Here is a 57,671-nt window from a genome sequence, read left to right on the forward strand (position 1 = left end):
ACAAGGGGCTGGTGGACGTGAAGCCGCTGATTTCCGCGACGCTGTCATACCGCGATTCGGCCCGCGCCTTTGCGCTGGCGGCCGATCGGACGCAGGCGATGAAGGTGCTGCTGAACTTCGAGTGAACGCGGCACCCTGCGCCACCCGGCGCCGGTTTCGTGGGTCGCGCCTGGGATGCCGCCCGGCTGAAGATGAAGTGGTGATCGCGGCGCTGGTTCAATTTGCAACACCTGCTCCACTCCCGCACGGGGACCCGCGCATCGGGTCACGTCACTGTGGAGCACTTCGGTCGCAAAGCCATTGCGCCACAACGACTTGCATCGCCTGGCACGCGCTGGCCCGGCGATTGCGAAGCAGTCCATGCGTTCCTTCCTCAACTTCAATGGAGATGAATTCATGGACATGGCTGAAATGCGCAATCTCGGCATTGGTGGATGTCGCGCCGAATGCGGATGAATTCCTCCGCATGAGGGTGCAGCGCTTGCTCGAGGCCTGCCCCGGCTTCGTGCAGCAATACGCGCGCTACGCCGGCTATCCCGCGCGCTCGGGGCCGCTGACAGAGCGCATGGTGGAGTTGATCTATGTGGCGCTCGATTCATCTTCTTCGCATCTTTTCGAATCTGGCCTGCACACCCATATGAAGCGGGCGCTCGAGGTCGGGGTGACACAGGCCGACATCTTCGATGTGCTGCATCTGGTTGCCGTGCAAGGCGTCGCCAGCGTATGCCGGGCCACCGACATCCTGGGCGAGTTCACCGACCTGACCCGTTTGGCGGCCATCGATGAAAGGCTTCAGGCCCGCATCGACAGGCTCGGTGCGGCGCACGCCCTCTCCCTGACCTCCGTGGCGCGTCTCGACCCCGGCTATGCCGAAGTGCTTCTCGACTTTGTCGAGCAAGGCGGCCCCGGCGCGGGGTTGACCCCGGCGGAGCGCAGCCTGGTACAGCTGGCATTGCATGCGTGCTTCACGGCTTTCAATCCGGACGCGATACGGCAGATCGTGCCCACGGCACTGTCGCAAGGCCTGGCACCGGGCGAATTGCTGCAAGCCATCCAGATGGGCGCCCATCTGGCGGTGCATGGCACGGCACTGGGCACCAACGCATACCGGCAAATTTCCACCTCCAAGACAAGCTGAGCGCTCACCTGCCGAGTTGATAATGCGACACCCACGTCGATCCCCCACGTGGGCGGCCGTCAGAGGAGTTCTTCAAGCAACATGCAGACCGATGAAAAACCAGTCTTGAAGTACCCCTTCAAGTCGGCACCCGAACGCGGCAACATCCTGGAAGTGGCACCGGGGGTGCATTGGATCCGCATGCCGCTTCCCTTCAAGCTGGACCACATCAATCTCTGGGCGCTCGACGACGGTGACGATTGGGCATTGGTGGACACAGGCATCCGCGACGAGGAGACTGCCAGTGTCTGGCGCGAGTTGTTTGCCAACTATCCGAAGCGAGGCGCGCTGAAGCGCATCTTTGTCACGCACATGCATCCGGACCATATCGGCATGGCCGGTTGGCTCACGCGCAAGCTGGGTGCGCGCCTGTGGATGACACGCCTGGAGTACCTCACGTGCCGGGTGATGGCTTCGGACAGCGGACGGGAGGCGCCGCCCGAAGCGCTTGCCTTCTATCGCCAGGCGGGCTGGAGCGAGAACGCGATCGAGTCCTATCGTGCACGGTTCGGCAGGTTCGGCCACCAAATCCACACCCTGCCCGATGCATTCGAGCGCCTGAGCGACGGCATGGAGCTGCGCATCAACGGCAACATCTGGCGCGTCGTCACGGGCAATGGACACTCACCCGAGCACGCCTGTCTATATTGCCCGGCGCTCAAGGTGCTCATCTCGGGCGACCAGGTGCTGCCGCGCATTTCGTCCAACGTGTCCGTCATTCCGACGGAGCCCAACGCCAATCCGATGGCCGACTGGCTGGCTTCGCTCGCGAAGATCCGCCGCGAAGTGCCGGACGACGTGCTGGTGCTGCCCGCGCACAACGAGTGCTTCCATGGCTTGCATGCGCGCCTCGACTACCTGGAAGCTTCGCAGCATCGGGCGCTCGACAAGCTCGAAGCGAGCCTTGAATCGCCCCAACGCGCGGTGGATGTGTTCACCCCTCTCTTCGGCCGCCCCATCGACGAATCGCAAATGGCTGTGTTCGGCATGGCGACGGGCGAAGGCATCGCTTGCCTTAACTACCTCGTTCAGGCCGGGCGTGCCGTCAAGTCGATCGACGCCCAAGGCATTGCCTGGTACCGCAGAAGCGCTTAAAAGCCGCCGCAGAGACGCGCAATTCCCTTCCGGCCATGCGAGGCCATGGCAGCAAAGAGCAATTGCATTTTCGCGAATAGCGGAAGGGCCGGGCGGCATCTGGGAGCGCCTGCAGTACGACTGGTCAGAGGCCATCGAAGGCCCGTCAGCCTTGATCCGCCCTGCGGCGGGCTTCATGAGCCCAATGACTGTGGGAATGGGTCCGGCCGTCGTGCGCCAGACTCGCGTCACTCGATCGAGCGGGAAGCGCGCTCGGCGTCCGCAGTGCGCTCGCCATCGTTCGGCGGCAGCAGCGAGGTATGAACCTTCGCGGGAAGCTCGGAGAGCGCCTTCGCGTCGATCTTGCCGACGAACTTCCATCCCTGCGGAAGCTTGACGAAAGTGAAGGCCGTTGGAGGGTCCACGAAGACGTCGAAGTCGTGAACCTCGACAGGTGCAGCCTGGGCCGAAAGAGCCGCCAAGGCGATGCCGGCAGCGACGAAGAGTTTGCGGGTGATCATGAGGGTTCCTTGGGTTGATGTCAGGTTGGATGATTGCGGGTCGAAGTCGTCAAGAAGTCAGAACTGGGTAGTCCGTATACCCTTGCGCTCCTGAGGCCGAGAGCGGGTCGTAGATCGTCTCCGGCACCAGCGGATTCAAGGGCGCACCGATCCTCAACCGTCGCACCAGGTCGGGATTGGAGATGTAGTCCTTGCCGAAGCCGACAGCGTCGGCCACGCCTTGTGTCACGGCCTCGTTGGCCGCGGCGAAGTCGAAGCCGTCATTCGCGATCACGGCACCTCCGAATGCCCTCTTGAGTCTCCCCAGGAGCGCACCGGGGCCGCGAGTCTCACGGATGAAGAGAAAGGCAAGCTTGCGCTTGCCGAGTTCGCTGGCCACGTAGGGGAACGTGACCTCGGGATGACTGTCGGACACCCCGTGGCTCGGAGAACGCGTCGCGAGGTGCATTCCGACCCTGTCCGCACCCCACACGCTTACGACAGCATCGGTCACCTCGAGCATCAGCCTTGCGCGGCCTTCGAGGCTCCCGCCGTAGCCATCGGTCCGGTGGTTGGTGCCGTCCTGGAGGAACTGGTCGAGCAGGTAGCCGTTGGCTCCGTGAAGTGTCACTCCGTCGAACCCCGCCGCCTTCGCGTTCTGCGCACCTGTCCGAAACGCCTCGATGACTCCCCGGATCTCCTCGAGCCCCAAGCTGCGTGGGACGACGTACGGGCGTTGCGGCCGCAGCAGCGAGACGTGCCCCGGCGCCGCCAACGGGCTCGGCGCCACTGGCAAGTCCCCTCGCAAGTGCGAAGGGTCGGAGATGCGCCCGACGTGCCAGAGCTGCGCCAATATGCGTCCCCCCGCTGCATGTACCGCGTCGGTGACGAGTCGCCAACCGGCCACCTGCTCCGAAGTCCAGATGCCTGGAACGTTCAGATACCCGACGGCCTCGGGCGACACCGGTACGCCCTCGGTGATGATCAGTCCCGCATCCGCACGCTGGGCGTAGTACTCGGCCATGAGGCGATTGGGCACATGCACTGGTGCCCCGGCCCGCAACCGGGTGAGCGGCGCCATGACGACGCGGTTCGGCAGATGGACGCTGCCGAGCAGGAGGGGATCGAAAAGGGTGGGCATCTGAACGCTCTGATGTGGCAAATGAGGTTCAGGCAAGAGTAAGGGCGCCGTGCGCGAAGACAAACGCCCCTGACTGAAAAGCCGAATTTCAGAAACGACAACGATCCCTTGCTCACGCCGCCATGCGCTGGGGCCGTGGCCCGATCACGGACGCCAATGGTCCTTGTTCCGCGGCAAGGCCGATTGGTACGGAAACGGAAACGCCGTGTCATCGGATGGTCCGTGCTGGCATCCACCGACAGGAATATCTTTGAGGCCATGCGAGCAATGGGCTCGCCCACATTCAGGAGCTGCCATGTCCACATCGCTTCATTCCGAATTCAACCTTGTACGGCCGTCGAAGCTGTCGGCTGAACGGGCCCGCGCGCTCGCTGCTCAGAAGCTTCCGGTAGCGCTGACTTTGGCCGCAATCATTCTGTCGGTGCTCGGTATCAGGCCGTAGTGGGAGAGCGCGAAGCACGGCGTCGCCTGGGAGCAGGCCCAGGCACGCAAAAGGCGGAGCAACCGATCTGGTCAGTCGGGATGTCTGGCGTCCAGGTGGCCGGACTGCCGTCGTGGCGTCCAGAGCGCCACGGAGTCCGCGACCATCGCGCGCCGCTCCGCCGCAGCAAGCTCCCCGGCGACCCAATCGGCGTGTCGGTCGCGAACGGAGTCCAGCGCTTCTTGTCGAGCTTGCGCATTCATGCAAAGCCAGCGCGGGGCTGCGGATCCTCCTGAGGCTTGGGCCAGGAGTGCAGCCGCAAAAGCCTCGAGCGTCAGATCCGGGCGCGGCGCTGTGTTGATGCGTTCCTGATTTCCACTTTCAGCCGGCATGTGCACTCCTGGGTCAGTCGGGCCGCGAAGTATAGGAATGAACCTCGATGATGCGGTCGTCGTGTTCGTAACCAAAGGAATCCGAGCGTGGCCAACCGCAGGTTCACGCCGCGTCAGATCACGCCGCGCTCAGCACCCCACGGCGCAGCTGATCGCGCTCGATCGACTGGAACAGTGCCTTGAAGTTGCCTTCGCCGAAGCCGTCATCGCCCTTGCGCTGGATGAATTCGAAGAAGACGGGACCGCCGAAAGCCGTCTCTGAAAAGATCTGCAACAGCAGGCGCGGCTGTCCGCCTTCCGTGGTGCCATCCAGCAGGATGCCGCGCGCCTGCAGTTCGGCCACCGGCTGGCCGTGGCCCGGCAGGCGCGTTTCCAGCATCTCGTAGTAGATGTCGTTCGGCGCGGTCATCAAGGGCACGCCAGCCAGGCCAAGCTGGTCGATGGTGTCGATCAGGTTGTCGCTGAGCAGTGCGATGTGCTGGATGCCTTCGCCGTTGAACTTCATCAAATACTCTTCGATCTGGCCGGAGCCCTTTGAAGACTCCTCGTTCAACGGAATTCGGATCTTGCCGTCCGGCGCCGTCAACGCCTTCGACGTCAGGCCGGTGTACTCGCCCTGGATGTCGAAGTAGCGGATCTCGCGGAAGTTGAAGAGCTTCTCGTAGAAGTTGGCCCAGAAGGCCATGCGGCCGCGGTAGACGTTGTGGGTCAGATGGTCGATCAGCTTCAGCCCGTGGCCGATCGGATGGCGGTTGACGCCTTCGACGAATTCGAAGTCGATGTCGTAGATCGACTTGCCATCCTCGAAGCGGTCGATCAGATACAGCGGCGCACCGCCAATGCCTTTGATGGCCGGCAGTCGCAACTCCATCGGACCGGTGGCGATCTCGATCGGCTGTGCGCCGAGCGCCAGTGCCCGCGCATAGGCCTTGTGCGAGTCCCTGACGCGAAACGCCATGCCGCAGGCTGAAGGACCGTGCTCGGCCGCGAAGTACGCCGCTGGACTGTTCGGCTCGCGATTGACGATGAAGTTGATGTCGCCCTGGCGGTAGAGCACCACGTCCTTCGAGCGATGCTTCGCCACCAGCGTGAAGCCCAGCTTCTCGAAGAAGGGCTCGAGCGTGTTGGCCGTGGGCGAGGCGAATTCGACGAACTCGAAGCCCATCAGGCCCATGGGATTCTCAAACAGATCTGTCATGGGTGTGCCCATCAGACGAGCTCGGTCAGTGCGTTCTCGAACGCGGTCCGGGCAATGCCGGTGTGGTCGCTGGAGCGCGCATGGCAGCGTTGAAGCGCTGCGGCCACAGTGGCCGAGACGTCGTCGAAGATCGCCTCGTCGGAAATCTCCACGTTGTCCTGCATCAGGAACGCGAACGCGCGCGCCATGCCGCAATTGGCGATGAAGTCGGGAATCACCGCCACCTTCGAATCGGCCTGCTCGTAGATCGGGCCGTAGAAGATCTCGCGATCGGCAAAGGGCACGTTGGCGCCGCTTGACACGACTTCGAGACCGCCCTGGACCAGCTGCTCGATCTGCTGCTGCGTCACCAGGCGCGATCCGGCGCAAGGCAGGAAGATTTCCGCGCCCGCGCACCAGACAGCGCGATGGATCACGTCGAACGGGAGCATGCCCTTCGCGGCCAACTGGTTGCCCTTCTTCTGCAGGAACAGCGTGCGGATCTGTTCGAAGCTGAAGCCATCGGGATTAAGCAACCCGCCCTCGCGATCGATGATGCCGACCACGCGTGCGCCGGCCTGCGCAAGGTAGTAAGCCGCGGCGGAGCCGACATTGCCCCAGCCCTGCACGATGACGCGCTTGCCCGCAACCTCGCCGCCGTAGAGCCTGTAGTAGTGAAGCACCGATTCGGCCACACCCCAGCCGGTGATCAGGTCCGCCACCAGGTACTTGCGGGCGGGATCGGGCGTGTAGCGCGGATCCTCGACGACCTTGGCCACGCCCATGCGCAACTGGCCGACCTTCTGGATTCGCTCGCTGTCGCTGGGCTCGAAGTGCCCGTTGACCACGCCCTCCTGCGGATGCCACAGCCCGTAGCTCTCGGTGATCGGGATCACCTCGTGCACCTCGTCGACATTCAGGTCGCCACCGGTGCCGTAATAGGTCTTGAGCAGCGGCGTCACCGCCTTGTACCAGCGCCGCAGCACCTCGTTCTTGCGCGGATCGGCGGGATCGAAATCGATGCCCGACTTCGCGCCACCGATGGCCGGGCCGGAGACGCTGAACTTGACTTCCATGGTCTTCGCCAACGACTCCACCTCACGCCGGTCGAGCCCCGGGCGCATGCGCGTGCCGCCGCCGGCGGCACCACCGCGCAGTGAATTGATGACAACCCAGCCCTTGGCGGGCGTCTCGGCGTCGTGCCATTCAAAGACGATCTCGGGCGCCTTGTTCTCGAAACGGTTCAGCAGTTCTTTCATCTCGGTCTTTCAGGATTCTCTGGAGTCGGTACGGTCAGGCGAGGAGAAGCTTGTCGTCGTCGAGCTTCTCGCCGCGCGTCTTCTCGAACATGTGCAGCAGGTCGGGCACGTCCATGCCGGCGCGCTCGGGTCCCTTGACGTCGAGGATCACGCGGCCTTCGTGCAGCATCACCGTGCGCGTGCCGTAGTCGAGCGCCTGGCGCATGCTGTGCGTGACCATCATGGCCGTCAGCTTGCCGGCCTCGACAATCTTCGCGGTGAGTTCAAGCACGAAAGCAGCGGTCTTCGGATCGAGCGCGGCCGTGTGCTCGTCGAGCAGGAGAATGCGCGACGGCTGCAGCGAGGCCATCAACAGGCTCACGGCTTGACGCTGCCCGCCGGAGAGCAGGCCCATGCGGTCGGACAGGCGGTTCTCGAGCCCGAGGTTGAGAATGCTCAGCTTCTCGCGGAACAACTCGCGCAGCTTGCGCGTCAGCGAGAAGCCGAAGCCGCGGCGCGCACCACGCTTCCACGCCAGCGCCATGTTCTCCTCGATCGTGAGCGCCTCGCAGGTGCCCGCCATCGGGTCCTGGAAGACGCGTGCGACCAGGTCCGAGCGCTGCCATGCAGAGCGGCGCGTGACGTCGCTGTCGTCGATCTGGATGCTGCCGCGATCGACCGAGAGGTCGCCGCTCACGGCATTCAGGAAGGTCGACTTGCCGGCCCCGTTGGAGCCGATCACGGTGACGAACTGCCCTGTGGGGATGCTCAGGTCCAGCCCGCGCAGCACCCGGTTCTCGATCGGCGTCCCGGGGTTGAAAGTGATTTCCAGGCCTTTGGCGCGCAACATTACTTGGCCTCCTTGACGACGCGTGTCGGATTGGCGCGCACACCGGGCCACAGGCCGGCCAGCTTGCGCTTGTAGGTGGGAACGAGCAGCGCGAACGCGACCAGTACGGCAGTCACCAGGTTCAGGTCCTGGGCCTTGAGGCCGATGAAGTCGCTGTTGAGCGCCAGCGCGATGAAGAAGCGATAGAGCACCGCACCGAGCACGCAAGCCAGCGTCGTGATGACCAGGCTGCGCGCCGGCAGGATGGTCTCGCCGATGATCACCGCGGCCAGGCCGACCACGATCGTGCCGATGCCCATCGAGATGTCGGCGCCGCCCTGGCTCTGCACGAACAAGGCCCCGGCCAGCGCGACCAGCCCGTTGGACAGCGCCAGACCCCACACCGTCAGCCGGTCTGTCGAGATGCCCTGCGCCCGCGCCATGCGCGGATTGCCGCCGGTGGCGCGCATGGCCAGGCCGACTTCCGACGCAAAGAACAGGTCGATCAGAACCTTGGCGGCGACCACGATCGCCAGCAGCACCAGCGGCTTGAGCACGTAGTCAGGCAGACCGCCGAATTCGAGCATGGTGAAGACCGTCGGCTCGTCGATCAGCGCAATGTTGGGCTTGCCCATGACGCGCAGGTTGATCGAATAGAGCGCGATCATCACCAGGATGCTGGCGAGCAACTGCATGATGCGCAGCCGCACGTTGAGCCACGCCGTGAGGTAGCCCGACAGCGCGCCGGCGACGATCGCCGCCGCGGTGGCGGCAAACGGATTCCAGCCCGCGACGATCAGCGCCGCGGCCACGGCACCGCCCAGCGGGAAGCTGCCGTCGACCGTGAGGTCGGGGAAGTTGATGATGCGGAACGAGAGGAAGACGCCCAGGGCGACCAGCCCGAAGATCAGGCCGATCTCTATCGCACCTAGTGAAGCAATCAGCGACATGTTGCCAGTGCCTTCTTACTTGACGACCACTTGCGCGGACTTGACGAGCTCATCCGACAGCGTCACGCCCTGCTTCAGCGCAGCAGCCGGATTGACGTGCAACTCGAAGGTGTTGCTGGTCTGCGAAGCGATCGTGCCCGGCGCCTGTCCCTGAAGAATGCGCACCACGATCTTTCCGGTCTGGTGGCCGATGTCGTAGTAGTTCAGGCCCAGCGCCGCGACGGCACCGCGCTTGACCGCGTCGGTATCCGCCGCGACCACCGGGATCTTCGCTTGCTGGGCCACCTTGACGATGCCCTCGAAGGCCGACATCACGTTGTTGTCGGTGGGCGCGTAGATGACATCGACCTTGCCGACCAGGCTCTGCGCCGCACTCGCCACGTCGACCGTGCGCGCCGCGGCGCCTTCCACCAGCGTCATGCCCGCGGCCGGCACCGCCTTCTTCAGCGCCTCGATGATCGCCACCGAATTGGCCTCGCCCGGGCTGTAGATCACGCCGACGCGCTTCGCGTTGGGAACGACGCGCTTGATCAACTCCAGGTGCTTGTCCAGCGGCGAAAGATCGGACACGCCCGTGACGTTGGTGCCCGAAGCTTCCCAGCCCTTGACCAGCTTGGCCGCGACCGGATCGGTCACTGCGCTGTAGACGACCGGGATGTCCTTGCTCGCCGCGACCACGGCCTGCGCCGACGGCGTCGCGATCGCGACGATCACGTCCGGACGCTCGCCGACGTACTTGCGGGCGATCTGCGCGGCCGTGCCGTTGTTGCCCTGCGCGCTCTGGTATTCGTACTTGAGGTTCTTGCCGGCTTCGAAACCGGCCGCCTTCAGCTCATCCCTGACGCCGTCGCGCACGGCGTCGAGCGCCTTGTGCTCGACGATCGCCGTGACCGCGACCGACTTCTCGGCAGCAAAACTGGGCGCGGCGGCGGCAGTGGCGACGGCGGCGGCGATCAGGGCAAGGGAGGAACGCAGGAAAGAATGTTGCACGTTGAGGTCCTTGTGAGAAATAGTCGGCGTGGTTCAATTTAGAAAACTGCCTCGACCGAGAACCTGTTTGATCCTCGTCCCGGAGCCGCCTTCAAGGAAGAGAAGTGTGAACTTCCGCACGGAAAATCTGTTTTCATCGAGGGTTGGGGCGAACCCTCAGGCAAGCAACATAATTTCTCTTTCAGAACAAAAAAGGAGACGATCTTGTACGAGCCCGAATTCGATCGCATCGACCGCAAAATCCTCGCCTTCCTGCAGGAGCATGGGCGCGCGTCCAACCTGGAACTCGCCGAGGCTGCGGGGCTGTCGCCTGCCCAATGCCATCGCCGCCACCGTCGGCTGGAAGAAGCGGGATTCATCTCGCGCTATGAAACGCGCCTGGCCCCCGCGCGGCTCGACCTGCACGTGGTGGCATTCATCCTCGTGGCGATGGAGAAGGGGCATATCCGCGACCTGTCGAAGTTCACCGACGTGGTCATCGACATGCCGGAAGTGCTCGAGTGCTACTCGATCACCGGCGATTACGACTTCGTCATCAAGGTCATTGCGCGCGACCTCAAGGGGCTGTCGCAGTTCCTGATCGACAAGCTGATGCGACTGCCGGGCGTGGACGGCGTGCGTTCCAGCGTCTGCCTGGATGAGTTCAAGTGCACCAGTTCGCTGCCGCTGCCTGAATGACGGCGGCGTCCCCGCGATCGGCGCGCTCGGAGCACAATGGTCGACGCCATGACAGGCGACCTTTTCGCAAGCAATGCAAGCAACGCAAGCGAAGCGCCGGTGCTCCCGGATCGCTCTGGCCAACTATTGCAACTGGTGCGCGACCTGGCCGACGAATTGCATCGCGGCAGCGGGTCCGCGACAAGCTTGGGCCTTGACCATTCGCTCACGCGCGACTACGGGCTCGACAGCCTGGCACGCGCCGAGTTGCAGGTGCGGATCGAACGCGAGTTCGGCACGACGTTCGCCGAAGCATCGTTCGCCGAAGCCGAGACACCGCGCGATCTGCTGGGCGCGCTATCCCTCGCGCCCGCTGGCGGCGGCTCATCTGTCGCCACCGCTGAGCCCGCTGCCGAAACGACCGAGATCAGCTACCCGCCGGACTCGATCGCGACCCTCGTCGACGTGCTCGACTGGCACGTCGAGCACCATGGCGATCGGCTGCTCGTGACGCTCGATTCCGATCAGGGCCCGGCCACCCAGCTCAGCTACGCGCGCCTGCAGATCGATGCGCTCGCGGTTGCCGGCTGGCTGGCCGAGCAAGGCTTCGGCGCCGGCGACAAGGTGGCCGTGATGTTGCCGACCGGCAGCGATTTCTTCGCCGCGTTCTACGGGGCGCTGTACGCCGGCTGCGTGCCGGTGCCGCTGTACCCGCCAGCGCGGCTGTCGCAACTCGAGGATCACCTGCAGCGCCTGTTCGGCATCCTGCGCAACGCCGAGGCGACGCTGCTCATCACGGTCGCGCAGGCGAAGCCGCTCTCGCGCCTGCTGACGGCACATTGCGAGACGCTCAGACAGGTGGTGACGATCGCCGACCTGTTCACGGCGGACGTGTCCGCAGAGTCTTTCGTGCGGCCCGCGATCCGCCCTGATGCCACCGCGTTCCTGCAATACACCTCGGGCAGCACCGGCAGCCCGAAGGGCGTCGTGGTCAGCCACGCCAACCTGCTCGCCAACGTTCGGGCGATGCGGCGCGCAGCGCGAATCACGAGCAGCGATACCTTCTTGTCGTGGCTGCCGCTGTACCACGACCTCGGGCTGATCGGCGCCTGCATCGGCAGCCTGTGTGTCGGCTACCGGCTGGTGCTGATGTCACCGCTGGAGTTCCTGGCAAGGCCGGCGCGCTGGCTGTCGGCCATCGACCGCCATCGCGCCAGCGTTTCGGCAGCGCCCAATTTCGCCTACGAGCTGTGCCTGAACAAGCTCGCGGATGCCGACCTCGAAGGCCTCGACCTGAGCAGTTGGCGGCTCGCTTTCAATGGCGCCGAGCCGGTGAGCGCAACGACGATCGAGCGCTTCGCGTCGCGCTTCGCACCCTACGGATTCCGGCGCGAGGCGATGTTCACCGTCTACGGACTGGCCGAAGGTGTGCTCGGCGTCACGTTCCCGCCGCTCGGCCGCGGTGCGCTCATCGATCGGGTCGACCGCACCGCGCTGCGCGAACGCGGCGTCGCCCGGCCCGCTGCAACCGACGATGCGCAGGCGTTGCAAGTCGTTTCCTGTGGATTGCCGCTGCCCGGGGTCGAGGTGCGTATCGTCGACACGGCCTCGCAGGAACTGCCCGAACGAGAGCAAGGCCGGGTCCAGTTTCGCGGGCCATCGGCGACCAGCGGCTACTACCGCAATCCGGCCGCGACCGCAACGCTGATCGACGGCGGATGGCACAACACCGGCGACCTCGGCTACTTCGCCAGTGGCGAGTTGTATCTGACCGGCCGTGCAAAAGACGTGATCGTCCGCCGCGGCGCCAACATCCACCCGGCCGACCTCGAATCCGCGCTCGCAAGCCTGCCGGGCGTCCGCAAGGGGGGCGTCGCGGTGTTCCCGGCGACCGATGCACAGGGCGGCAGCGAGCGGCTCGTCGTGCTGGCCGAGGTGCGCGCCACCGACGCGCAGGTGCACCGCGAGATCAAGGCCGCGATCATGGCAACCACCGTGGACCAGATCGGGATGCCGCCCGACGACATCGTCCTCGCGCCGCCGGGAACGGTGCTGAAGACCTCGAGCGGCAAGATCCGCCGCGCCACTGCGCGCGAGCTCTACGAGCAAGGCGCGCTCGGGCGTTCGCAGCATGCGCCCTGGCGCCAGCTCATCCGGCTCGTCACCGGCGCCGCGGCCGCGCAGGCGCAGCGAAGCACACGCAGCGCCGCGAGACTCGCCTGGGGATGCTGGGCCGGGGTGATTTTCTTGCTCGGCGGCATCGGCGCCTGGCTGACAACGATGGTTCTGCCGGACATCGCGCTGCGCCGCCGCGCGGCGCGTGCGTGGGCACGAGCGGCGACCCGGCTTGCCGGCGTCCATGTGCGCATCGAAGGGATCGAGCGGCTGCCGGCTTCGAGCGCTGCCCTGGTGGTCGCGAACCACTCGAGCTATGCCGATTCGATCATCCTCACGGCCGCGCTTCCGCCGCGTTTCGCCTATGTCGCCAAACGCGAGCTGGAGGCAACCGCCATGCTCGGCGTGATGCTCAAGCGGCTCGGGGCGGTGTTCGTGGAGCGTGCCGATCTCGCCGGCGCCGTCGAAGACACGGCGGCGCTCGAATCGCATGCGCGCGCCGGCGAGCCGCTGGTCGTCTTCCCCGAGGGAACATTCAGACGCGCGCCCGGCGTACTGCCGTTCAAACTCGGCGCCTTCGTGGTCGCTGCACATACCGAGACGCCGGTGATCCCGGTCGCGTTGATCGGTACGCGGTCGCTGCTGCGCCCCGGGCAGTGGCTGCCGCGCCGCACGGAGGTCGTGATCGAGGTCGGCTTGCCGATCGTCGCGCCGCAGCACGACTGGAGCGCTGCGGTCGCACTGCGCGATGCTGCGCGGCATGCGATCCTCGAGCGGGTTCCAGAGCCCGACACCGGCATCGAACTCGAACCCGTGGGTGCTCTCGCCGCTTGATGGAACCGGAGCGAGTTCACCGCCCCATCGCATCGCACGCTACGCGCAATGGCGCCGCACGCGCGCTGGCAACGCTCGCATCCACACGGGCGGCCGCATTTCTGCGTTCCGCGTCCTTGATCAGCTCATTCAGGCACGCCGCTTCTCGCAGTTGCTCGTAGCAAACGCGATAGGCCGCGCTGCTGGGATGCACACCGTCGAGCGAGAAGTACATCGAAGGCTCGTTCGAGAACGGCTCCTCGCCGCGCTGCCGGAAGACGCTGAGGAAAAGCACTCCGTACCGCGCGGCCATCCGTTCGAACAGCATGCAGGCGCGGTAGGTCTGCAAACTCGCCCACCATGACCAGGGCGCCATGAACACCGGCGCGAGGCCGAGATTGGCGCTGCACAGCCAAAGCACTTTCGTGCCGAGCCGGGTCAGTTCCGGCAGCAGGACATCGGCTTCGAGTGCAAGCCGCCCCATGGGCGTCAGGCGCAACACATCGTTGCCTCCGACCAGCAACAGAATCAGGTCGTAGGGCGGTGCAGCTTCGTCTGCCACCAAAACGCTCACTTGCTTGCGCACGTCTTCGAGCCGCGCGCCGCTCACCGCCAGGTTGGTGATCTCGACCTGCGGATGCTCGGCGCTCAACATCCCCGGAATGGTTTCGCCGGGCAGGTTTGCGCCCAAGCCCACGCCGGTGCTGTCGCCCAGCACCAGCACCCGCGCCAACGGCTGCTCGGGCTTGCATTCGTAGGGACGGTGCACGGACCAGGTGGTGCGGGCCGTCCGGAGGGCGTGGCGCATCCGCAGCCACTGTGCCGCGGTGACGGATACGAGCGCGATGCCAGCCATCGCCCCAGCCATCGCCGCGCCCGCACGCAATGCACGGAACGCCATCATCGACGCCTCCTTTTCTTCGCTTCGACTGCGTTCATTTTGTGACGAATCGCAGCGCGCCGCTTGCCGGAACAAAGGTCCCCTCGGTGCAGGACGACGCCGCGCTCGCGGCGCGAGCACGCGCCGGCCGAATGCTCCAAAACCCTGATTGATTTAATTAACGATGTAAATACGATCAAACAATCAGAACACCATCAAGCATGTCTTCAGCACCCACCATCGCCGACATCGCACGGACTGCCGGCGTAGGCACGGCCACGGTCGACCGCGTGCTCAACGGGCGCCCCGGGGTCAATGCCGAAACGGTGCAACGCGTGATGCAGGTGGTCGAGGAACTCGGCGCCCCGCAGCAGCCGGGCCGGCCACGCCGCGGCGCGAATGCGCGGTTCGCCTACGTACTGCCCGCGGACCCGACGCCCTTCCTCGATCTGGTCGAGCGGCAGATCGCACAGGCGGCGGGCGATTTCCGGCATGCCCACATCACCGAGGTCACGCATCGCATGGACGCCACCGACCCCGCGCGCTTCGCCGAGGAACTGGCCCAGGTCGCCGATTGCGAAGGGGTGGCCGTGCTGGCGCCCGACATGCCGCCGATCAAGCGCGCCATCAACGAACTGGTGCGCGCCGGCGTCCACGTGGTGACCCTTTTCTCCGACGTGGCGGGTTCGATGCGCGAGACCTGCATCGGCGCCGACAACCGCGCCGCCGGCCGGACCGCCGGCCTGCTGCTGGGACGGATGGCCAACGACAGCCGACGCGACACGCTGCTGCTGTCATCGCAGGCGACCCGTCTGTCGGCGGAGATCGAGCGGCGCATCGGCTATGCGCACGCCATCGAGGAACGCTTTCCGAAGCTGCGCCTGGTGCGCACGCCCGACCTGCCGGCCGATGACGACGGCGCCTGCAAAGCGTTGCTGCAGGCATTGCAGAACGAGATCGATCCGGCGCGCGTGGCTGGCATCTACAACGTCGGCTCGGGCAGCGCGGGGGTTGCGCGCGCCATGGCGGAAGCCGGGCTGGCGCCGCAGGCCGGCGTGGTCGTCCACGACTTCACCGACGCCCACGCCTCGCTGCTGGGCGCGGATGCCCTTTCCTATGTCCTGCACCAGGACATTCATTACTGCGTGTTGACGGCTGCGCGCGTGCTGCGCGCGCTGTGCGAGAACGTTCGCGGCGCACTCAACGTGGTGCAGCCGCGCATCGAGATCCTGACGGCCGAGAACCTTCATTGAGCGGACGCCCGGTATGTGCCCCTGAACCCAACCTTTGGAGACAGACCATGAAATCGATGTCCAAGATGCTCCCGGGGGTGATCGCCCTCGCCGCTGCCACCGTGCTCAGCATGACCGCGGCCGACGTGCGCGCTCAGGACAAGACCATCACCCTTTGCTGGGCTGCCTGGGACCCGGCCAACGCGCTGGTCGAACTCTCGAAGGACTTCACCACGAAGACCGGCATCAAGATGAAGTTCGAGTTCGTGCCGTGGACCAGCTTTGCCGACCGCATGCTCAACGAGCTCAACTCCAAGGGCAAGCTGTGCGATCTCATCATCGGCGACAGCCAGTGGATCGGCGGCGCGGCCGAGCAAGGCCAGTACGTCAAGCTCAACGAGTTCTTCGACAAGGAAGGCATCAAGATGACGGACTTCGCGCCCGCCACCGTGGTGGGCTACGCGGAGTGGCCGAAGAACACACCCAACTACTGGGCGCTGCCGGCGATGGCCGATGCGGTCGGCTGGACCTACCGCAAGGACTGGTTCGCCAAGCCCGAGCTGCAGGCCGAGTTCAAGAAGAAGTACAACCGCGACCTCGCGCCGCCGAAGACCTGGACCGAATTCAAGGAAGTGGCCGAGTTCTTCCAGGGCCGCATGATCGACGGCAAGAAGGTCTACGGCGCCTACCTGTTCACCGAGCGGGGCTCCGAAGGCATCACGATGGGCGTCACCAACGTGCTCTACCCGATGGGCTTCAAGTACGAGGACCCGAAGAAGCCGTATTCCATGGACGGCTTCGTGAACTCGCCCGACGCGGTGCGCGGCCTCGAGTTCTACAAGGCGCTCTACAAGGGCGCCACACCGCCCGGGCTGACCAATGCCTACATGACCGAAGGCCTCGACGCCTTCAAGTCGGGCCAGGTCGCGATGATGATGAACTGGTTCGCCTTCTTCCCGGGCCTCTACAAGGACCCGAACGTCGGCGGCGACAAGATCGGCTTCTTCGTCAATCCCTCGGACAAGGCCAAGGGCGTGCAGCTCGGCGGCCAGGGCATCTCGGTGGTCTCGTATTCGCCGAACCGGAACGAGGCGCTGCAATACATCAAGTGGTTCGCGAACCCCGAGGTGCAGAAGAAGTGGCAGGCCATCGGCGGTTCGTCGGCGGCCAAGGCGGTGCTGAACGACCCGGCCTATCCGAAGAGCTCGCCGTTCGCGCAGCCCTTCCTCGACTCGATGGACATGGTGGTCGACTTCTGGGCCGAGCCTTCGTATGCTCAGTTGCTGCTGGCGATGCAGAAACGCGTGCATGACTACGTGGTCGCCGACAAGGGCACCGCCAAGGAGGCGCTCGATGCACTGGTGGTGGACTGGAAGAAGGTCTTCAAGGACGACGGCAAGGCCAAGTAACGCGCCCGGCCGCAGTCGCCATCCATCGTCGATGCAGAACCCGACCGTCATCGTCGTCCGCGCCGCGCAGGCCACGCCGCCCAGCGTGGCGGTGCGGATGCGCGGTCTCTCCGACCGCGCGATCGCATGGCTGTTCGTCGGCCCGACGATGCTGTTGCTGCTGGCGATCAACATCTTCCCGCTGATCTGGACGATCAAGCTGTCGTTCACCAACTACCGGGCCAACCGGCCCAACGCGGCGGTGGTCGACGTCGGCATCGACAACTACGTGTCGGTGCTGACCGACCCTGACATCTGGCTGGCAATGCAGGCCACCGCCCACTTCCTGTTCTGGACCATCTTCCTGCAGGTGCTGATCGGCTTCGCGCTGGCCTACCTCATCGATCGCAAGTTCCGCGGCCACGGCTTCTGGACGACGATGATCCTGATCCCGATGATGCTGTCGCCCGCCGTGGTCGGCAATTTCTGGGCCTTCCTCTACCAGCCTCAGACCGGCCTCTTCAACTATGCCGTGTCGTACCTCTCGGGCGTGCCGGCCTCGTCGTTCGAGATGATCGGCTCGGTCAAGCTCGCGCCGTGGGCCATCATCATCGTCGACACCTGGATGTGGACGCCCTATGTGATGCTGATCTGCCTCGCGGGCCTGCGCTCGATCCCCGACTACATCTACGAGGCGGCCGAAGTCGACCGCGCCTCGAAGTGGCGCCAGTTCTGGTCGATCACGCTGCCGATGGTGCTGCCGTTCATCATGCTGGCGGTGCTCTTCCGCGGCATCGAGAACTTCAAGATGTTCGACATGGTCAACCTGCTGACTTCGGGTGGCCCGGGCTCGGCGACCGAACTCGCCTCGATCACCCTCAAGCGCGAGGCCTTCGAGAAGTGGCGCACCGGCTATTCGTCAGCCTTCGCCATCATCCTTTTCGTTGCGGTGTTCGGCCTGGCCAACATCTACGTCAAGGCCCTCAACCACGTGAAGAATCGCTGAGGCACCGCATGAGCATCGGTATCGGCATCAGCACCGCGCACTCCGTCGTCGAGCCGAGTTCGCGCACCCGGCTCGTCGCCGGCGCGGTCGTGGTGCTGTATGCGCTGGTCACGATGATCCCGCTGGTCTGGATCATCCTGACCGGCTTCAAGACGCCGACCGATTCGATCAGCTATCCGCCGAAGATCCTGTTCACGCCTTCGCCGCAGGGCTACTGCAACCTCTTCACGACCCGCTCGCGCCAGACGCCCGAATACATCGCCTCACTGCCGCCACCGACCGACGTCTGCGACAAGGTGGCGCGAGACGACCACATGGTGGTCGCCGGCCGATCGAACTACATCCCGCGCTTCGTCAACTCGCTGATCATCGCCTTCGGCTCGACAGTGCTGTCGGTGGGCATCGGCGTGATGGCGGCCTATGCGTTCTCGCGCTTCAATGTGCCGCTGAAGGACGACTTGCTGTTCTTCATCCTGTCGACGCGGATGATGCCGCCGATCGCGGTGGCGATCCCGATCTTCCTGATGTACCGCGAGCTTGGCCTGTCGGATACGCGACTCGGCATGATCCTGCTCTACAGCGCAGTCAACGTGTCGCTGGCGGTGTGGCTGCTCAAGGGCTTCATCGACGAGATCCCGCGCGAATACGAAGAGGCCGCGATGGTCGACGGCTACACGCGGCTGCAGGCCTTCCGCAAGGTGGTGCTGCCGCAGGCCACCACGGGCATCGTCGCGACCTCGATCTTCTGCCTGATCTTTGCGTGGAACGAATACGCCTTCGCGGTGCTGCTGACCTCGGGCACCGCGCAGACGGCGCCGCCCTTCATCCCGATCATCATCGGCGAAGGCGGTCAGGACTGGCCGGCCGTCGCCGCCGGAACCACGTTGTTCCTGGTGCCGATCCTGGTCTTCACGATCCTGCTGCGAAAGCACCTGCTGCGCGGCATCACTTTCGGCGCGGTGCGCAAATAGGAGTGCAGGAGTGCCAGACATGCCGACCGCCCCACCCTCCATCTCCCGACGCCAATGGCCGCGCTGGCTGCGCCGCGGACCGATGGAAGTCGTCGCCTGCATCGTGATCACCGCGGGCCTCGTGATGATGCTGCAGCCGCTCGCGATGCCGCTCTTCACCTGGTCGTTCATCACCACCCTGTTCGGCACTGCGCTGTTCATGGTCGTCTCCAAGTTTCCGGACTGAGCCATGGCCGAGATCCGCGTCCACCAACTGCACAAGGCCTTCGCCGACTTCACCGCGGTGAAGAATTCGAGCTTCACAGTGCGCGACGGCGATTTCTTCTGCCTGCTCGGTCCTTCGGGCTGCGGCAAGACCACCACACTGCGGATGATCGCGGGGTTGGAGCTGCCGACATCAGGCCAGATCTTCCTCGGCAACGAGGACGTCAGCTTCAAGCGCGCATCGGCGCGCGACATCGCCTTCGTGTTCCAGATGTTCGCGCTCTATCCGCACATGAACGTACGTCACAACATCGCCTTCCCGCTGGTCTCGCAAGGAATGGCGCGCGCCGAGATCCATCGCCAGGTCGACCAGGCGGCGCGCACACTGCGCATCACGCATCTGCTGGACAAGCCGGTGTCGCAGCTGTCGAGCGGCGACCGCCAGCGTGTGGCGCTCGGGCGCGCCATCGTCCGCCAGCCGATGGCTTTCCTGATGGACGAACCGCTCGGCGCGCTCGACGCCGAATTCCGCGAAGTGATGTGCCAGGAACTGCGCGCGCTGCACGACCGGCTGCACGCCACCACCGTGTACGTGACGCACGACCAGATGGAAGCGATGGCGATGGCCGACGTGATCGCCGTGATGAACGAAGGCGTGATCGAGCAGCTTGGTGCGCCGCTGGAGGTGTATGAGCGGCCGGCGAGCGTCTTCGTCGCCGACTTCATCGGCGCACCATCGATGAACTTCCTGCCGTTCGAAGCGGGCTTCGCGAGTGGCGAACACGCGATCCGCATCGGCCCGGCGCAGATCGAAGTACCCATCCTGCGCGAAGACATTCCGCCGCGCGCATTGCTGTGCGGCGTGCGGCCCGAGCATCTTCGTCTCGAAGAAGCCTCGCCGTTGCGTGCCGAGGTGCTCGGGACCGAATACCTCGGCACGCGCACCGTCGTCACGCTGGTCACGGCGCAAGGCGCCACGGTCCGCGCCAAGGTCGACGTCACGCTCCCGGTGGCGCGCGGCGACCACGTCGGACTGGCCTTCGACGCCTCGGCGATCTCGCTGTTCGACGCGGCTTCGGGCCGGGCGCTGCGCACCGCCCGCGACGAGGCGCCGCAACGGACCCGGCAGGGAGCGCGCCATGGCTGAGCTTCGCCTCGCCAACGTCGGGAAGCGCTTCGGCGCAGTGCGGGCCATCGACGGACTGAGCCTCGACATGCCCAGCGGCGAGTTCTTCGTGCTGCTCGGCCCGAGCGGCGCCGGCAAGACCACCACGTTGCGGCTGGTGGCAGGCCTCGAAAAGCCGGACGCAGGGCGCGTCTCCATCGGCGGGCGCGACGTGACGGCGCTCGCGCCGGCGTTGCGTGATGTGGCCTTCGTCTTCCAGCAGTATTCGCTCTATCCGCACCTGAACGTCTACGACAACCTCGCCTTTCCGCTGCGCTCGCCCCTTCGCCCGATTTCCGAGAACGAGGTGCGCCGGAAGGTCGAGGAAGTGGCACGCATGCTGCGCATCCACGACAAGCTGAAGAACCCCGCGACCCGACTCTCGGGCGGCCAGATGCAGCGCGTGGCGATCGGCCGAGCCCTCGTGCGCGACCCGTCGATCTACCTGATGGACGAGCCGTTGTCCTCGCTCGACGCCAAGCTGCGCAATGACCTCCGGCTCGAACTCAAGCGCATCCAGCAGGACCTCGGCGCCACCATGCTCTACGTGACGCACGACCAGATCGAGGCCATGACCATGGCCACCCGCATCGGCGTGCTCGACAACGGCGTGCTGGTGCAGGTCGGCACGCCGCAGCAGATCTACGAGAACCCGAGCAGCGCCCATGTGGCGTCCAGGCTGGGCTCGCCGCGCATCAACCTCGTTGCGCGGGCACTGGTGCCGGAACTCGACGGCCCGCCGCGCGCGGTCACCGTCGGCGTGCGGGCGGAGCATCTGAGGCTGCATGGCCAGACGACAAGCCCGGCGAGCCGGGCACACCGCGCCGCAAGAGTCAGGCGCATCGAGCGCCTGAGCGACCTGCACCTTGTGCACGTCGGCCTCGACGGCAGCGACCAGGAACTCATCGTCTCGGCACCCGCGAACGCAAGCTTCGCGCCGAACGACGCCGTACACGTGGAACTGGTGCGCCCGCTCTGGTTCGACGCCGAGGGTCTGCGCATCAGCGCGTGACCCAGGCAACATCATTGGGAGCACACATGGCCGACATCGACCTGATCCGGAACGCAACCCAGACGCTGATCGACCACGTCGATGAACTGACGGCCCTCGACCAGGCCATCGGCGACGGCGACCACGGACTCAACATGCGGCGCGGCGCGCTGGCCATCCAGGGCAAGCTCGACGAACTCGCCGGCCAGTCGCTCAACGAGGCATTGCGCACCATGGGCATGACCTGCATGTCGACCATCGGCGGCTCGTCGGGCCCCGTGTTCGGCACGCTGATGGTCACGCTCGGCAAGGAACTGCCCGACCCGCCGACGCCGAGCGCCATGGCGGCCGCGCTCGATGCGGGCATCAAGGCACTCACTCGTCTGGGCAAGGCCGAAGTCGGCCAGAAGACATTGCTCGATGTGCTCGACCCGGTGCAGAAGGTGCTCGCCGAAGGCGGCGACGGCCTGGCCGCCCGGGTTCGCGAATGCGCCTTCGCCAGCGCCGACTCGACCGCCGCGATGGACGCGATCAAGGGCCGCGCGTCCTTTCTCGGCGAGCGCGCACTGGGCCACGTCGATCCGGGCTCGCGCTCCGTGGCATTGATCATCGGCGCGATCTGCGACAGCCTGACCTCGCCGGCGCAACCGTCTTCCCTTTCCGCCTGAAAGCGCATCATGAAGAAGCTCATCAACGACGTCGATTCCCTGCTGTCCGAATCCCTGGACGGCTTCGCGGCCGCGCACGCAGACATCGTGGCGCTCGGCGAGACCGGCCCTTTCGTCCGGCGGCGCACGCCCAAGCCCGGCAAGGTCGCGCTGATCTCGGGGGGCGGTTCGGGGCACGAACCGCTGCACACGGGCTTCGTCGGCCACGGCATGCTCGATGCGGCCTGCCCCGGCCAGGTGTTCACCTCGCCCACGCCCGACCAGATGCTGGCCGCGGCGCAGGCGGTGGACACCGGCGCGGGCGTGCTGTTCATCGTCAAGAACTACTCCGGCGACATGATGAATTTCCAGATGGCCGCGGAGATGATCGACTGCGACAACGAGACCGTCATCGTCAACGACGACGTGGCCGTCGAGAACTCGACCTACACCACCGGTCGCCGAGGCGTCGCGGGCACGCTGATCGTGGAGAAGATCGTCGGTGCCGCGGCCGAGCGCGGCGACAAACTCGCTGCCCTGAAGGCGCTCGGCGATTCGGTCAACAAGGCCACCGCCTCGATGGGCGTTGCGCTCACGTCCTGCACGGTGCCGGCCGCCGGCAAGCCGACCTTCCAGATCGGGCCTGACGAGATGGAGATGGGCGTCGGCATCCACGGCGAACCCGGCCGGCGCAGGGTCAGGCTGTCATCGGCCGACGACATTGCCGCCGAACTCGGCGGCGCGATCCTCAAGGATCTTTCGCTCAAGCCCGGGCAGCAGGTGCTGCTGCTGGTCAACGGTTTTGGCGGTACGCCGCTGATGGAGCTCTACCTGATGGTGCACGCGATGCGCAAGGTGCTCGACAGCCACCAGCTCAAGGTCGCGCGCTACCTCACCGGGTCCTATGTCACTTCGCTCGAGATGGCCGGATGCTCAGTCACGGTGAGCGCGATGGACGACGCGACCCTGGCGCTCTGGGATGCGCCGGTCCACACCGCGGCGCTGCGCTGGGGCATGTGAACAGTTCGATGATCGGGCCTGGAAACATCTTGAGCCCGTCCTCTTGTGATTTCGTCCGACGAAATCAGCTTTATTGAACAAAAACAATAGGCTCCAACGATTGGTGGCAAAACGGGCCCGGGCGTATGATCGTCGAGCAAAAACGGGACACGGCGATGCTCGACGAGGTGCGGCAGACAGAAACCATTGGAGAAAAGACCTATCAACGCCTGCGCGCGGACATCGTCAGCGGCCGGCTGGCGCCCGGGGAGCGCCTGACGCTCGACCGCATGCGCGATGCCTACGAGGTCAGCGTCGGCACGCTGCGCGAGAACCTGAATCGCCTGTCATCCGAAGGCCTGATCGTCGCCGAGGGCTCGCGCGGCTTCCAGGTCACTCCGATCTCGGCGGCCGACCTGCGCGAAGTGGCTGCCATGCGTTGCCTCCTCGAACTGCATGCCTTGCGCGAGTCCTTCGAAGCCGGGGACATGGAATGGGAAGGCAGGGTCGTCGCGGCCCATCACAAGCTCGCGTCGATGGAGCGCCGCATGAGCGTGGAGGAGCGTTCCAACGCACAGGCGTGGAAGCGCTATGACCGTGAATTCCACCGTGCGCTGATCTCGGCTTGCGGTTCGCAGGTCTTGCTCCAGACCCACTCGGTCATCTACGACCGGTATCTGCGTTATCAGATGGTCGCTGCGGTTTACCGCGGAGAAATCGCGGCCGGCGAGCACCAGCACTTGATGAGGTGCGCCCTGGAACGAGACTGGAAGGGTGCGCAGGTCACGCTGACCAGGCATGTGCAGGACTGCGTGAAGCACATGATCGACAAGCGACTGGTGACTTGAGGCGGCCTGCCGGCCCTATTTCCAACTATTCCCATTGTTCGAGCAGTGCGCTCACGACATCGAGCCCGAGCGTCGCGTACATCATGAGGGCCATGGCTCCCCATACGAGGATCTGAAGGGGGAAGACAGCCGCGCGCCGGACCTTCTTCAATGCTCGCAGCGAGCCATCGTTCCTGATGGGGGGCTGCTTTTGCCGCACCGTGGATTTCACAGGCGCAGGGCCAAGCCCGCCAAGCCCGCTATCGTGCAGTTCAGGGTACATCTTCATCGGAGCGCTCCTAAAGTGCTACAAAAAATCATTCGATGAAATTAAGAGTAACACTTAATACTGAGCTTCGCCCAACTTCGGTGCCGGTTTCTGACGAAATCCGCTCGAATTAGTCAGTTTGGTGCGTTGCACAAGCGCCTGCGATACGGAATGTGAGACGCACGACCCCAGCCTGCCTGAAAATCCGCTTATTCGATTTTCAGATCAATGGCCTCCACTGAACTATCCACTCGCCAATTGCGCGCCTTCGTCGCGCTGGTCGACCTGCCCAACTTCACGCGCGCCGCCCAGGCCTGCCATCTTTCTCAACCCGCCTTCAGCATGCTTGTCCGCACGCTGGAAAACGAAGTCGGCGCGCGGCTCTTCGACCGCAATACGCGCAGTGTCCAACTCACGCCGGAGGGCCGCGTGTTCGAAGCTTCGGCGCGGCGGCTCCTTGGCGACATCGAGCGGGCGGTCGGCAATCTGGACGACCATGTGCAGCGTCGCAAGGGACGCGTGCATGTCGCCGCCCTGCCCTCTCTGGCTGCGGGCTGGCTGCCGGCAATGTTCTCGGACTTCCACGCGCGCTGGCCTGGCATCGAACTCATGCTGAGCGATCAGTTGTCGGATGCCTGCATCGACCTGGTGCGCGGAGGCCAGGCGGATTTCGCGCTCGCGGCGGCCGGCGGGCGCCCCGCCGACAGTTCGGAGCTGCGCATGCGCGTGCTGTGCACCGACCGCTTCCACCTGATCTGCCGCGCCGACCACCCGCTCGCGACCGAGCCGAAGCTCACGCTGCGCAAGCTGCAGCCCTGGGCCTTCATTCACATGACGCGCAACAGCAGCGTGCGGCAGGCGCTCGAAGTCGCCCTGCATCCGCTGGCGATGAACACGGTGCTCGAAGTCGAGCAATTGGCCACCGTGATGGGGATGGTCGAAGCCGGGCTCGGCATCAGCGTGGTGCCGGCCCTCACGCTCTACCAGTTCAGGCGCGAGACGATCGCGATCCGCCCGTTGCCGCTGCCGCAACTCACCCGGCGCATCTACCTCGTGCAACGGCGCGACGGCAGCCTGTCGGCCGCGGCGCAGGGACTGCACGACATGGTGGTTGCGCGGCTGGGCTCGCTATCGGTCGAATCCGCCGAAGAAAAGCCCGCGCCGCTCCATCCATCGGGCGGTGCTGGTACCTACCAGGTCACACCGTAGCCAGGGGATGGGACTTTCGTCAGGCGTCGTCCGACACGCGATCGGGCGCTATCGCTCGTGAAGCCCCTCTCGCGCAGGACTACAACAGTGGGTTCTTCCTCGCACTGGAGCCATTCCCGTGAATTTCCCCGTGTCCTTCGGCGACACCGACGCTACCTCTTTCGCGAAGGAACGCACTCGCGGCTGTACGAGCACCTCGGCGGGCATCTGCGCGACAACGACGCAGGCGCTTCGTTTGCGGTGTGGGCACCCAACGCAAGTTCGGTCGCGGTCATCGGCGACTGGAACCACTGGGACGGCCACGCCGAACCGCTTTCGCCGCGTCCGGACTCGACGGGCGTATGGCACGGCCATGCCGGGGGTGCGCGCCACGGGCATGCCTACAAGTACCGCATCCTCTCGAAGTCCGGGAGGGTGATCGAGAAGGCGGACCCGCTCGCATGCTTCGCGGAGGCGCCGCCGGCGACTGCGTCCAGACTCTGGTCGCTCGACTACACATGGTCTGACGCTGAATGGATGCGAACGCGTGCCGCGCGCAACAGCCTCGATGCGCCGATCTCCATCTACGAGGTGCATGCGGGCTCCTGGCGCCGTGACGACGGCCGCCCGATGGATTACCGCGCACTCGCACACGCACTGGCCGACTACGTGGTGTCCATCGGCTTCACCCACATCGAGTTGATGCCGATCACGGAACACCCGTTCTACGGCTCGTGGGGTTACCAGACGACGGGCTACTTCGCGCCCACCGCACGCTACGGGACGCCGCAGGACTTCATGTACTTCGTCGATCATCTGCACCAGCGCGGCATCGGCGTGATCCTGGATTGGGTGCCGTCGCACTTTCCGACGGATGCCCATGGTCTCGCCTCCTTCGATGGCACGCATCTGTACGAGCACGCTGATCCGCGTCAGGGCTTTCATCCGGAGTGGAACTCGGCGATCTTCAACTACGGCCGCGACGAGGTTCGCAGCTTCCTGATCTCATCGGCGCTCTTCTGGCTGGATCGCTATCACATCGACGGCCTGCGCGTCGATGCGGTGGCTTCGATGCTCTACCTCGACTATGCGCGGCAAGGCGGCGAGTGGATCCCCAATACCCGCGGCGGGCGCGAGAACCTCCAGGCGATCGGGTTCCTCCAGGAACTCAATCGTGCGGTCTGCCGCGACCAGCCGGGCACGTTCACGATCGCCGAGGAATCGACAGCCTGGCCACAGGTCTCGCGACCGACCGACATGGGCGGCCTCGGCTTCGGCATGAAATGGAACATGGGCTGGATGCACGACACCCTCGCCTACATGCATGAGGACCCGGTGCATCGCCGCTACCACCACCATCGACTGACCTTCTCGATGGTCTATGCCTTCAGCGAGAACTTCGTGCTGCCGCTCTCGCACGACGAGGTCGTCTACGGCAAGGGTTCGCTGATCGGCAAGATGCCGGGCGATCCGTGGCGGCAGTTCGCCAACCTGCGCTCGCTGTACGCCTACATGTGGGCGCATCCGGGGAAGAAGCTGCTGTTCATGGGCGGCGAATTCGGGCAGCGGCGCGAGTGGACGCACGAAGGTCAGCTCGACTGGCCTTCGCTGGACGCGGCCGAGCACCGCGGCGTGCAGCACCTGGTCGGCGAATTGAACCGCCTCTATCGCACCGAGCCGGCCCTGCACGAGCTGGACTTTTCTTCGGAAGGCTTCCGGTGGCTCGAACCCAACGATCACGAGCAGAGTGTCGTGGCCTTCCTGCGGCGCTCGCGCGCGGGCGACACGGTACTCGTCGTCTGCAACTTGACACCGGTGCCGCGGCAGAACTACTGTGTGGGCGTGCCCCGGGACGGCACATGGCGGGAGATTCTCAACAGCGATGCCCGTGCGTTCGGCGGCTCGGGCTGGGGGAATCTTGGCGCCGTGCAAGCCGCGCCGATGCATTCGCACGGGCAGAAGTACGCCGTGTGCCTGACGCTGCCGCCGCTGTCCACGCTCTTTTTCAAGGTGCAGACCGATGCCTAGCGCCCTGCTGTCGCCGCCGCAGTCACTCGAATCCGCCGAAGGGGATGGCCGGCGCCGTGCGGTCGTCGATGCGGTCATGCCCATCGTCGACGGCGGTCGTTTCGCGGTCAAGCGCGTGGCAGGCGAAAGCGTCCGCGTCACTGCGCACGTCTTCACCGACGGCCACGATGTGCCGCGCGTGATGCTTCAATGGTGGAAGGATGGCGACGACGCGCGCCACGAAGTGCCCATGAAGCTGCGCTACAACGACGAGTGGCATGCCGACTTCACGCCGCCCGTACCCGGCCGCTACATCTATACGGTGGTCGCGTGGGTCGATCTCTTCGAATCATGGCGGCATGAACTGGTTCGGCGTGTCGACGCGGACGACATTCGGCTTGCCGTTCGCACCGGCGCGCTGGAGATTGCCGCGGCCGCGGGCCGGGCGAACGGCGACGACCGCCAGGCTCTTGCGAAATGGGCCCGCTCTCTCGACGAAGGCGCGACCAACGCCGGAAAGAACGCCAATGAGATCAAGGCGCTTGCGCTCGACGACGATCTGGCCGCGATCGCCTCGCGGCACCCGGATCGCAGCCTGGAGGCCCGCTTCGCGGCCGAACTGCCGCTGATGGCCGACCGGGAGCGTGCCCGCTTCAGCACCTGGTACGAACTCTTTCCACGCTCGGCCTCGGGCATGCCGGGTGCGCACGGCACCTTCCGCGATGTCGAGGAGCGCCTGCCGCTGGTCGCGGCAATGGGCTTCGACGTTCTGTACTTCCCGCCGATCCACCCGATCGGTCGCCTGCAGCGCAAGGGCCGCAACAACACGCTCACGACCGAGACCGGCGATGTCGGCAGCCCCTGGGCCATCGGCGCCGCCGAAGGCGGGCACAAGGACATCCTGCCTGCGCTCGGCACGGCGGAAGATTTCCGTCGCCTGGTCGCGAAGGCCGCGCAAATGGGCATCGACGTGGCGATGGACATCGCCTACCAGTGCGCGCCGGACCACCCCTACGTCAAGGCGCATCCGACATGGTTCCGGTGGCGGCCCGACAACACCGTCCAGTACGCGGAGAACCCGCCGAAGAAATACCAGGACATCTACCCCTTTCACTTCGAGAGTCCGGACTGGCGCGCGCTCTGGAGCGAACTGAAGTCCGTGCTGGACCACTGGATCGCGCAAGGCGTCACCGTGTTTCGCGTCGACAACCCGCACACCAAGGCCTTCGGGTTCTGGGAATGGGCGATCACGGAGGTCAAGCGCGAGCACCCCGAGGTCATCTTTCTGGCCGAGGCTTTCACGCGGCCCAAGGTGATGCATCGCCTGGCCAAGCTCGGCTTCACGCAGTCGTACACCTACTTCACCTGGCGCAACACCAAGGAAGAGTTGACCGCCTACTTCACCGAACTCACGCAGGGGCCCGGCAAGGACTACTTCCGCCCCAACGTCTGGCCCAACACGCCCGACATCCTTCACGCTGCGCTGCAGACGGGTGAAGAGCCCGTGTTCAAGTCGCGCCTGGTGCTCGCGGCCACGCTTTCGGCCAACTACGGCATCTATGGCCCTGCCTTCGAATTGATGGAGCACGCACCACGCGAGCCTTCGAGCGAGGAGTACCTCGATTCCGAGAAGTACCAGTTGCGCCAATGGGACTGGAGCGCAGAGAGCGGCCTGCGCCCCTTCATCGCGCGCGTCAACCGGATTCGCCGCGGCAACGTGCCCTTGCAGTCCGACGACAGCCTGCGCTTCCTGGACATCGACAACGACCAGCTCATCGCCTACATGAAGACCTCGCCGGACGGCAAGCAGATCGTCGTCACCGTGGTGAATCTCGATCCGCACAATGTGCAGACCGGCTGGGTCCACCTCGACCCGGCCCTGGTCGGCGTGGAGGGCGACCGGCCGTTCCAGATGCACGACCTGCTGAGCGACCAGCGATTCACATGGCATGGCGCGTGGCACTACATCCTGCTCGATCCGCACCGCCTGCCCGCGCACATCCTCGCGGTGCGCCACCGCGTGCGGGACGAGCGCGAGTTCGACTACTACCAATAGGGCGTCCATGAACGCGCCGCTGCCGACTCTCGTCCTCGAAACCACCGAGATCGACACCTCCGGTGATCCGACCTGGTACCGCGACGCGGTGATCTATCAGCTCAATGTCAAGGCCTTCGTCGACTCGAACGGCGACGGCGTCGGCGACTTCACGGGCGTGACCAGCAAGCTCGACTACGTCAAGGACCTGGGCGTCAACACCATCTGGCTGATGCCCTTCTACCCGTCGCCCCTGCGCGACGACGGCTACGACATCGCCGAATACGACGACGTGCATCCGCAGTACGGCACGCTGCAGGATTTCCGCGAGATGCTGGAGGAGGCGCACAAGCGCGAGTTGCGGGTGATCATCGAGCTGGTCATCAACCACACGTCGAGCGAGCATCCCTGGTTCAAGACCGCGCGCGCGGCGCCGCCCGGTTCGCCCGAGCGCGACTTCTACGTGTGGAGCGACACCGACACGCTCTACGCCGGCACGCGCATCATCTTCACCGACACCGAGAAGTCCAACTGGACGTGGGACCCGGTGGCCAAGGCCTACTACTGGCATCGCTTCTTCAGCCACCAGCCCGACCTCAACTTCGACAACCCGGAGGTGCTCGAAGCGGTGTTCCGCACGATGCGCTTCTGGCTGGACATGGGCGTCGACGGCTTCCGGCTCGATGCCATTCCCTACCTGATCGAGCGCGACGGAACCACCAACGAAAACCTGCCCGAGACGCACGAAGTCATCAAGAAACTGCGCGCGGCCATCGACGCGAACTACAAGGACCGCTTCCTGCTGGCCGAAGCCAACATGTGGCCCGAGGACGTGCGGGGCTATTTCGGCGAGGGCGACGAATGCCACATGTGCTATCACTTCCCGCTGATGCCGCGCATGTACATGGCCATCGCGCAGGAAGACCGCGACCCGATCGTCGAGATCATGCAGCAGACGCCCGACATCCCCGACAACTGCCAGTGGGCCATCTTCCTGCGCAACCATGACGAGCTGACGCTGGAGATGGTGACCAACCGCGAACGCGATTACATGTACACCACCTACGCGGCCGACATGCAGGCGCGCATCAACCTCGGCATCCGCCGCCGGCTCGCGCCGCTGATGGACAACGACAAGGACCGCATCAAGCTCATGAACAGCATGCTCCTGTCGATGCCGGGCTCGCCCATCATCTATTACGGCGACGAGATCGGCATGGGCGACAACGTCTTCGTCGGCGACCGCAACGGCGTGCGAACGCCGATGCAATGGAGCCCCGACCGCAATGCAGGCTTCTCGCGCGCGGACCCGCAGCGCCTGTACCTGCAGCCGATCATGGATGCGATGTACGGTTTCGAGGCCGTCAACGTCGAAGCGCAGTTGCGCGACAAGAGTTCGCTGCTGCACTGGACGCGGCGAATGCTCGCGGTGCGCAAGACCAGCCGCGCCTTCGGCCGCGGACGCCGCACCTTCCTCAAGCCCGGAAACCGCAGAATCCTCGCCTACATCAGTGAGCACGACGACGACGTGATCCTGTCGGTGTTCAACCTGTCGCGCGCCGCGCAACCTGTCGAGCTCGACCTGTCGGCCTTCAAGGGCCGGGTGCCGGTGGAGATGCTGGGCCGGACTTCGTTTCCGCCCATCGGCGAACTGCCCTATCTGCTCACCCTCTCCTCTTACGGCTTCTACTGGTTCAGGCTCGCCGACGAGGCGCCCATGCCGAGTTGGCACCAGGAAGGCGTGGCATTGCTCGACCGGCCGGTGCTGGTGCTGTTTGACGGCTGGACCAGCATGTTCAGGGACCGCGTGGTGCCCTGGCGCATCGGCTTCGCCGACCGGCTGAACCGTCAGATCGAAACGGACACGCTGCCGCCGCACATCGAGGCCCAGCGCTGGTATGCCACCAAGGGTTCGCGCATCGACCGCGCGGCGTTCCGCGATCAGGCGATCTGGCAGATCGACGGCTACAGCTGGATGCTGCCGCTGCTGGCGCTGCAAGGACCGCCCGGCGGCGCCACCTACTTCATGCCGCTGGCGCTGGCATGGGAAGACCGCGACGGCGAGCGGTTCAAGTCACTCCAGCAGGCCGCCATCGCGAAGACTCGCCAGCAGGCCAACGTCGGCGTGATGAGCGATGCATTCTTCGACGAAGCGTTCTGCCGCGAGATGGTGCGTGCCATCGTGCGGGAAACGCGGTTGCGCACCGACCACGGCCAGCTCCACTTCCGGCCCACGGCGTTGGGACGGGAATTTCCGGTCGAGGTCATCGACACCCTTCCGGTGAGCCCGCCCAGCCCGGTCAGCAGCAACACCGTGGTCACGCTGGGCGAGACCTTGTTCCTCAAGGGTTATCGGCAGCTCCGCGCGGGCGTCAATCCGGAACTCGAAATGGGCCGCTTCCTCACGGAAGAAGCCGGCTTCGTGCACGGCGTGCCGATCGCCGGCGCGCTCGAATACGTCGGCGAAGACGGCACCGTCATGACGCTCGCGCTGCTGCAGGCCTACGTGCCGAACCAGGGCGACGGTTGGGAACACACGCTCGCCTACCTCGAGCGCGTGCTGGGCGAACTGCGCGACACCGACGGCAAAGCGCCCCCCGATCCGCACGGCGCCTTCCTCGCACAGATCCGCATCCTCGGCGCCCGCACCGCCGAGCTGCACAACGCGCTGGCCAAGCGAACGGGCAACGCAGCCTTCGACCCAGTGCCGATGTCGGATGCCGATCTGCGCCGCATCCGTGAAACCGTGCGCACGGAAGCCGCCGGCACGCTCAGGCAACTGGAGGAGTCCATGCGCACAGCATTGCCCGACAGCTGCCAGGAGGATGCCGCGAGGCTTCTCGGCATGGGCAAGACGGTCGACGCCTTCGTCGACGATGTGCCGGTCGAAGGCAAGGCGGCATGGCGAACGCGATTCCACGGCGACTACCACCTCGGCCAGGTGCTGCTGACGCGAAACGACTTCGTGATCATCGATTTCGAAGGCGAACCCGCGCGGCCGATCGAGGAGCGCCGCAGCAAGCAATCGCCGCTGCGCGATGTCGCAGGCATGCTGCGCTCCTTCAACTATGCGCGCTGGAGCGCATTGCGCCGCGCAGCGCAGAACGCGGACGAACTGGTGCGCCTGGACGCCGCCGCACGGGCCTGGGAGCGCGACACGCGCGCCGCCTTCCTCGCCGGCTACCAAGAGGCCCTGGCGCCGGAGGCAGGTCCAGTCGACATGCAACTGCTGGAACTGTTCGAGCTGGAAAAAGCGTTCTACGAGCTGCGCTACGAACTGAACAACCGAATCGACTGGGTGCCCGTTCCGTTGCAGGGAATCCTGGCGCTGCTTGACCGAACGGCCGTTCGCTGACCGCGAGCACAGACACCCCCGGGAGAACGTCCATGGAAAGCCTCTCCATCCATCTCGAGCCGCTGCGCGCATTCCTGTTCCAGCTCGGCGCCTACATGCCGAGGCTGCTCTTCGCAGTGCTGGCCGTCCTCGTGGGCTGGCTGCTGGCCAAGGCGGCGCGCTTCACCGTGGTGCGCGGCCTGCGTGCGTTGAACTTCCCCGTGCTGACCGAGCGCTCGGGCATCGACGACTTTCTCCGCCAAGGCGGGATGGTCCAGGATTCGACCGTCGTTTTCGGTGCACTGGCTTACTGGCTCGTGATACTGATCTCGCTGGTCGTCGCCTTCAACGGCCTCGGGCTCACCTACGCGGCGGACGTGCTCGGGCGCGTGATGTGGTTCGTTCCCAATGTCTTCGTCGCACTGCTGATCGTGGTGTTCGGCGCGTTCTTCGCGAAATACGTCGGCGACGCGATCGGCACCTACGGCCGCAACGCCGGCATGCAGGATGCGCAGTTGCTGGGCAAGGTGGCGCAATACGCGATTCTTCTCTTCGTGGTGCTCATCGCGCTCGACCAGATCAAGGTCGGCGGCGACATCGTCCGGCAGAGCTTCCTGATCATCCTTGCCGGCGTGGTGTTCGCACTGGCACTGGCTTTCGGGCTCGCGGGCAAGGACTGGGCCGCGCGGCGCATCGAGGAATGGTGGCCGAAAGACCGGCCCGCGCCGCGCCCGGTGGTCAAGGAAGCATCCACCCGTGACTTTCCCGGCGCGACACGTCCGACCACCGCTTGGCCGCCCCGAACCGATCGTGACCGACCCCATCCGTGACGAAACGCAATCATGTTTCCCTGGGCGCAGTCTGGCCGGGGCGCCCCTACCCGCTCGGCGCGACCTGGGACGGCCAGGGCGTGAACTTCGCGATCTTCTCGAAGCACGCCGAGAAGGCCGAACTCTGTATCTTCGACGACAAGGGCCGCCATGAGCGGCAGCGCATCACCCTGCGCGAGCGCACCAACGACGTCTGGCATTGCTATCTGCCGGAGGCCCGCCCGGGCATGGCCTACGGCTACCGTATCCACGGGCGCTACAAGCCGGAGGAAGGCCATCGCTTCAACCCGCACAAGCTGCTTCTCGACCCCTACGCCAAGGACCTGATGGGGGAACTGCGCTGGAGCGATGCCCTGTACGGCTACTCGGTGGGCAGCAAGCGCCAGGATCTCTCGTTCGACCGCCGCGACAGTGCCGCCTTCATGCCCAAGAGCCGCGTGCTCGAAACCGCATTCACCTGGGGCGACGACCGCCGGCCCGAGGTGCCCTGGCAGGACATGGTGATCTACGAAATGCACGTGCGCGGCTTCACGATGCTGCACCCCGCCATTCCGGAACACCAGCGCGGCACCTACGCGGCGCTGGCATGCTCGCCGGTGATCGACTACCTGCAGCGCCTGGGCGTGACGACGATCGAACTGCTGCCGGTGCATGCTTTCATCAACGATCGCCATCTCGCCGACAAGACCCTGCAGAACTACTGGGGCTACAACACGCTGGGCTACTTCGCGCCGGAGGTGCGCTACAGCGCTTCCGGCAAGGTGAAGGAGTTCAAGACGATGGTCAAGACCCTGCACTCGGCGGGCATCGAGGTCATCCTCGACGTGGTCTACAACCACACCTGCGAGGGCAACCACCTCGGGCCCACGCTCTCGATGCGCGGCGTGGACAACATGTCCTACTACATCGCCAACGCCGGTCAGCCACGCTACTACGACGACTTCACCGGCTGCGGCAACACGGTCAACCTGGAACAGCCGCGCGCACTCCAGCTTGTCATGGATTCGCTGCGCTACTGGGCCGAGGAGATGCATGTCGACGGCTTCCGCTTCGACCTGGCATCCGCGCTCGCGCGCGAGGCGGGCAAGGTCGAGAACCTCGGCGGCTTCTTCGACGCGATCCGCCAGGACCCGACACTCAACCGCGTCAAGCTGATCGCCGAGCCCTGGGACCTCGGGCACGGCGGCTACCAGGTCGGCAACTTTCCGCCCGGCTGGGCCGAATGGAACGACCGCTACCGCGACGGCATTCGCGGCTGGTGGAAGGGCGACGCGGGCGTGGCCGGCGATGTCGCGCACCGGTTGTCGGGCTCGCAAGATCTCTACGGCTGGTCCGGCAAGGGGCCGCACGCCAGCATCAACTTCGTGACCGCGCACGACGGCTTCACGCTGCACGATCTCGTCTCCTACAACGACAAGCACAACGAGGCGAACGGCGAAGACAACCGCGACGGCAACAACAACAACCTCTCGTGGAACTGCGGCGCCGAAGGAACAACCAGCGACGCCGAAGTCCTTGAACTGCGCGAGCGCCAGAAGCGCAACTTCCTGGCGACGCTGCTGCTGTCTCAAGGCGTTCCGATGCTGCTCGCGGGCGACGAGCGCGGCAACACGCAGCAGGGCAACAACAACGCTTATTGCCAGGACAACGAACTGTCGTGGCTCGACTGGACGCCCTCGCCCGAGGCGGACTCGCTTCGCGATTTCGTCGCCGTGCTGATCCGGACGCGGCGCCTGCATCCCTCCTTTCGCAGACGCAGCTTTCTTCGCGGCCAACCCGTCGGCGATGGCGAGGCGAAGGATGTCGTCTGGGTCAAGCCCGACGGCGGGGAAATGGCGGCGGCTGACTGGGGCGAGCACGTGCGCTGCCTGGGCATGATGTTCTCGGGCACCGGCATCATCGACGTCGGGCCGCGCGGCGAGACGCAGCGCGACGACGATTTCCTGCTGCTGCTCAACGCCTATCACGAGGCGCTCCCCTTCACGCTGCCGCCGCGTCCAGGCGCAACCTGGACGTGCGTGATCGACACGGCGCGCGAGAGCGCACTGTCGGTGCTGCTCAGCGAGCCCGCCTATTCGCTGCAGAGCCGCTCACTGGCGTTGCTGCGGCGCACACGGGCTTCGACATGAAACATCGTCATTCGATGCCCTTCGGTGCCGAGATGCTGGGCGGCGACGGCGTCCGCTTCAGGATCTGGGCGCCCGGCATTCCTGAGATCGTCCTCGAATGGTCGAAAGGCGGAGAAGGCGAAGACTGGCGCGATATGCCGATGCAACGCGATGCCGCCGGCTGGCACGAACGCGTGCTGGCACAGGCCGCTGTCGGCGACCGCTACCGCTATCGCCTGCCCGACGGCCTCCGTGTGCCCGACCCGGCTTCGCGCCGCAATCCGGACGACGTGCACGGCCCGAGCGAGGTGGTCGATCCGCAGGCCTACACGTGGCGCGACGACGCCTGGACCGGCCGCCCGTGGCAGGAAGCCGTGATCTACGAGATGCACGTCGGCGCCTTCACGCCCGAGGGCAGCTTCGAGGCCGCTCGGCAGAGGCTCCAGGCGCTGGCCGAACTGGGCATCACCGCGATCGAGCTGATGCCGATCGCGGATTTTCCGGGGCGCCGCAACTGGGGCTACGACGGCGTCCTACCCTTCGCGCCCGACACCAGCTACGGCACGCCCGAGCAACTCAAGGCCTTCGTGGACACCGCCCACAACCTCGGACTGATGGTGCTGATCGACGTCGTCTACAACCACTTCGGACCGGAAGGCAACTACCTTCATGCCTACTGTCCGCAGTTCTTCGACGCCTCGCACCAGACGCCGTGGGGCGCGGCCATTCATTTCGACGGGCCTGACTCGCGCACGGTGCGGGACTTCTTCATACACAACGCGCTGTACTGGGTCGAGGAATATCGCTTCGACGGCCTGCGGATGGATGCGGTTCACGCCATTCGCGACAGGTCGACGCAGCCGATCGTCGAGGAGATCTGCGCGGCGCTGCACCAGGGGCCCGGCCGCTATCGGCAGGTGCACGTCGTGCTCGAGAACGACCTCAACGAAGCCCGCCGCCTCGCGCGCGACAACGATGGCAAGCCCATCGCCGCGACTGCGCAATGGAACGACGACCTGCACCATGCGGCGCATGTGCTCCTGACCAGCGAGACCGACGGCTACTACGCGGACTATGCGCAGCATCCGCTGGAGAAATTCGGGCTCGCGCTTGCGCAGGGCTTCGTCTACGCAGGCCAACCGTCGCCGTTTCGCGGAGGCGAGCCGCGCGGCGAACGTTGCGACCATCTGCCACCCTCGGCCTTCGTCTCGTTCCTGCAGACCCACGACCAGATCGGCAATCGCGCGCTGGGGGAACGTCTCGACGTGCTCGCACCGCCGGACCTGCTGCGCGCGGCGCGCACCTGCGTGCTTCTATCGCCGCACACGCCGATGTTGTTCATGGGCGAGGAATACGCAGCGCGCACGCCCTTCCTCTATTTCTGCGATTTCGGACCGGAGTTGGCCGCCGCCGTGGCGGCCGGGCGGCGCGAGGAGTTCGGGCGTTTCGCGGCCTTTGCCAACGAGGCGGCGCGCCTGCAGATTCCGGACCCGAACGGCATGGAAGCGTTTGCGCGGTCCAAGCTCGACGACGACGACGACCGCGCGCTTCCCGTGCATGCCGAAGCGCTCACGCACACTCGCGCGCTGCTGGCAGTGCGGCGCAACGAACTTGCGCCACGCTTCGGCGATGGCACCCGCCTGGTTCAATGGTCGCTCGAAGGCGATGCGCTTCGGCTCGTCTGGTCGCTCGGCAAGGGGCGAAGCGGGAACACGAACCCGGCCTTCCTGCATCTCGTCGCGAACTTCGGCAGCGTGGATGCGCTCGTGACATGGCCGCCCGGGCGAATCATCCACATGCTCCCCGCCATGCAGGAAGCCGCGAACGACGCCCTGCTCCCGCTCGTGCCCGGCGGCGTGTGCGCGTCGATCGAGGAGTTGCGGGATGCCTGAACGCAACTTCACCGACGACGAGGTTGCGAGCATTCACCGCCTGTGCACGCGCCATGGCATTGCCACGGCGTTTGAAGACGCATTCGGCGTGCGCCACACGGTCACGACCGAAGCGCTTGCGGCGCTGCTGGTCGACGCCGGCTTCGTCGCGCGCGGGCCGCCTGCCGATTTCGCCGCTGCCGAGGCCGCTGCCGAAAGCGCGACCTGGCATCGCGCGTTGCCGTCAACGCGGGTCGTGGCTTCGGGCTCGGCGTCGTTCGTCGTGCCCGATGTGCGGCTTCCGGCTTCGACGACACGCATCGAATGGCGGTTCGTCGAAGAGCACGGCAACGTGCATGAAGGCTTCGCCGACACCAAGGATCTGCACATCACGCAGCATGCCGATCTGGACGGCGTGGCCTATGGGTGCTGGGAGCTGCCGATCCCCCTGGCACTGCCGGACGGTTATCACCGGTTGATGCTCACCGGCCTGCCGGGCGAATCCCTGGTGATCTGCGCGCCTGCGCAGTGCCATCGCCCGCAGCTGCTCGAACAGGGCCGCGCCTGGGGATTCACGCTCCAGCTCTACGGACTTCGTTCCGGGCGCAATTGGGGCATCGGGGATTTCAGCGACCTGAAGGACTTCGTCGCACGGGCTGCGCATGCCGGCGCCGACTTCGTCGGGCTCAACCCGCTTCATGCACTGTTCCCGCACGATCCGGCCCGCACGAGTCCCTACAGCCCATCCTCGCGGGCACAACTCAACATCCTGTACATCGACGTCGAAGCGGTGCCGGACTTCGCCGACTGCGCCGCAGCGAGGCAAAAGGTCCGCTCGCCCGCGTTTCAGGCTCGCCTTGCAGAGCTTCGCCAAGCATCACTCGTCGACTACGCCGGTGTCGCAGCGCTCAAGCACGAGGTACTGACGATGCTCCACAGCCGCTTCGCCGAGCGCGACGATGTCGACCCGGAGGTCCAGGCTTTCGCGCGATTCCGCGAGGACGGCGGAGAGGCCTTGCGGCAGCATGCGCTGTTCGAAGCCTTGCAGGGGCACTTCCACGCAGCCGATGACAGCGTCTGGGGCTGGCCCGTCTGGCCCGAGCCCTATCGCGATCCGGCCTCGCCCGCCGTGGCGAACTTCGCAAGCGAAAACGGCGCTCGAATCGCCTACTTCGAATACCTTCAATGGCAGGCCGCCCGACAGCTCTGGGCCGTTGCGGCCCAGTGCACAGCGTCAGGCAAGGCCATCGGCCTCTACCTCGACCTGGCCGTCTCGGCCGATCGAAGCGGCTCGGACGCCTGGCGTCATCAGAAAAGCTTTGCGCAGGACGTGCGCGTTGGCGCGCCGCCGGACGCGTTCAATCTCGAAGGCCAGAACTGGGGCCTGCCGCCATTGCGGCCGGACCGCTTGCGCGAAGGACGCTACCAGCCCTTCATCGAAGCGCTGCGCGCCAACATGCACGAGGCCGGTGCCATCCGCATCGACCACGTGATGATCCTGATGCGCCTGTTCTGGATCCCCGCCGCGGGCGCGGCGCGCGACGGCGCGTACGTGAGTTATCCGGTCGATGAACTCTTCGCCATCCTCGCGCTGGAGAGCACCCGCCATCGGTGCCTCGTGATCGGCGAGGACCTCGGCACGGTGCCCGAGGCCATGCGCGACACGCTGCACCGATACGGTGTGCTTTCCTATCGCGTGCTGTATTTCGAGCAAGTCGGCGAGGGCGCGTTTCGCCCACCCGCGCACTACCCGCGCGATGCGATCGCTGCCGTCAGCACGCATGACCTCGCCACGCTCGCCGGCTGGTGGTCGGCGCACGATCTCCAGACGCGTTTCCAACTCGGCCTGATCGCCGACCCGTCGACGCTGGCCCACCAAACGCTGGAGCGCGCCCGGGCGCGCGCTCGGCTGAAAGAGGCGATGCAACAGCAGTCGCCTGAACTCGCCGCCGGCTTGGGCGGGTCGTCGGTCGAGGGGCCCTTGGATGCCGACGGTATCGCCGCGGTGCACGGCTTCCTTGCCGGAGCGCCGTCGAAGCTCATGGCGGTTCAGCTCGAAGATGCGCTGGGCAACATCGAGCAGGCGAACCTGCCCGGCACCATCGACGAGCATCCCAATTGGCGCCGCAAGTACGCGCCCACGGTCGACGCGCTCTGGCGCGAAGCCAGTGTGCAGAAAGTCTGCGCGGCGCTCGTGCAGGCCCGCCCGTTCGCCCGAGAACGCGCAGCAGCGACGTCGAAGCCGCCGCTGCGCGTGCCGCGCGCCACCTACAGGCTGCAACTGCACAGCGAGTTCACCTTCGACGACGCGGCGCGCATCGTCCCCTACCTGTCCAGGCTGGGCGTGAGCCACGTGTATTGCTCACCGATCCACCGCGCGCGGCCCGGCAGCATGCATGGCTACGACGTGGTCGCGCACGACGAGATCAATCCCGAGCTTGGCGGCATGCCCGCCTTCGAGCACTTCACACGGGTGCTCAAGCAGCACGGCATGGGGCAGTTGATCGATCTGGTCCCCAATCACATGGGCGTGCTCGGCACGGACAACCGCTGGTGGATGGACGTTCTCGAAAACGGGACGGCCTCGCCGCATGCGTGCCACTTCGACATCCAATGGGAGGGGCTGGCGCCCGGACTGACAGGCAAGGTGCTGCTGCCGGTGCTCGGCGATCACTACGGCCAGGTGCTGGAACGCGGCGAACTGCAACTGCGCTGGGAGCCGGCCGAAGGCGCGTTCGGCGTGTGCTACTTCGATCATCGCTTTCCGCTGGCGCCACAGACCTTCGCGCTCATCCTCGACCGGGCCGCGGCCCGTGCGCAAGACGCCGAGGCCGCCTCACTGCTCGCGGCCATCGCGGAGTCGTCCCGCGACCTTCCTGCCGTGAGCGGCGACGATGCCGAAGCGGTGGCCCGCCGCGCGAAGGAAAAGAAACTGCTCGGAGACCGGCTCGCCGGACTCGAGACCGAAAGCCCCGTTGCCGCGCAGGCAGTGAATGCCGCCGTACGCGCATTGAACAGCACCGACCAGCGAGAGACCTTGCACGAGTTGCTCGAAGCGCAGGCCTATCGCCTCGCCCACTGGCGCACGGCGGCGGACGAGATCAACTACCGTCGCTTCTTCGACGTGAACGAACTCGCGGCGCTGCGCACGGAGCGCGAGGAAGTCTTCGAGGCCACGCACGCCCTCGCACTGAACCTGGCGGCGCGCGGATGGGTCGACGGCCTGCGCATCGATCACCCCGATGGCTTGCTAGACCCTGCCGGCTACTTCAATCGCTTGCAGGACGGTTTCGTCGCGCGTGTCGGAACCAAGGCGCGGGGCACGGACGCACAGGGCAGGCCCGAGTGTCCGCTCTATGTCGTGGCCGAAAAAATCGCCGCGCCTCATGAAGACGTGCCCGTGTCCTGGGCCATCCACGGAACGACCGGCTACCGGTTCGCCAATCTCGCGAACGCCGTGCTCATCGACCATCGGGCGGCGGATCGCCTGTCGAGAATCTGGCGTGAATTCACCGGCATGCGCGAGCGCTACGAGGATGTGGTCTACCACGCCAAGCAGGAAGTCGCCCACGGAACGCTCTCCTCCGATCTCGAAGTCCTGGCCCACGCGTTGCTCGACATCGCGAAGGGCCACCACCGCACCCGCGACCACACGCTCAACACCCTGCGGGAAGCCATCGCCACGGTGGCCGCCTGCATGACGGTCTATCGCACCTACAACGCCCAGGAAGCCAGTGCCCAGGACCTGCGCTACGTCGACCAGGCGCTCGATGCTGCCCGCGAGCGGCTGCAGTTGCCCGACCCGTCGGTCTTCGGATTCCTGCGGGATGCGCTGCTGGGACTGCCGCCCGACGGCGTCGACTCGCCGGTGCGTGAAGCGGCCATGCGCTTCGCTCGGCGCTTTCAGCAGTTCAGCGCGCCGGTCGCGGCCAAGGGTGTGGAGGACACGGCCTTCTATCGTTACTTTCCGCTCTGTGCGGTCAACGAGGTGGGCGGCGAGCCGGACCGGATCGGCATCCCCGTCGCGGAGTTTCACGTGGCCAGCGATGACCGGCAAAAGCGCTGGCCGCACACCATGCTGGCGACCTCCACGCATGACAACAAGCGCTCCGAAGATGTCCGGCTGCGCATCGACGTGCTCTCTGAATGCCCCGGCCTCTGGCGGCTGGCCCTGCGGAAGTGGCGGACCCTGAATGCCCCGCTGCGCGGCAGCGTCACGCCGGTGCACGAGTATCTTCTCTACCAGACGCTGCTTGGCACGATGCCGGCCGCGGACGGCGACGCGACGGCGCACGACGACTACATCGCACGCATCGTCCGCTACATGCTGAAGGCGGCACGCGAAGGCAAGGCCGCGACCAGCTGGATGCGCCCGGACACCGCCTACGAGAAGGCATTGGAAAGTTTCGTTCGCGGCATCCTGGCAGCAGACCCCGCCAACGCCTTCCTTGCCGAGCTGCGCAGCGCCGTGACCGCGCTGGACCGCTACGGCGCGCTCAACGACATCAGCCTGACGCTTCTCAAGTTCAGCTCGCCGGGCGTGCCCGATATCTACCAGGGCTGTGAACTGATCGATCGCAGCCTGGTGGACCCCGACAACCGGCGCGCCGTCGACTACGAGGAGCGCCGGCATCACCTCGACGAACTCGAAGCGATCGCCGCGGGCGCCGACCTGGAGACCGCCGTGCGCGGCCTTGCGGAAGCCGCTGTCGACGGCCGCGCCAAGCTCTGGCTCACTTGGCGGCTGCTCGGGCTGCGAGCGCGCGAACCTGCACTCCTCGGCGAAGGCAGTTATGTGCCGCTCGAAGTCCGTGGCGCACAGGCGCATCATCTGATTGCGTTCCTGCGCGGCCACGAGAGTCTCCGCGCCGTGGTGCTCGTCGTGCGGCTCTTCGCTTCGCTGAACGAGACCGGGCGCCCGCGCGCGCCGGGCGCGCATCCGGTGTCGCCGCCCGAAGCCTGGCGCGACACGCGAATCGTCCTGCCCGCGGACGTCGGCACGCACAGCTTCGAGGACTGCATCACGGGCGCCCGGCACTCGCTGGGCGCCGGCGAGCACGCCGTCTCGGAACTGCTCCGTGCGTTTCCGGGCACCCTGCTCGTCGGAGGGATTTGACCGCCCGCAGTAGCGCTCCGGCAGGAGGATGCCTACAGTCAAAACTGTCCCTTGCTGCTGCAAGTCTCCTGTGCAGAAGCCTATGGATGGGTGCTCCCTGTGCGGGGCGTTCGGAGCGTGGTGTGTGTGTGAAGACGGAGACAGAAAGAATGCGAGAAGCCATCTATTGTTTCGATACCGCCTCCGTGCGGTTCGCCATTTATGTCGATGGGGCTCGGTTCGTGGCCGCGATCAGCGAGGATCCGCTGCGCGATCGCTTCGGAGCGAACGAAGGCGGCGAAAGCCTTGTCCAGGCCTATCTGGAAAACGCGGAAATCATCATTGCGACGGCGATCGAGCGCCACCGCGTGACCGGCGGGCGGCCGGTTCTGCTTGAAACAGCGGACTTCGAGATGTCCGCTCACGAAATCTTCTGAAACAACGCGCCGGAAGAGAAGTTGCGCAACGCCTGCGCGATGGGAGAGCCGTCGCCGTTCCGATAGAGCGCTCTCGGACTTTGTCCTGCACGGAAATTCTGCATCGGCCTGCGCGTCCTTCAGTCCGCGGGCAGCAAAGTAGCGCTCCTCAATCGCAAGGAGTCTCCCTATGTCCGATGACATCGTCGTGCGTGCCAGCCAAGACAGTTCCCAGATCGACGTGAATCAACCCCATGAAGTGCGCTATTGGATGGAGCGCTTGGGCGTCTCCGAAGAGGCGCTGCGCAAGGCGATCGCCGATGTCGGTGTTTCAGCGGACCAGGTCGCCGTGCACCTCGGAAGGATGTGAACCTCAGGTCCGGGCGGCCTGGGCCAGGATCCGGTCGAGCGCGTCGAAGTCGATGGGCTTCTGCAGATGGTGATCGAACAGGCCGGCCGGCGCCCCGGCCTCCTCTGACGCAAATCCCGAGATCGCCACGATCAGGGGCGGCGCGCCCCGCGCGCGCGCACGCAGTTGGCGCGCCACTTCGGTCCCGGGAAAGTCGGGCAACTTGAGATCGACCAGCGCGGCATCGAATGCCTCGGCGGCCGCGGCCTCCAGTGCCTGCCGGCCCGTGTAGGCGCAGCGCGCCGTGTGGTCCTGCAGCTCGAGAATCTCCTTGAGCAGATCGGCTGCCGCTTCGTTGTCGTCGACGATCAGAACATTCACTTCGGTCTTCCGGGAGGGCAAGCGCAAGTATCGGACGGCGCGCGAGGCCGGAATGTAGGACGTGGTCTCACCTGCGGCCCTTGCACCTTGGAGCAATTGACAAGTCGGTCGACCCACTGGAAAGTGCCTGGGCGCCGGTACCCGCAACGATTGCCCAGGGATTCACGCACGGACCATGACGCTCCAGCAGCTCATCCTTTTCGCCCTCCAGGCGAGCGTCATGGTCACGATCTTCGGCTTCGGACTCGCGGCGACGAAGGACGACCTGCTCTATGTGGTCAGCAGGCCGGGCCTGTTCGGGCGCTCGGTGCTCGCGATGTTCGTGGTCATGCCCGTGCTGGCGGTCGCCCTGGCGAAGTGGTTCGACTTTCGGCCCGAGGTGGAGATCGCCATCGTGGCGCTGGCGTTTTCGCCCATTCCGCCCCTGCTGCCGAGAAGACAGGACAAGGCTGTGGGACGGCCGTCGCATGCGCTGGGTTTGATGGTGACGATGGCGCTGCTGTCGATCGCCGTCATTCCGCTCAGTACGCATCTGCTGAGCCTTTTCTACGGACGGCCATTCACGATGGGCCCCGGGCCCATCGCCCGGTTGATCCTGGAGGTGGTGATCCTGCCGCTCATGGCGGGCATGGTGGTCCACGCGCTGATACCCGGCCTGGCCCAGCGCTTCGCAAGGCCGGCGCTGCTGGTCGCCGGCACTCTGCTGCCGGTGGGCGGCGTCGCGATCCTGATCGGCAGCGCGCACGTCGTCGCGGCGCTCATCGGCAACGGGACGCTCGTCGTGATACTGGGGTTCATCGTCGCCGGGCTCGCGGTGGGCCATGCACTGGGCGGTCCTGCGCCCGAAGACCGGGCCGTGCTTGCGCTCTCGACGGCCACGCGCCATCCTGGCATCGCAATGACCGTGACGGCGGTCAACTACCCGGGCGACCACAACATCGCCGCCGCGATCCTTCTCTATTTCGTGCTGAACATCGCGGTCTCGATTCCCTACGTGATGTGGCAGAGGCGGCGGCTGCAGCCCGCGAGGACATGAAAAACACGAGAACATGCACCAGAGGGCAATTGCGCTATCCGGCGGCAAACCGTATGTTTACGTGCCGCTTGTCGCGACATCCAACGAAAGGCCCGCATGAATCACGCGTCTGACATCTCGAGGCTACGGCTCGTCGCGGCAACTGCATGCCTGGTGCTCGCTTCTTGCGCCCAACAAGCGACAACGCCCGCCGCGGCGTCGAGCACCCCCTCATCCCAGACTTCGGCGCCGGGGGCAAAACCCGCGCCGGCCGCGTCCGCGGTCGACCCCGGCGTGATCCAGCAGCTCGACCGCATGGGCGACTTCCTGCGCACCCTGAAGAACTTCGAGGTCACGCTGAGTTCGACCACCGACGCGACGCTGGACAACGACCAGCTCGCACAGGTCAACAAGTCGGCGAGGATGAAGGTTCGCCGCCCCGACGGGCTGCTGGCCGACATCGGCGAGGACAGCGGCGACCGGCGGATGCTGGTCTACAACGGCAAGACGGCAACGCTGTTCGACCCGAAGACCAAGTACTACGCCACGGTGAAGGCGCCCCCGACACTCAAGGAAGTCACCACGGTGCTCGGCGAGCGCTACGGCATCGAGCTGCCGGCGGCGGATCTTTTTGCGTGGGGCACCGACAAGGTCGACAAGTCCGGAATCAAGTCCGCCGATTTTCTCGGCACGGCGGTGATCGACGGCACCCTGACGGACCATTTCGCGATCCGGCAGGACGGATTCGACTGGCAGATCTGGATCGAGCAGGGTCGCACCCCGCTGCCGCGCAAGCTGGTGATCACCACGACCTCCGATGTCGCCAGGCCGCAGCATTCGGTGCTGATGCGCTGGAACCTCGCGCCCAAGTTCGCAGCGGGCATCTTCGACTTCAAGCCCCCGGCCGGCAGCCAACGGATCGTGATCCAGAAGGTCGACGGCACGGTCGAGTCGCCCGCCAACTAGCCCCATCCATCGAGGACGAACCATGACTGCGTATCCATTCTCCGGCAGGGCTGCATCGATGGTGTTCGGCGCCGCATTGATCGCGGCGGTCGGCTTTGGCGCCATCGGCTACCCGGGCGACGCCCATGCGCAACGGCAGATACACGGCGGCGCGCGCACCTCCGTCAACCACAACGTGAACGCGAGCGCGAACCGGAACGTCAATGCCAACGTCAATACCAACGTCAATCGCAACACGAACGTCAACGTCAATGCCAACCGGAACGTGAACGTCGTCAACGTCAACAACGGGGGGCGCTACGGGTACGACGACCACTACCACCCGGTCGCCACCGCCGCCGCGGTGACGGCCGGCGTCGCCGTCACCGCGGCGGCGATCGGTTCCATCACGCGCTCGCTGCCGCCCGCGTGCACCGCGACAGTGGTGAACGGCATCACCTATCAGAACTGCGGTGGCGCCTGGTATCAGCCCCAGTACGCGGGCTCCCAGGTGACCTACGTGGTGGTCAATCCACCGGGTTGAGGCTTGCTGCAAACATTGTCCAGACACCACTCCGTTGCGTCGCCGTGGAGCTTCACGGCGCGGCGCGTGCGCTGGCCTGCCTGGTCGACGGCATGGGTTGCGGTGCTCCTTGTCCTTTTGACGGGGTCGGCCCATGCCCAGGAGGCGCCTCCGGCGGCGGCTCCGCTGACCGTTTCGAATCGCCTGGTCTTCGTCTTCCGCACGCCGATGTTCGGCCTCACTGCGCAGCAGCGGGCGGCTCGCGCGACAGAACGCATCGGGCAAACGCCCTTCGCGCGCCTGCGATCGCCCCCGCAGGCCAACGGCTTCACCCACGAAGGCATGCAGGGCTACGCGATCATGGTCGAAGGCGAGACCCTGTTCACCGTGTACGAGGGCGACCGGGAGCCGGGCGATCCACCGCTCGAGCAAGTCGCGACGACCGCCGGCCAGCGACTGCACGAGGCGCTGATGGCTCGCGCGGACCAGCTGAACGGGCGCCAGTTCGCCACGTCGGTCGCGTGGACGGCACTGGCAACGCTGATCCTTGCCGCTGTGGTCTTCGGGCTGCAGCGCATCGCTGTCCGCATCGAGGGCCGAACCGGGCGCCTGCGAGCGCGCATCGAGGGCCGCAAACTGCTCGACTGGCGCCGCCTGATCGTGCTCGCGCTGCTCGGCGCGATCCACTGGATCAAGATCGCCATCGTCCTGATGGCCGTCTATGTCTGGCTGGCCTACGTGCTGACACGCTTTCCGTACACGCAACCCTGGGGACAAACGCTGGGCAGTTCGGTTCTTGCGCTGGCGACGAAACTCGCGACCGGGATTCTTCATTCGCTGCCCGACCTCGCGACGGTCGGTGTCATCTTCGTCCTGGCCCATCTCACCATTCGCGGGCTGCACGCGATTTTCGAGGCCGCGCGCAGCAGCGGCGTCACGCTGGCGGCGCTGCAGGAAGACACCATCGGCGCGACGCGTCGCCTGACTTCGGCGCTCGTCTGGGTGTTCGCGCTGGTCATGGCCTACCCTTTCATTCCGGGCTCCCATTCGGATGCGTTCAAGGGCCTCAGCGTGTTCTTCGGCGTGCTCGTCACGCTGGGCTCGTCGGGCACGGTCTCGCAGGTCATGGCGGGCTTCGTGCTCATCTATGCGAGGGCGTTGCGAATCGGCGACTTCGTGCAGATCGGCGAATCGGAGGGCTATGTCGTCGAGATGGGCGTGTTGTCGACCAAGCTGCGCAACCGCGTCGACCAGGTCGTCACGCTGCCCAACACGGTGGTCGTGGCCGCGAGCATCCTCAATCTGAGCGACACCTCGAAGGGGCCGAAGGGGCACGGCATTTCGCTCGCGACCGAGGTCACGATCGGCTACGACGCGCCTTGGCGACAGGTGCACGCGATGCTCGTGCTTGCCGCGGGCAGGACGGCCGAACTGCTGCCCCATCCGCCAGCGGTCGTGCGTCAATTGCATTTGCAGGACTTCTACGTCGAGTACGAGCTCAACGTCTTCATGCGTGCCGGCGCGCCCAAGTACGACGTTCTGAATGAGCTGCACGGGCACATCCAGGATGTCTTCAACGAATACGGCGTGCAGATCATGTCGCCGCACTTCGTCTTGCAGCCGGCCGAGCCGGTGGTCATACCGAAGGACTCATGGCATGCGCCGCCAGCGTGATCGATTACTCGCTTGACAAGCAATTGGCAGGTGCCTTTAATTTGTCCGGTACCGCTCGTCGGCGGCAGGTTCACTTGACGCAGAGGATGATCACGATGGAGACCTCTACCGCACCTGATCCGCAACGCAAGAAGGAGGAGCTTCGCAGCTTCATCTTCTTGACGGCGGTCATGGTGCCTGTCCTGTCCGTTGCAGTTGTCGGTGGTTATGGATTCATCGTCTGGATGATCCAACTCGTGGCCGGCCCGCCTGCGCACTAACGAAGGTGCGGCAGCGTGGGTCCCCATCCAAGGAGATCCAGATTGACGATCGCAAGGCGATTCTTCGCCATCGAATCCGAAGCTCCTGCCGACGAATGGCACATCGCCGGTGTCGTCGTGCATGCCAATCCTGCCCGGCTCGATGAGGTCCGACGGGCCATCGACCTGATGGCAGGCGCCGAAGTACATGCGGTCAGCGACGCCGGCAAGCTCGTCGTCACGCTGGAAGCGCCCAGCTCGCGCGCGATCGCTGCCCATCTCGAATACCTGCACAGGCTCGACGGGGTGCTCTCCGCAGCCCTCGTCTATCAACACAACGAAGACGCCGCCGCCATGACCGAGGAGATGAGTGATGACCTTCAGCCGCCGGGACTTCATTAAGCAGACCGCCGTCGCGGCGACGGCCTCTGTCGCCGGCGTGGCCCTGCCGGCGGACGCCGCCAACTTCGTCACCGATGGCGACCTCACGAAGCTGAAATGGTCGAAGGCCCCGTGCCGCTTCTGCGGAACCGGCTGCGGCGTGACGGTTGCCGTCAAGGACAACAAGGTCGTCGCCACGCAGGGCGATCCGCAGGCCGAAGTGAACAAGGGCCTGAACTGCGTCAAGGGATACTTCCTCTCGAAGATCATGTACGGCGCCGATCGGTTGACCAAGCCGCTCATGCGCATGAAGAACGGCAAGTACGACAAGGACGGCGACTTCAAGACCGTCACATGGGACCAGGCCTTCGACTTGATGGAGCAGCAGTTCAAGCGCGTGCTCAAGGAAAAAGGGCCCACGGCAATCGGGATGTTCGGCTCGGGCCAGTGGACCGTCTGGGAGGGCTACGCGGCATCGAAGCTCTACAAGGCCGGATTTCGTTCGAACAATCTCGATCCGAATGCGCGCCACTGCATGGCCTCCGCGGTGACGGGCTTCATGCGCACCTTCGGCATGGACGAACCGATGGGCTGCTACGACGATTTCGAAGCCGCCGATGCCTTCGTGCTGTGGGGGTCGAACATGGCCGAGATGCATCCGATCCTGTGGACGCGGATCACCGACCGAAGGCTCAGCGCGCCGAAGACGCGCGTGGTGGTCCTGTCGACCTTCACGCATCGGTCGTTCGACCTCGCGGACGTGCCCATCATCTTCAAGCCGCAGACCGATCTGGCGATCATGAACTACATCGCCAACTACCTGATCCGCAACAACAAGGTCAACCAGGACTTCGTCAGCAAGCACACCGTGTTCAAGCAAGGCGTGACGGACATCGGCTATGGCCTGCGTCCGGAACATCCGTTGCAGAAGGCCGCCAAGAACGCCGGTGACCCCAATGCGTCGACGCCGATCACGTTCGACGATTTCGCGAAGTTCGTCTCCAGGTACGACGCCGCGTACGTCACCAAGCTGACCGGCGTCCCGCGCGAAAAGCTGGACCGGCTGGCCGAACTCTATGCGGATCCCAACGTCAAGGTCATGTCGCTATGGACGATGGGCTTCAACCAGCACACACGGGGCACGTGGGCCAACAACATGGTCTACAACCTGCACCTGTTGACCGGCAAGATCGCCACACCCGGCAACAGTCCCTTCTCACTGACCGGCCAGCCGTCGGCGTGCGGCACGGCGCGTGAGGTCGGGACCTTTTCGCACCGGCTTCCCGCCGACATGCTCGTGGCCAATCCCAAGCACCGCGAAGAGGCGGAACGCATCTGGAAGCTCCCGCCCGGGACCATCCCGGAGAAGCCGGGCTACCACGCGGTGTTGCAGAACCGCATGCTCAAGGACGGCAAGCTCAACGCCTACTGGGTGCAGTGCAACAACAACATGCAGGCAGCGGCCAACCTCATGGAAGAGGGCTATCCGGGCTATCGCAATCCGGACAACTTCGTGGTGGTGTCGGACGTCTATCCGACCGTGACTGCGCTGGCAGCGGATCTCATCCTTCCGGCCGCGATGTGGGTCGAGAAGGAAGGCGCCTATGGCAATGCGGAGCGGCGCACGCAGTTCTGGCACCAGCTCGTGGATGCGCCGGGCGACGCGCGATCCGACCTGTGGCAACTGGTCGAATTCTCCAAGCGCTTCAAGGTGGAAGAAGTCTGGCCGGCCGAACTGATCGAAAAGCGGCCGGAGGTCAAGGGCAAGACGCTTTTCGACGTGCTCTATCGCAACGGCCAGGTCGACAAGTTTCCGCTCAAGGACATCGATCCGGACTACAACAACGCCGAGGCGAAAGCCTTTGGCTTCTACATTCAAAAGGGACTGTTCGAGGAATATGCGACCTTCGGCCGCGGCCATGGGCATGACCTTGCGCCCTTCGACATGTATCACGAGGCGCGGGGATTGCGATGGCCCGTGGTCAACGGCCAGGAAACGCGCTGGCGCTATCGCGAAGGCAGCGACCCTTACGTCAAGGTCGGCACGGGCTTCCAGTTCTATGGCAATCCCGATGGCAAGGCAGTGATCTTCGCCCTGCCCTACGAGCCGCCGGCGGAGTCGCCCGACAAGGAATATCCGTTCTGGCTCGCCACCGGCCGCGTGCTCGAACACTGGCATTCGGGTTCGATGACGCGCCGCGTCCCGGAACTCTATCGGGCCGTGCCCAACGCCGTGTGCTTCATGCATCCCGAAGATGCCAGGAAGCTGGGGCTGCGGCGCGGCGTCGAGGTCGATTTGGTATCGCGCCGCGGCCGCATGCGCACGCGGGTCGAGACGCGAGGGCGGGACGCTCCGCCGCAGGGATTGGTCTTCGTTCCGTGGTTCGACGCGAGTCAGTTGATCAACAAGGTCACGCTGGACGCCACGTGCCCGATCTCGTCGCAGACCGACTTCAAGAAGTGCGCCATCAAGATCCTGAAGGTATAGACGCCGGGGGGAGACAAGCCATGCAAACCATGAAAGTGATGAGCCGATCCCACGCCGTGTGGCTCTGCCTGAGCTCACTGGTGCTGGCCGCGCTGTGCGTGCTGCAGCTCGCACCGGCGCATGCGCAAGGACTGGTGGACTCGATGCGGGGCCCGACACCCATCACGCAGCAGACGAAGCCGCCTCCGCTCTTTCCGACGGAAAACAAGGACGTACGGCGCACGCGCAACTTCGCCATGCAGCCGCCCACCATTCCGCACACCATCGACGGCTATCAGGTCGACAAGGATTTCAACCGGTGCATGTTCTGCCACGCTCGTACGCGCACGCAGGAAACGGGTGCGATCCCCGTCAGCATCACCCACTACCAGGACCGCAACGGCAACATGCTTGCCGACGTCTCGCCGCGACGCTATTTCTGTACGCAATGCCATGTGGCCCAGGCGGACGCAAAACCGCTCATCGGCAACAACTTCGTCGATGTGGAGCGGTTGCTTCAACGCAAGCCCGGCGTGCCGGGATCGACGAAATAGCGTGGGGTCGGCATGCTCAAACTCTTGAAGCGCTACTGGATCACCATCAATCGGCCCAGCGCCTATTTCAGCCTGGGTTTCCTCACGCTGGGCGGCTTCATCGCGGGGGTCATGTTCTGGGGCGCCTTCAATACCGCCCTCGAGCTGACGAATACCGAGGCCTTCTGCACCGGTTGTCACGAGATGCGCGACAACGTCTACCCTGAGTTGCAGACAACGATTCATTACTCGAATCGAAGCGGCGTGCGGGCCAGATGCCCGGACTGTCACGTGCCCCACAACTGGACCAGCAAGATCGCCCGCAAGATGCAGGCATCCAAGGAAGTGTGGGCCAAGATCTTCGGGACCATCAACACGCGCGAGAAATTCCAGGAACACCGCCTGGTGCTCGCGCAGCACGAATGGGACCGCTTCAGGGCCAACGATTCGCTCGAATGCCGCAACTGCCACGACTACGAGTCGATGGACTTCACGCGGCAGAGCCCCCGCGCCCAAGCCATGCATTCGACGTTCCTCGCCAACAGGGAGAAGACCTGCATCGATTGCCACAAGGGCATTGCCCATCGCCTGCCCGACGTCGCCCAGGCGAAGGAACCATAGCGCGTGCCCACCCGCCCCGCCGACATGTGTCGCGAAACCACGGTCGACAACAGCCTGACCGCCAGCGGGCTCGGCCTTTCCCGTGGGGGGCGCGCTGTGTTCAGCGGCATCGACTTTTCGATCGGCCCCGGCGAGATGTTGCAGGTCACGGGCGCCAACGGCAGTGGAAAGACCAGCCTGCTTCGCGTGCTCAGCGGACTGCTTCCGCCTGCCACGGGCGAACTGCGCTGGCGTGCGCACCCTGTGCGCGCCGGCGAATCGGAATACCTCCAGTCGATGGCCTATGTGGGCCACGCCGACGGCATCGACCCCGACCTCAGCGCCCAGGACAACTTGCGTTTCGCGATGCGCCTGGCTGGTTGCGCGCCGAACCCCGCGCTCATCCGCGGCGCGCTGGCTTCGTTCGGGATGGAACGCGCTGCATCGGTGCCGGTGCGGACGCTTTCTCAAGGCCAGCGACGACGCGTGGCGCTTGCCAAGCTCGCGCTCGCGCCACGCATCCTGTGGTTGCTGGACGAGCCCTTGACCTCGCTCGATGACCGCTCAAGCGAATGCCTGCAGGCGCAGATCGATGCGCATCTGCGTACGGGCGGCATGGCGGTGGTGGCGACGCATCGGCCGATGGCCGCCCGCGGCCGCCTTCTGCAATTGGGTGGATAGCCGCATGACCCCGGTCTTCTGCGCCATCGTGATCCACGACGTTTCGCTGGCATGGCGTCGCCGCGGGAGCATCCTGTCCGTCGTGCTCTTCTTCGTCATCACGAGCAGCCTGTTTCCGCTGGCCATCGGGCCGGATCCGCAGCAGCTTCGCGCGCTGGCCCCGGGCATCCTGTGGGTCGCGGCGCTGCTGGCGTCGATGCTTTCGCTGTCGAGGCTCTTTGCGCAGGAGTACGCCGACGGCAGCCTCGACCAGCTCCTTTTGTCGCCACACCCGCTGGCCCTGCTCGTGCTTGCCAAGATCTGTGCGCATTGGGTCACCAGCGGCCTTCCGCTGCTGTTGTTGACGCCGCTGCTCGCGCAGCAGTATGGGCTTCCGGTCTCGTCCGCGATGTTGCTGTCCGCTTCGTTGCTGATCGGCACGCCGGTACTGAGCCTGATCGGCAGCGTGGGTGCGGCGCTGACGCTGGGTCTGCGCGGCGGGGCGGTGCTGCTGTGCATCCTCGTGCTTCCACTGTGCGTGCCGGTGCTCATCTTCGGCGCCGGCGCCGGCGCAGCGGCCGACGCGGGCCTCGACGTGGCGCCGCAGTTGTCGCTGCTGGGTGCCTGCCTGGCACTCTCGCTCTTCCTCTGTCCGCTCGCCACCGCCGCTGGCCTGCGCATCGCCGTGGAGTGACCGGTCCATGAGCAACCTCCTGAGCACGACGCAAAGAACCCGTGCACCTGCCTGGGCGCTCGGACGAAGGTGGCTCGCCTTTGCCTCGGCGAAGCGATTCGACCCGCTGGCACGGCGCCTCGCACCATGGTTCTTCGCCGCGGCCCTGGCTTTCCTCCTCGCGGGGTTGTACGTCGCCTTCGTGGTCGCGCCGACCGATGCGCAGCAAGGCGAGGTGTACCGCATCATCTTCATTCACGTCCCGGCGGCGTGGATGTCGATGTTCATCTATCTGGTCATGGCGATGTACAGCGCGCTGGCACTGGTCTTCCATACCCGTCTGTCGTCGATGATGGCGTCCGCGCTGGCGCCGACCGGCGCGATCTTCACGCTCATCGCGCTGGCGAGCGGTGCGCTCTGGGGTCGGCCCACGTGGGGCACCTGGTGGGTGTGGGACGCGCGCCTCACATCGGAGCTGATTCTTCTCTTCCTGTACCTGGGCTACCTGGCGCTCGAAGCGGCGGTCGACGAACCTCGGCGCGCCGAGCGCGCCTGCGCGGTGCTTGCACTCGTGGGGTCGCTGAATGTCCCGGTGATCTACTTCTCCGTGCGGTGGTGGAACACGCTGCATCAGGGCGCGTCCATCAGCCTCACCGCGGCACCATCGATGGCGGCGACCATGCTGGGCGGCATGCTGCTGATGACGCTCGCCTGCTGGATGTACACGATCGCCGTCGCGCTGGTCCGGGTGCGTTGCATCCTGCGCGAGCGCGGCGGCCTTCAGGCGACAGATCGACCAGGGGGCGAAGCATGGACTGGCTGACGCAGCTTGCATCGGATCCGCACACGGCCTATGTCGCGGCCGCGTTCGGCCTGGCGTTCGCACTCCTCGGCGTCGAAGTCCTGTGGCTGAGACGGCGCTACCGTGCCGTGTCGGCGCCTGCGCCATGACCGCCAGGCGGCGCAGGCTCGGCATGCTGGCGGCGGCCCTGGTTTGCGCTGGCGCCGCTTTGGCGCTGGTGCTCAACGCCTTTCGCTCCAATCTGGTCTTCTTCTTCAGCCCGACGCAGGTGTTCGCACATGAAGCGCCGGTGGCCCGCAACTTCCGCCTGGGGGGTCTCGTCGTGCCGGGATCGATTCGCCGCGAAGGGGACGGGCTGACCATTCGCTTCGTCGTCACTGATACCGCGCGCACCGTGCCGGTCGTCTATCGAGGCCTGTTGCCGGACCTGTTCCGCGAGGGCAAGGGCGTTGTCGCAAGCGGCAAGCTGCGTGAGGACGGCGTGTTCGCCGCGACCGAGGTCCTGGCCAAGCACGACGAAAACTACATGCCGCCTGAAGCCGCCGACGCGCTGAAGAAGGCCGAGCAGGTCAGGCGACAGATGGCCGGTGCAGAAGGGGGCGGCCTGCGCGCCGCAGAGCCATGAACGCGGAGTTCGGTCATTTCTGCCTCATCGTCGCGCTGCTGGTCGCGCTGGTCCAGGCTGCGTTGCCGCTCGCGGGCGCCGTCACCGGCAGGACCCGCTGGATGGAAATGGCGCGTCCCGCCGCACGCCTGCAGGGTTCGCTCGTGCTCATGGCTTTCGTCTCGCTGGCATGGGCCTTCGTCGACAACGATTTCAGCGTCCGGTACGTGGCCGCCAACTCGAACACCGCGCTGCCGCTGGCCTATCGCCTGACGGCGGTCTGGGGCTCGCACGAAGGATCGATGTTGCTGTGGACGCTGATGCTCGGCGGTTGGTCCGCGGCCGTGTCGCTGTTCAGTCGACGGCTGCCGCTGGACATGGTGGCCCGCGTGCTGGGTGTCATGGGAGCGATCAGCGCGGGGTTCCTTCTGTTTCTGCTGTTCGCGTCCAACCCGTTCGTGCGCTTGCTGCCACCCGCCATGGAAGGACGCGATCTCAATCCGCTGCTGCAAGACCCCGGGATGGTGCTGCACCCGCCTTTGCTGTACATGGGCTACGTGGGCTTTTCGGTGAGCTTCGCCTTTGCTGTCGCCGCGCTGCTGTCCGGAACGTTCGATGCCGCCTGGGCGCGGTGGACCCGCCCTTGGACGATCGCGGCATGGGCGTTCCTGACGCTGGGCATCATGCTCGGCAGTGCATGGGCCTACTACGAACTGGGCTGGGGTGGCTGGTGGTTCTGGGATCCCGTCGAGAACGCCTCCTTCATGCCCTGGCTCGCCGGCACGGCGCTGATCCATTCGCTGGCAGTGACGGAGAAGCGCGGCGCGTTCCGCGCCTGGACCGCCCTGCTTGCGATCTTCACTTTCTCGCTGAGCCTGCTCGGCACCTTCCTCGTCCGCTCGGGCGTGCTGACGTCCGTCCACGCTTTCGCCGTCGATCCCCTGCGCGGCACCTTCATCCTGGCCCTGCTCGGGCTGGTGACAGGACTGGCCCTGGTGCTGTTTGCCGCGCGCGCGCCAAAGCTGGCGCGACGCACCGGATTCGCCGCGCTGTCGCGGGAGTCCTTCCTGCTGGCCAACAATGTCCTGCTCGCAGTGGCGGCGGCCACGGTCCTGCTCGGAACGCTCTACCCGCTCCTGATCGACGTGCTGGGGCTCGGCAAGATTTCCGTCGGCCCTGCGTATTTCGATCAGGTGTTCGTGCCGTTGATGGCACCGGCCGTTCTGCTCATGGGCGCCGCGCCGTGGGTGCGATGGCGCGGCGCGGCATGGGCGGACCTGTCGACGCGCCTGCGCTGGTCGGCGCTTGCCAGCCTCGCGATCAGCGCGGGACTGCTGGCCGTGTTGCGCAACGCCTCGGCACTGACGGGCCTGGGTCTGCTGCTGGCCTGCTGGGCCATCGCCAGCGCGATCGCCAATCTGGCCGATCGACTTCGCCATCAGCGCGGCCGCCGGCTGGCCGCCTTGCGTCAACTGCCCGCAAGCTACGTGGGCATGCTCGTCGCCCACGCCGGGGTCGGTGTCTTCATCGCCGGAGTCACGTTGGTCAGCAGCCAGGAAAGCATGCGCGAACTGCCGATGAAAAGCGGCGATACGCTCGAATTGGCAGGCTACGAGTTCCGGTTCGATGGCGTGTCGCCTTTCGTGGGCCCCAACTACGAGGCTCTCGCCGCGACGCTGACTGTCAGCCGCAACGGAAGCCCCGTCTCCACGTTGGCGCCACAGAGACGCATCTACCGCAGCCAGCAGATGCCCACCACCGAAGCCGCCATCGACGTCGGATTGACGCGCGACCTCTATGTGGCGCTGGGAGAAGCCGTCGATGCGCAAAGCTGGGCGATGCGCATCCACGTCAAACCCTTCGTCGACTGGATCTGGATCGGCTGCCTGCTCATGGCGGCCGGTGGACTGCTGGCCGCGAGCGACCGCCGCTACCGCGCGCGGCAACGCGCGCCCGCGCCGCATGCCGACACGCCGCAGGCGCTCAACGCCGTGGAGGAGGCACAGGCATGACGCGCTTCCTCCTGCCGCTGGGCGCGTTCCTGGCGCTGGCCATCGCGCTGGCTGCCGGCATGGGACGGGACCCCCATGCGCTGCCCTCGCCCCTGGTGGGCAAACCGGCACCGGCGTTCGAACTGCCGCTGCTGGACGCTGACGGGCCCAGCGTGCGCGTCGGCGACATGCGCGGCAAGGTGTGGGTGCTCAATGTCTGGGCTTCATGGTGTACGCCGTGCCAGCTCGAGCACCCGCTGCTGGTCGATTTCGTCGCGCGATCGCACTTCCCCGTGTACGGCCTGAACTACAAGGACAAGCCGGGTGCCGCCCGCGACTGGCTGAAGCGACTCGGCAACCCCTACGTGGCAACGCTGGTCGACGCCGATGGATCGACCGGCATCAACTACGGGGTGTACGGCGTACCCGAGACATTCGTGATCGACCGGGCCGGGGTGATCCGCTATCGCCACGCGGGCCCGATGACCGCAGAGTTCCTGGAGCGCACGCTGGCGCCACTCCTGCGCGATCTGGAGCGCGAGAAGGACGCGCATGCCTAGGCGCATCGCGGCCATCTGGCTGGCCCTCGCACTGGCGTCGAGCGCCATCGCAGCCCCCACCGAGGCGCAGCTCGATGCGCATTTGCACGCGCTGGCGCAGCAACTTCGATGCGTGGTTTGCCAGAACCAGACACTGGCGGATTCGCAGGCCGAGCTCGCCGTCGACCTGCGCCGGCAGATTCGCGAGCAGTTGCGAAACGGCGCCAGCGACGAGGCCGTGAAGAATTACCTCGTCCAACGCTACGGCGACTTCGTCCTGTACGAGCCGCCGCTGAAGCCCCTGACCTGGCTGCTGTGGTTTGGTCCGCTGATGTTGCTGGCGCTCGTCGCCGCCGCTG

The 57,671-nt window shown here is 65.6% G+C and carries 51 protein-coding genes (1 of these 51 running past the window's edge); 41 read left to right on the plus strand and 10 right to left on the minus strand.

From position 1 onward, the window contains the following. Positions 1-466: 466 nt before the first annotated feature. Complete coding sequence (locus tag AC1DHL_RS25885; protein WP_478163854.1) at positions 467-1,138, plus strand: carboxymuconolactone decarboxylase family protein; 672 nt, start codon at positions 467-469, stop codon at positions 1,136-1,138. An 81-nt stretch (positions 1,139-1,219) separates the two neighbouring features. After that, entirely contained in the window at positions 1,220-2,272 is a 1,053-nt protein-coding gene (locus AC1DHL_RS25890) for an MBL fold metallo-hydrolase (protein ID WP_478163855.1), read from the plus strand. Between the two features lie 227 nt (positions 2,273-2,499). On the opposite strand, the gene AC1DHL_RS25895 is transcribed toward AC1DHL_RS25890, so the two are convergent. The 7 genes from AC1DHL_RS25895 to AC1DHL_RS25925 all read right to left on the minus strand — a co-directional run bounded on the left by AC1DHL_RS25895 (position 2,500) and on the right by AC1DHL_RS25925 (position 9,889). Then, positions 2,500-2,772, minus strand: a complete 273-nt coding sequence (locus AC1DHL_RS25895; RefSeq protein ID WP_478163856.1) for a hypothetical protein — start codon at positions 2,770-2,772, stop codon at positions 2,500-2,502. Between the two features lie 49 nt (positions 2,773-2,821). Continuing rightward, a complete protein-coding gene (locus AC1DHL_RS25900) occupies positions 2,822-3,892 on the minus strand; it encodes an alkene reductase (RefSeq protein WP_478163857.1) in 1,071 nt (356 codons plus the stop codon). 931 nt (positions 3,893-4,823) lie between these two features. Beyond that, positions 4,824-5,903, minus strand: a complete 1,080-nt coding sequence (hppD, locus tag AC1DHL_RS25905; protein ID WP_478163858.1) for a 4-hydroxyphenylpyruvate dioxygenase — start codon at positions 5,901-5,903, stop codon at positions 4,824-4,826. Positions 5,904-5,914: 11 nt separating this feature from the next. After that, entirely contained in the window at positions 5,915-7,141 is a 1,227-nt protein-coding gene (locus tag AC1DHL_RS25910) for a Glu/Leu/Phe/Val dehydrogenase dimerization domain-containing protein (protein WP_478163859.1), read from the minus strand. Positions 7,142-7,175: 34 nt separating this feature from the next. Further along, positions 7,176-7,970, minus strand: a complete 795-nt coding sequence (locus tag AC1DHL_RS25915) for an ABC transporter ATP-binding protein (protein WP_478163860.1) — start codon at positions 7,968-7,970, stop codon at positions 7,176-7,178. Then, positions 7,970-8,899 carry an ABC transporter permease gene (locus tag AC1DHL_RS25920; protein ID WP_478104103.1) on the minus strand — a complete coding sequence of 310 codons (930 nt, stop codon included), beginning with the start codon at positions 8,897-8,899 and terminating at the stop codon, positions 7,970-7,972. Before AC1DHL_RS25920 ends, AC1DHL_RS25915 begins: the two co-directional genes overlap by 1 nt. Before the next feature lie 15 nt (positions 8,900-8,914). Beyond that, complete coding sequence (locus tag AC1DHL_RS25925) at positions 8,915-9,889, minus strand: ABC transporter substrate-binding protein (RefSeq protein ID WP_478104105.1); 975 nt, start codon at positions 9,887-9,889, stop codon at positions 8,915-8,917. A 204-nt stretch (positions 9,890-10,093) separates the two neighbouring features. Here AC1DHL_RS25925 and AC1DHL_RS25930 point away from each other — a divergent pair, with 204 nt between their 5' ends. Then, on the plus strand, positions 10,094-10,567 hold the full coding sequence (locus AC1DHL_RS25930) for an Lrp/AsnC family transcriptional regulator (protein ID WP_478104106.1): 474 nt from the start codon (positions 10,094-10,096) through the stop codon (positions 10,565-10,567). A 48-nt stretch (positions 10,568-10,615) separates the two neighbouring features. Then, the gene (locus AC1DHL_RS25935) at positions 10,616-13,495 is read left to right on the plus strand and encodes a 1-acylglycerol-3-phosphate O-acyltransferase (protein WP_478163861.1); all 2,880 of its coding nucleotides are present in this window, start codon (positions 10,616-10,618) and stop codon (positions 13,493-13,495) included. 16 nt (positions 13,496-13,511) lie between these two features. Here AC1DHL_RS25935 and AC1DHL_RS25940 read toward each other — a convergent pair whose 3' ends face one another. Beyond that, positions 13,512-14,378 (minus strand): GDSL-type esterase/lipase family protein, encoded by an 867-nt coding sequence (locus tag AC1DHL_RS25940; protein WP_478163862.1) that lies wholly within the window; start codon positions 14,376-14,378, stop codon positions 13,512-13,514. A gap of 197 nt (positions 14,379-14,575) precedes the next feature. Here AC1DHL_RS25940 and AC1DHL_RS25945 point away from each other — a divergent pair, with 197 nt between their 5' ends. From AC1DHL_RS25945 to AC1DHL_RS25990, 10 genes are all read left to right on the plus strand, one after another. Then, positions 14,576-15,607, plus strand: a complete 1,032-nt coding sequence (locus AC1DHL_RS25945) for a LacI family DNA-binding transcriptional regulator (protein ID WP_478163863.1) — start codon at positions 14,576-14,578, stop codon at positions 15,605-15,607. 56 nt (positions 15,608-15,663) lie between these two features. Beyond that, on the plus strand, positions 15,664-16,995 hold the full coding sequence (locus AC1DHL_RS25950; protein ID WP_478163906.1) for an ABC transporter substrate-binding protein: 1,332 nt from the start codon (positions 15,664-15,666) through the stop codon (positions 16,993-16,995). 31 nt (positions 16,996-17,026) lie between these two features. After that, positions 17,027-17,980 carry a carbohydrate ABC transporter permease gene (locus tag AC1DHL_RS25955; protein ID WP_478163864.1) on the plus strand — a complete coding sequence of 318 codons (954 nt, stop codon included), beginning with the start codon at positions 17,027-17,029 and terminating at the stop codon, positions 17,978-17,980. Positions 17,981-17,988: 8 nt separating this feature from the next. Beyond that, positions 17,989-18,951, plus strand: a complete 963-nt coding sequence (locus AC1DHL_RS25960) for a carbohydrate ABC transporter permease (RefSeq protein WP_478104113.1) — start codon at positions 17,989-17,991, stop codon at positions 18,949-18,951. A gap of 19 nt (positions 18,952-18,970) precedes the next feature. After that, positions 18,971-19,177, plus strand: a complete 207-nt coding sequence (locus AC1DHL_RS25965) for a hypothetical protein (protein WP_478104115.1) — start codon at positions 18,971-18,973, stop codon at positions 19,175-19,177. A 3-nt stretch (positions 19,178-19,180) separates the two neighbouring features. Beyond that, the gene (locus AC1DHL_RS25970; RefSeq protein WP_478104116.1) at positions 19,181-20,302 is read left to right on the plus strand and encodes an ABC transporter ATP-binding protein; all 1,122 of its coding nucleotides are present in this window, start codon (positions 19,181-19,183) and stop codon (positions 20,300-20,302) included. After that, entirely contained in the window at positions 20,295-21,332 is a 1,038-nt protein-coding gene (locus tag AC1DHL_RS25975) for an ABC transporter ATP-binding protein (protein ID WP_478163865.1), read from the plus strand. The genes AC1DHL_RS25970 and AC1DHL_RS25975 overlap by 8 nt, the downstream gene beginning before the upstream one ends. Positions 21,333-21,358: 26 nt before the next feature. Beyond that, a complete protein-coding gene (gene dhaL / locus AC1DHL_RS25980) occupies positions 21,359-21,979 on the plus strand; it encodes a dihydroxyacetone kinase subunit DhaL (RefSeq protein WP_478104119.1) in 621 nt (206 codons plus the stop codon). A 9-nt stretch (positions 21,980-21,988) separates the two neighbouring features. Continuing rightward, positions 21,989-22,978, plus strand: a complete 990-nt coding sequence (dhaK, locus tag AC1DHL_RS25985) for a dihydroxyacetone kinase subunit DhaK (RefSeq protein WP_478163866.1) — start codon at positions 21,989-21,991, stop codon at positions 22,976-22,978. Between the two features lie 125 nt (positions 22,979-23,103). Continuing rightward, the gene (locus tag AC1DHL_RS25990) at positions 23,104-23,805 is read left to right on the plus strand and encodes a GntR family transcriptional regulator (protein WP_478104122.1); all 702 of its coding nucleotides are present in this window, start codon (positions 23,104-23,106) and stop codon (positions 23,803-23,805) included. Between the two features lie 25 nt (positions 23,806-23,830). Here the strand turns inward: AC1DHL_RS25990 and AC1DHL_RS25995 are convergent, their stop codons facing one another. Then, positions 23,831-24,073 carry a hypothetical protein gene (locus AC1DHL_RS25995; RefSeq protein WP_478163867.1) on the minus strand — a complete coding sequence of 81 codons (243 nt, stop codon included), beginning with the start codon at positions 24,071-24,073 and terminating at the stop codon, positions 23,831-23,833. Positions 24,074-24,280: 207 nt separating this feature from the next. Here AC1DHL_RS25995 and AC1DHL_RS26000 point away from each other — a divergent pair, with 207 nt between their 5' ends. From AC1DHL_RS26000 to AC1DHL_RS26045, 10 genes are all read left to right on the plus strand, one after another. Next, complete coding sequence (locus AC1DHL_RS26000; protein WP_478163868.1) at positions 24,281-25,261, plus strand: LysR family transcriptional regulator; 981 nt, start codon at positions 24,281-24,283, stop codon at positions 25,259-25,261. Positions 25,262-25,348: 87 nt separating this feature from the next. After that, complete coding sequence (gene glgB, locus AC1DHL_RS26005; protein ID WP_478163869.1) at positions 25,349-27,268, plus strand: 1,4-alpha-glucan branching protein GlgB; 1,920 nt, start codon at positions 25,349-25,351, stop codon at positions 27,266-27,268. Next, complete coding sequence (locus tag AC1DHL_RS26010; RefSeq protein WP_478163870.1) at positions 27,261-29,303, plus strand: alpha-1,4-glucan--maltose-1-phosphate maltosyltransferase; 2,043 nt, start codon at positions 27,261-27,263, stop codon at positions 29,301-29,303. The genes glgB and AC1DHL_RS26010 overlap by 8 nt, the downstream gene beginning before the upstream one ends. 7 nt (positions 29,304-29,310) lie before the next feature. Continuing rightward, positions 29,311-32,637: a maltose alpha-D-glucosyltransferase gene (gene treS / locus AC1DHL_RS26015; RefSeq protein WP_478163871.1), complete on the plus strand. Its 3,327-nt coding sequence runs from the start codon at positions 29,311-29,313 to the stop codon at positions 32,635-32,637. A 32-nt stretch (positions 32,638-32,669) separates the two neighbouring features. Next, entirely contained in the window at positions 32,670-33,446 is a 777-nt protein-coding gene (locus tag AC1DHL_RS26020) for a mechanosensitive ion channel family protein (protein WP_478163872.1), read from the plus strand. After that, on the plus strand, positions 33,443-35,575 hold the full coding sequence (gene glgX, locus AC1DHL_RS26025; protein WP_478163873.1) for a glycogen debranching protein GlgX: 2,133 nt from the start codon (positions 33,443-33,445) through the stop codon (positions 35,573-35,575). Before AC1DHL_RS26020 ends, glgX begins: the two co-directional genes overlap by 4 nt. Further along, positions 35,572-37,446: a malto-oligosyltrehalose trehalohydrolase gene (gene treZ, locus AC1DHL_RS26030; protein WP_478163874.1), complete on the plus strand. Its 1,875-nt coding sequence runs from the start codon at positions 35,572-35,574 to the stop codon at positions 37,444-37,446. The genes glgX and treZ overlap by 4 nt, the downstream gene beginning before the upstream one ends. Further along, positions 37,439-42,541, plus strand: coding sequence for a malto-oligosyltrehalose synthase (gene treY, locus AC1DHL_RS26035; protein ID WP_478163875.1), 5,103 nt, complete (start codon positions 37,439-37,441; stop codon positions 42,539-42,541). Before treZ ends, treY begins: the two co-directional genes overlap by 8 nt. Positions 42,542-42,690: 149 nt before the next feature. After that, positions 42,691-42,957 carry a hypothetical protein gene (locus AC1DHL_RS26040; protein WP_478104134.1) on the plus strand — a complete coding sequence of 89 codons (267 nt, stop codon included), beginning with the start codon at positions 42,691-42,693 and terminating at the stop codon, positions 42,955-42,957. Between the two features lie 169 nt (positions 42,958-43,126). After that, positions 43,127-43,306 carry a DUF3606 domain-containing protein gene (locus AC1DHL_RS26045; RefSeq protein WP_478104135.1) on the plus strand — a complete coding sequence of 60 codons (180 nt, stop codon included), beginning with the start codon at positions 43,127-43,129 and terminating at the stop codon, positions 43,304-43,306. A 3-nt stretch (positions 43,307-43,309) separates the two neighbouring features. On the opposite strand, the gene AC1DHL_RS26050 is transcribed toward AC1DHL_RS26045, so the two are convergent. Continuing rightward, complete coding sequence (locus AC1DHL_RS26050) at positions 43,310-43,666, minus strand: response regulator (protein ID WP_478163876.1); 357 nt, start codon at positions 43,664-43,666, stop codon at positions 43,310-43,312. A 175-nt stretch (positions 43,667-43,841) separates the two neighbouring features. Here AC1DHL_RS26050 and AC1DHL_RS26055 point away from each other — a divergent pair, with 175 nt between their 5' ends. From AC1DHL_RS26055 to AC1DHL_RS26135, 17 genes are all read left to right on the plus strand, one after another. Further along, on the plus strand, positions 43,842-44,702 hold the full coding sequence (locus AC1DHL_RS26055; protein WP_478163877.1) for a bile acid:sodium symporter family protein: 861 nt from the start codon (positions 43,842-43,844) through the stop codon (positions 44,700-44,702). Between the two features lie 96 nt (positions 44,703-44,798). Continuing rightward, positions 44,799-45,647, plus strand: a complete 849-nt coding sequence (locus tag AC1DHL_RS26060; protein ID WP_478104139.1) for a DUF2092 domain-containing protein — start codon at positions 44,799-44,801, stop codon at positions 45,645-45,647. A gap of 22 nt (positions 45,648-45,669) precedes the next feature. Continuing rightward, a complete protein-coding gene (locus AC1DHL_RS26065; protein ID WP_478163878.1) occupies positions 45,670-46,170 on the plus strand; it encodes a hypothetical protein in 501 nt (166 codons plus the stop codon). A 66-nt stretch (positions 46,171-46,236) separates the two neighbouring features. Then, positions 46,237-47,823, plus strand: a complete 1,587-nt coding sequence (locus tag AC1DHL_RS26070) for a mechanosensitive ion channel family protein (protein ID WP_478163879.1) — start codon at positions 46,237-46,239, stop codon at positions 47,821-47,823. Positions 47,824-47,918: 95 nt separating this feature from the next. After that, positions 47,919-48,083: a periplasmic nitrate reductase, NapE protein gene (gene napE, locus AC1DHL_RS26075; RefSeq protein ID WP_478104143.1), complete on the plus strand. Its 165-nt coding sequence runs from the start codon at positions 47,919-47,921 to the stop codon at positions 48,081-48,083. A gap of 42 nt (positions 48,084-48,125) precedes the next feature. Then, on the plus strand, positions 48,126-48,464 hold the full coding sequence (locus AC1DHL_RS26080; RefSeq protein ID WP_478104145.1) for a chaperone NapD: 339 nt from the start codon (positions 48,126-48,128) through the stop codon (positions 48,462-48,464). Next, on the plus strand, positions 48,436-50,931 hold the full coding sequence (napA, locus tag AC1DHL_RS26085) for a periplasmic nitrate reductase subunit alpha (protein ID WP_478163880.1): 2,496 nt from the start codon (positions 48,436-48,438) through the stop codon (positions 50,929-50,931). Before AC1DHL_RS26080 ends, napA begins: the two co-directional genes overlap by 29 nt. 29 nt (positions 50,932-50,960) lie before the next feature. Then, on the plus strand, positions 50,961-51,464 hold the full coding sequence (locus tag AC1DHL_RS26090) for a nitrate reductase cytochrome c-type subunit (RefSeq protein ID WP_478104200.1): 504 nt from the start codon (positions 50,961-50,963) through the stop codon (positions 51,462-51,464). Between the two features lie 12 nt (positions 51,465-51,476). Next, positions 51,477-52,064 (plus strand): NapC/NirT family cytochrome c, encoded by a 588-nt coding sequence (locus AC1DHL_RS26095; protein WP_478163881.1) that lies wholly within the window; start codon positions 51,477-51,479, stop codon positions 52,062-52,064. 24 nt (positions 52,065-52,088) lie between these two features. Further along, positions 52,089-52,724 carry a cytochrome c biogenesis heme-transporting ATPase CcmA gene (gene ccmA / locus AC1DHL_RS26100; protein WP_478163907.1) on the plus strand — a complete coding sequence of 212 codons (636 nt, stop codon included), beginning with the start codon at positions 52,089-52,091 and terminating at the stop codon, positions 52,722-52,724. A gap of 4 nt (positions 52,725-52,728) precedes the next feature. After that, entirely contained in the window at positions 52,729-53,397 is a 669-nt protein-coding gene (ccmB, locus tag AC1DHL_RS26105; RefSeq protein ID WP_478163882.1) for a heme exporter protein CcmB, read from the plus strand. A 7-nt stretch (positions 53,398-53,404) separates the two neighbouring features. Next, positions 53,405-54,199: a heme ABC transporter permease gene (locus AC1DHL_RS26110; protein ID WP_478163883.1), complete on the plus strand. Its 795-nt coding sequence runs from the start codon at positions 53,405-53,407 to the stop codon at positions 54,197-54,199. Further along, positions 54,187-54,327: a heme exporter protein CcmD gene (ccmD, locus tag AC1DHL_RS26115; protein ID WP_478163884.1), complete on the plus strand. Its 141-nt coding sequence runs from the start codon at positions 54,187-54,189 to the stop codon at positions 54,325-54,327. The genes AC1DHL_RS26110 and ccmD overlap by 13 nt, the downstream gene beginning before the upstream one ends. Then, positions 54,324-54,803: a cytochrome c maturation protein CcmE gene (ccmE, locus tag AC1DHL_RS26120; RefSeq protein ID WP_478163885.1), complete on the plus strand. Its 480-nt coding sequence runs from the start codon at positions 54,324-54,326 to the stop codon at positions 54,801-54,803. The genes ccmD and ccmE overlap by 4 nt, the downstream gene beginning before the upstream one ends. Further along, a complete protein-coding gene (locus AC1DHL_RS26125; protein WP_478163886.1) occupies positions 54,800-56,794 on the plus strand; it encodes a heme lyase CcmF/NrfE family subunit in 1,995 nt (664 codons plus the stop codon). The genes ccmE and AC1DHL_RS26125 overlap by 4 nt, the downstream gene beginning before the upstream one ends. Beyond that, positions 56,791-57,333 carry a DsbE family thiol:disulfide interchange protein gene (locus tag AC1DHL_RS26130; protein ID WP_478104156.1) on the plus strand — a complete coding sequence of 181 codons (543 nt, stop codon included), beginning with the start codon at positions 56,791-56,793 and terminating at the stop codon, positions 57,331-57,333. Before AC1DHL_RS26125 ends, AC1DHL_RS26130 begins: the two co-directional genes overlap by 4 nt. Next, a protein-coding gene (locus AC1DHL_RS26135) for a cytochrome c-type biogenesis protein (RefSeq protein ID WP_478163887.1) crosses the window boundary here: on the plus strand, positions 57,326-57,671 show its 5' portion. 122 nt of this gene lie beyond the right edge of the window; 346 of the gene's 468 nt are visible here — the first part of the coding sequence; its start codon is at positions 57,326-57,328; its stop codon lies beyond the right edge, outside the window. Before AC1DHL_RS26130 ends, AC1DHL_RS26135 begins: the two co-directional genes overlap by 8 nt.

This window comes from Variovorax sp. 10L426 (assembly GCF_056395305.1).

Excerpts from the sequence above, each read along its gene's own strand:
- AC1DHL_RS25920 (WP_478104103.1), bottom strand. The coding sequence starts at position 8,899 with ATGTCGCTGATTGCTTCACTAGGTGCGATAGAGATCGGCCTGATCTTC.
- AC1DHL_RS25945 (WP_478163863.1), top strand. The coding sequence starts at position 14,576 with ATGTCTTCAGCACCCACCATCGCCGACATCGCACGGACTGCCGGCGTA.
- AC1DHL_RS25900 (WP_478163857.1), bottom strand. The coding sequence starts at position 3,892 with ATGCCCACCCTTTTCGATCCCCTCCTGCTCGGCAGCGTCCATCTGCCG.
- ccmB (WP_478163882.1), top strand. The coding sequence starts at position 52,729 with ATGACCCCGGTCTTCTGCGCCATCGTGATCCACGACGTTTCGCTGGCA.
- AC1DHL_RS26040 (WP_478104134.1), top strand. The coding sequence starts at position 42,691 with ATGCGAGAAGCCATCTATTGTTTCGATACCGCCTCCGTGCGGTTCGCC.
- AC1DHL_RS25940 (WP_478163862.1), bottom strand. The coding sequence starts at position 14,378 with ATGATGGCGTTCCGTGCATTGCGTGCGGGCGCGGCGATGGCTGGGGCG.
- ccmA (WP_478163907.1), top strand. The coding sequence starts at position 52,089 with ATGTGTCGCGAAACCACGGTCGACAACAGCCTGACCGCCAGCGGGCTC.
- ccmE (WP_478163885.1), top strand. The coding sequence starts at position 54,324 with ATGACCGCCAGGCGGCGCAGGCTCGGCATGCTGGCGGCGGCCCTGGTT.
- treS (WP_478163871.1), top strand. The coding sequence starts at position 29,311 with ATGAACGCGCCGCTGCCGACTCTCGTCCTCGAAACCACCGAGATCGAC.
- hppD (WP_478163858.1), bottom strand. The coding sequence starts at position 5,903 with ATGACAGATCTGTTTGAGAATCCCATGGGCCTGATGGGCTTCGAGTTC.
- AC1DHL_RS25915 (WP_478163860.1), bottom strand. The coding sequence starts at position 7,970 with ATGTTGCGCGCCAAAGGCCTGGAAATCACTTTCAACCCCGGGACGCCG.
- AC1DHL_RS25965 (WP_478104115.1), top strand. The coding sequence starts at position 18,971 with ATGCCGACCGCCCCACCCTCCATCTCCCGACGCCAATGGCCGCGCTGG.
- AC1DHL_RS26110 (WP_478163883.1), top strand. The coding sequence starts at position 53,405 with ATGAGCAACCTCCTGAGCACGACGCAAAGAACCCGTGCACCTGCCTGG.
- AC1DHL_RS26065 (WP_478163878.1), top strand. The coding sequence starts at position 45,670 with ATGACTGCGTATCCATTCTCCGGCAGGGCTGCATCGATGGTGTTCGGC.
- AC1DHL_RS26130 (WP_478104156.1), top strand. The coding sequence starts at position 56,791 with ATGACGCGCTTCCTCCTGCCGCTGGGCGCGTTCCTGGCGCTGGCCATC.
- napA (WP_478163880.1), top strand. The coding sequence starts at position 48,436 with ATGACCTTCAGCCGCCGGGACTTCATTAAGCAGACCGCCGTCGCGGCG.
- AC1DHL_RS26095 (WP_478163881.1), top strand. The coding sequence starts at position 51,477 with ATGCTCAAACTCTTGAAGCGCTACTGGATCACCATCAATCGGCCCAGC.
- AC1DHL_RS26055 (WP_478163877.1), top strand. The coding sequence starts at position 43,842 with ATGACGCTCCAGCAGCTCATCCTTTTCGCCCTCCAGGCGAGCGTCATG.
- AC1DHL_RS25890 (WP_478163855.1), top strand. The coding sequence starts at position 1,220 with ATGCAGACCGATGAAAAACCAGTCTTGAAGTACCCCTTCAAGTCGGCA.
- AC1DHL_RS26010 (WP_478163870.1), top strand. The coding sequence starts at position 27,261 with ATGCCTAGCGCCCTGCTGTCGCCGCCGCAGTCACTCGAATCCGCCGAA.
- dhaK (WP_478163866.1), top strand. The coding sequence starts at position 21,989 with ATGAAGAAGCTCATCAACGACGTCGATTCCCTGCTGTCCGAATCCCTG.
- dhaL (WP_478104119.1), top strand. The coding sequence starts at position 21,359 with ATGGCCGACATCGACCTGATCCGGAACGCAACCCAGACGCTGATCGAC.
- treZ (WP_478163874.1), top strand. The coding sequence starts at position 35,572 with ATGAAACATCGTCATTCGATGCCCTTCGGTGCCGAGATGCTGGGCGGC.
- AC1DHL_RS26020 (WP_478163872.1), top strand. The coding sequence starts at position 32,670 with ATGGAAAGCCTCTCCATCCATCTCGAGCCGCTGCGCGCATTCCTGTTC.
- treY (WP_478163875.1), top strand. The coding sequence starts at position 37,439 with ATGCCTGAACGCAACTTCACCGACGACGAGGTTGCGAGCATTCACCGC.
- AC1DHL_RS26125 (WP_478163886.1), top strand. The coding sequence starts at position 54,800 with ATGAACGCGGAGTTCGGTCATTTCTGCCTCATCGTCGCGCTGCTGGTC.
- AC1DHL_RS25955 (WP_478163864.1), top strand. The coding sequence starts at position 17,027 with ATGCAGAACCCGACCGTCATCGTCGTCCGCGCCGCGCAGGCCACGCCG.
- AC1DHL_RS25975 (WP_478163865.1), top strand. The coding sequence starts at position 20,295 with ATGGCTGAGCTTCGCCTCGCCAACGTCGGGAAGCGCTTCGGCGCAGTG.
- napE (WP_478104143.1), top strand. The coding sequence starts at position 47,919 with ATGGAGACCTCTACCGCACCTGATCCGCAACGCAAGAAGGAGGAGCTT.
- AC1DHL_RS25970 (WP_478104116.1), top strand. The coding sequence starts at position 19,181 with ATGGCCGAGATCCGCGTCCACCAACTGCACAAGGCCTTCGCCGACTTC.
- AC1DHL_RS25950 (WP_478163906.1), top strand. The coding sequence starts at position 15,664 with ATGTCCAAGATGCTCCCGGGGGTGATCGCCCTCGCCGCTGCCACCGTG.
- AC1DHL_RS25990 (WP_478104122.1), top strand. The coding sequence starts at position 23,104 with ATGATCGTCGAGCAAAAACGGGACACGGCGATGCTCGACGAGGTGCGG.
- AC1DHL_RS25895 (WP_478163856.1), bottom strand. The coding sequence starts at position 2,772 with ATGATCACCCGCAAACTCTTCGTCGCTGCCGGCATCGCCTTGGCGGCT.
- AC1DHL_RS25960 (WP_478104113.1), top strand. The coding sequence starts at position 17,989 with ATGAGCATCGGTATCGGCATCAGCACCGCGCACTCCGTCGTCGAGCCG.
- AC1DHL_RS26000 (WP_478163868.1), top strand. The coding sequence starts at position 24,281 with ATGGCCTCCACTGAACTATCCACTCGCCAATTGCGCGCCTTCGTCGCG.
- AC1DHL_RS26090 (WP_478104200.1), top strand. The coding sequence starts at position 50,961 with ATGAAAGTGATGAGCCGATCCCACGCCGTGTGGCTCTGCCTGAGCTCA.
- AC1DHL_RS26045 (WP_478104135.1), top strand. The coding sequence starts at position 43,127 with ATGTCCGATGACATCGTCGTGCGTGCCAGCCAAGACAGTTCCCAGATC.
- AC1DHL_RS25935 (WP_478163861.1), top strand. The coding sequence starts at position 10,616 with ATGACAGGCGACCTTTTCGCAAGCAATGCAAGCAACGCAAGCGAAGCG.
- ccmD (WP_478163884.1), top strand. The coding sequence starts at position 54,187 with ATGGACTGGCTGACGCAGCTTGCATCGGATCCGCACACGGCCTATGTC.
- AC1DHL_RS25885 (WP_478163854.1), top strand. The coding sequence starts at position 467 with ATGAGGGTGCAGCGCTTGCTCGAGGCCTGCCCCGGCTTCGTGCAGCAA.
- AC1DHL_RS26060 (WP_478104139.1), top strand. The coding sequence starts at position 44,799 with ATGAATCACGCGTCTGACATCTCGAGGCTACGGCTCGTCGCGGCAACT.
- AC1DHL_RS25995 (WP_478163867.1), bottom strand. The coding sequence starts at position 24,073 with ATGAAGATGTACCCTGAACTGCACGATAGCGGGCTTGGCGGGCTTGGC.
- AC1DHL_RS25910 (WP_478163859.1), bottom strand. The coding sequence starts at position 7,141 with ATGAAAGAACTGCTGAACCGTTTCGAGAACAAGGCGCCCGAGATCGTC.